General features: G+C 62.6%; 53 protein-coding genes, 1 pseudogene and 1 riboswitch. Of the genes and pseudogenes, 17 read left to right on the top strand and 37 right to left on the bottom strand.

What is annotated here, in order from left to right:
• Positions 1-92: 92 nt before the first annotated feature.
• Positions 93-863 carry an IclR family transcriptional regulator gene (locus tag ACMNAY_RS10030; protein ID WP_418719274.1) on the top strand — a complete coding sequence of 257 codons (771 nt, stop codon included), beginning with the start codon at positions 93-95 and terminating at the stop codon, positions 861-863.
• A gap of 163 nt (positions 864-1,026) precedes the next feature.
• Positions 1,027-1,872 (top strand): helix-turn-helix domain-containing protein, encoded by an 846-nt coding sequence (locus ACMNAY_RS10025; RefSeq protein ID WP_418719273.1) that lies wholly within the window; start codon positions 1,027-1,029, stop codon positions 1,870-1,872.
• A gap of 54 nt (positions 1,873-1,926) precedes the next feature.
• Here ACMNAY_RS10025 and ACMNAY_RS10020 read toward each other — a convergent pair whose 3' ends face one another.
• The 3 genes from ACMNAY_RS10020 to ACMNAY_RS10010 form a co-directional block, all read right to left on the bottom strand.
• On the bottom strand, positions 1,927-2,784 hold the full coding sequence (locus ACMNAY_RS10020; protein ID WP_418719272.1) for a DUF3737 family protein: 858 nt from the start codon (positions 2,782-2,784) through the stop codon (positions 1,927-1,929).
• Between the two features lie 211 nt (positions 2,785-2,995).
• Positions 2,996-4,834 (bottom strand): glutamine--fructose-6-phosphate transaminase (isomerizing), encoded by a 1,839-nt coding sequence (glmS, locus tag ACMNAY_RS10015; protein WP_418719271.1) that lies wholly within the window; start codon positions 4,832-4,834, stop codon positions 2,996-2,998.
• Between the two features lie 224 nt (positions 4,835-5,058).
• Positions 5,059-6,264, bottom strand: coding sequence for a cation:proton antiporter (locus ACMNAY_RS10010; RefSeq protein WP_394976286.1), 1,206 nt, complete (start codon positions 6,262-6,264; stop codon positions 5,059-5,061).
• A gap of 51 nt (positions 6,265-6,315) precedes the next feature.
• Positions 6,316-6,390, bottom strand: a riboswitch (Fluoride riboswitch).
• 124 nt (positions 6,391-6,514) lie between these two features.
• Between ACMNAY_RS10010 and ACMNAY_RS10005 the strand changes: the two genes are divergently transcribed.
• On the top strand, positions 6,515-8,092 hold the full coding sequence (locus tag ACMNAY_RS10005) for a phospholipase D-like domain-containing protein (protein WP_418719270.1): 1,578 nt from the start codon (positions 6,515-6,517) through the stop codon (positions 8,090-8,092).
• A gap of 43 nt (positions 8,093-8,135) precedes the next feature.
• On the opposite strand, the gene ACMNAY_RS10000 is transcribed toward ACMNAY_RS10005, so the two are convergent.
• Complete coding sequence (locus tag ACMNAY_RS10000) at positions 8,136-8,888, bottom strand: hypothetical protein (RefSeq protein ID WP_418719269.1); 753 nt, start codon at positions 8,886-8,888, stop codon at positions 8,136-8,138.
• A 24-nt stretch (positions 8,889-8,912) separates the two neighbouring features.
• Positions 8,913-9,422, bottom strand: a complete 510-nt coding sequence (locus ACMNAY_RS09995) for a hypothetical protein (RefSeq protein WP_418719268.1) — start codon at positions 9,420-9,422, stop codon at positions 8,913-8,915.
• Between the two features lie 463 nt (positions 9,423-9,885).
• Here ACMNAY_RS09995 and ACMNAY_RS09990 point away from each other — a divergent pair, with 463 nt between their 5' ends.
• From ACMNAY_RS09990 to ACMNAY_RS09975, 4 genes are all read left to right on the top strand, one after another.
• Positions 9,886-10,851 carry a PLP-dependent cysteine synthase family protein gene (locus tag ACMNAY_RS09990; RefSeq protein WP_394976289.1) on the top strand — a complete coding sequence of 322 codons (966 nt, stop codon included), beginning with the start codon at positions 9,886-9,888 and terminating at the stop codon, positions 10,849-10,851.
• Between the two features lie 217 nt (positions 10,852-11,068).
• A complete protein-coding gene (locus tag ACMNAY_RS09985; protein WP_418719267.1) occupies positions 11,069-12,256 on the top strand; it encodes an ROK family transcriptional regulator in 1,188 nt (395 codons plus the stop codon).
• A gap of 30 nt (positions 12,257-12,286) precedes the next feature.
• Positions 12,287-13,102, top strand: coding sequence for a sugar phosphate isomerase/epimerase family protein (locus ACMNAY_RS09980; protein ID WP_418719266.1), 816 nt, complete (start codon positions 12,287-12,289; stop codon positions 13,100-13,102).
• A 40-nt stretch (positions 13,103-13,142) separates the two neighbouring features.
• Positions 13,143-14,141 carry a Gfo/Idh/MocA family protein gene (locus ACMNAY_RS09975; RefSeq protein ID WP_418719265.1) on the top strand — a complete coding sequence of 333 codons (999 nt, stop codon included), beginning with the start codon at positions 13,143-13,145 and terminating at the stop codon, positions 14,139-14,141.
• 51 nt (positions 14,142-14,192) lie between these two features.
• Here ACMNAY_RS09975 and ACMNAY_RS09970 read toward each other — a convergent pair whose 3' ends face one another.
• The 5 genes from ACMNAY_RS09970 to ACMNAY_RS09950 all read right to left on the bottom strand — a co-directional run bounded on the left by ACMNAY_RS09970 (position 14,193) and on the right by ACMNAY_RS09950 (position 17,664).
• Positions 14,193-14,519 (bottom strand): thioredoxin family protein, encoded by a 327-nt coding sequence (locus ACMNAY_RS09970; RefSeq protein WP_394976293.1) that lies wholly within the window; start codon positions 14,517-14,519, stop codon positions 14,193-14,195.
• A gap of 19 nt (positions 14,520-14,538) precedes the next feature.
• A complete protein-coding gene (locus ACMNAY_RS09965) occupies positions 14,539-15,540 on the bottom strand; it encodes a permease (RefSeq protein WP_418719264.1) in 1,002 nt (333 codons plus the stop codon).
• 75 nt (positions 15,541-15,615) lie between these two features.
• On the bottom strand, positions 15,616-15,927 hold the full coding sequence (locus ACMNAY_RS09960) for an ArsR/SmtB family transcription factor (protein ID WP_418719263.1): 312 nt from the start codon (positions 15,925-15,927) through the stop codon (positions 15,616-15,618).
• Between the two features lie 82 nt (positions 15,928-16,009).
• Entirely contained in the window at positions 16,010-16,801 is a 792-nt protein-coding gene (locus ACMNAY_RS09955) for a YdcF family protein (RefSeq protein WP_418719262.1), read from the bottom strand.
• Positions 16,798-17,664: a MurR/RpiR family transcriptional regulator gene (locus tag ACMNAY_RS09950; protein WP_394976297.1), complete on the bottom strand. Its 867-nt coding sequence runs from the start codon at positions 17,662-17,664 to the stop codon at positions 16,798-16,800. The genes ACMNAY_RS09955 and ACMNAY_RS09950 overlap by 4 nt, the downstream gene beginning before the upstream one ends.
• A gap of 186 nt (positions 17,665-17,850) precedes the next feature.
• On the opposite strand from ACMNAY_RS09950, the gene deoC reads away from it, so the two are divergent.
• Complete coding sequence (gene deoC / locus ACMNAY_RS09945; RefSeq protein WP_394966545.1) at positions 17,851-18,594, top strand: deoxyribose-phosphate aldolase; 744 nt, start codon at positions 17,851-17,853, stop codon at positions 18,592-18,594.
• Between the two features lie 67 nt (positions 18,595-18,661).
• Here deoC and ACMNAY_RS09940 read toward each other — a convergent pair whose 3' ends face one another.
• The 25 genes from ACMNAY_RS09940 to ACMNAY_RS09820 form a co-directional block, all read right to left on the bottom strand.
• Positions 18,662-19,570: a glycyl-radical enzyme activating protein gene (locus ACMNAY_RS09940; protein WP_418719261.1), complete on the bottom strand. Its 909-nt coding sequence runs from the start codon at positions 19,568-19,570 to the stop codon at positions 18,662-18,664.
• 10 nt (positions 19,571-19,580) lie between these two features.
• Positions 19,581-21,860 (bottom strand): pyruvate formate lyase family protein, encoded by a 2,280-nt coding sequence (locus ACMNAY_RS09935; RefSeq protein WP_418719260.1) that lies wholly within the window; start codon positions 21,858-21,860, stop codon positions 19,581-19,583.
• Between the two features lie 29 nt (positions 21,861-21,889).
• Positions 21,890-22,648 carry an N-acetylmannosamine-6-phosphate 2-epimerase gene (locus ACMNAY_RS09930; RefSeq protein ID WP_394976301.1) on the bottom strand — a complete coding sequence of 253 codons (759 nt, stop codon included), beginning with the start codon at positions 22,646-22,648 and terminating at the stop codon, positions 21,890-21,892.
• Positions 22,649-22,840: 192 nt separating this feature from the next.
• Positions 22,841-23,599 (bottom strand): DeoR/GlpR family DNA-binding transcription regulator, encoded by a 759-nt coding sequence (locus ACMNAY_RS09925; protein WP_418719259.1) that lies wholly within the window; start codon positions 23,597-23,599, stop codon positions 22,841-22,843.
• Positions 23,596-24,600, bottom strand: a complete 1,005-nt coding sequence (locus ACMNAY_RS09920) for a Gfo/Idh/MocA family protein (RefSeq protein WP_418719293.1) — start codon at positions 24,598-24,600, stop codon at positions 23,596-23,598. Before ACMNAY_RS09920 ends, ACMNAY_RS09925 begins: the two co-directional genes overlap by 4 nt.
• Before the next feature lie 80 nt (positions 24,601-24,680).
• The gene (locus ACMNAY_RS09915; RefSeq protein WP_418719258.1) at positions 24,681-25,631 is read right to left on the bottom strand and encodes an ROK family protein; all 951 of its coding nucleotides are present in this window, start codon (positions 25,629-25,631) and stop codon (positions 24,681-24,683) included.
• 42 nt (positions 25,632-25,673) lie between these two features.
• The gene (locus tag ACMNAY_RS09910; RefSeq protein ID WP_418719257.1) at positions 25,674-26,576 is read right to left on the bottom strand and encodes a sugar phosphate isomerase/epimerase family protein; all 903 of its coding nucleotides are present in this window, start codon (positions 26,574-26,576) and stop codon (positions 25,674-25,676) included.
• Between the two features lie 15 nt (positions 26,577-26,591).
• A complete protein-coding gene (locus ACMNAY_RS09905; RefSeq protein ID WP_418719256.1) occupies positions 26,592-27,704 on the bottom strand; it encodes a Gfo/Idh/MocA family protein in 1,113 nt (370 codons plus the stop codon).
• A 186-nt stretch (positions 27,705-27,890) separates the two neighbouring features.
• Positions 27,891-28,868 carry an ABC transporter permease gene (locus ACMNAY_RS09900; protein WP_394976304.1) on the bottom strand — a complete coding sequence of 326 codons (978 nt, stop codon included), beginning with the start codon at positions 28,866-28,868 and terminating at the stop codon, positions 27,891-27,893.
• Positions 28,858-29,904: an ABC transporter permease gene (locus ACMNAY_RS09895; protein WP_394976305.1), complete on the bottom strand. Its 1,047-nt coding sequence runs from the start codon at positions 29,902-29,904 to the stop codon at positions 28,858-28,860. Before ACMNAY_RS09895 ends, ACMNAY_RS09900 begins: the two co-directional genes overlap by 11 nt.
• A 5-nt stretch (positions 29,905-29,909) precedes the next feature.
• Entirely contained in the window at positions 29,910-31,418 is a 1,509-nt protein-coding gene (locus ACMNAY_RS09890) for a sugar ABC transporter ATP-binding protein (protein ID WP_418719292.1), read from the bottom strand.
• A gap of 194 nt (positions 31,419-31,612) precedes the next feature.
• A complete protein-coding gene (locus ACMNAY_RS09885; RefSeq protein ID WP_418719255.1) occupies positions 31,613-32,728 on the bottom strand; it encodes a substrate-binding domain-containing protein in 1,116 nt (371 codons plus the stop codon).
• Positions 32,729-32,915: 187 nt separating this feature from the next.
• Positions 32,916-34,349: a DUF4340 domain-containing protein gene (locus tag ACMNAY_RS09880; protein WP_418719254.1), complete on the bottom strand. Its 1,434-nt coding sequence runs from the start codon at positions 34,347-34,349 to the stop codon at positions 32,916-32,918.
• Positions 34,349-35,809 (bottom strand): Gldg family protein, encoded by a 1,461-nt coding sequence (locus tag ACMNAY_RS09875; protein WP_418719253.1) that lies wholly within the window; start codon positions 35,807-35,809, stop codon positions 34,349-34,351. The genes ACMNAY_RS09880 and ACMNAY_RS09875 overlap by 1 nt, the downstream gene beginning before the upstream one ends.
• A gap of 11 nt (positions 35,810-35,820) precedes the next feature.
• Entirely contained in the window at positions 35,821-36,525 is a 705-nt protein-coding gene (locus tag ACMNAY_RS09870; RefSeq protein WP_394976309.1) for an ABC transporter permease, read from the bottom strand.
• Positions 36,522-37,487 (bottom strand): ABC transporter ATP-binding protein, encoded by a 966-nt coding sequence (locus ACMNAY_RS09865; RefSeq protein ID WP_418719252.1) that lies wholly within the window; start codon positions 37,485-37,487, stop codon positions 36,522-36,524. The genes ACMNAY_RS09870 and ACMNAY_RS09865 overlap by 4 nt, the downstream gene beginning before the upstream one ends.
• 99 nt (positions 37,488-37,586) lie before the next feature.
• Positions 37,587-38,498: a sugar phosphate isomerase/epimerase family protein gene (locus tag ACMNAY_RS09860; RefSeq protein WP_418719291.1), complete on the bottom strand. Its 912-nt coding sequence runs from the start codon at positions 38,496-38,498 to the stop codon at positions 37,587-37,589.
• Positions 38,499-38,590: 92 nt separating this feature from the next.
• Complete coding sequence (locus ACMNAY_RS09855; protein WP_394976311.1) at positions 38,591-39,727, bottom strand: Gfo/Idh/MocA family protein; 1,137 nt, start codon at positions 39,725-39,727, stop codon at positions 38,591-38,593.
• A 392-nt stretch (positions 39,728-40,119) separates the two neighbouring features.
• Positions 40,120-41,055: a type I phosphomannose isomerase catalytic subunit gene (locus ACMNAY_RS09850; protein ID WP_418719251.1), complete on the bottom strand. Its 936-nt coding sequence runs from the start codon at positions 41,053-41,055 to the stop codon at positions 40,120-40,122.
• Positions 41,056-41,120: 65 nt separating this feature from the next.
• Entirely contained in the window at positions 41,121-41,513 is a 393-nt protein-coding gene (locus ACMNAY_RS09845) for a DUF454 family protein (RefSeq protein WP_394966528.1), read from the bottom strand.
• Positions 41,513-41,848, bottom strand: a complete 336-nt coding sequence (locus ACMNAY_RS09840) for a nitrous oxide-stimulated promoter family protein (protein ID WP_394966526.1) — start codon at positions 41,846-41,848, stop codon at positions 41,513-41,515. The genes ACMNAY_RS09845 and ACMNAY_RS09840 overlap by 1 nt, the downstream gene beginning before the upstream one ends.
• On the bottom strand, positions 41,848-43,509 hold the full coding sequence (gene cydC / locus ACMNAY_RS09835; protein WP_418719250.1) for a thiol reductant ABC exporter subunit CydC: 1,662 nt from the start codon (positions 43,507-43,509) through the stop codon (positions 41,848-41,850). Before cydC ends, ACMNAY_RS09840 begins: the two co-directional genes overlap by 1 nt.
• Complete coding sequence (locus ACMNAY_RS09830) at positions 43,506-45,239, bottom strand: ABC transporter ATP-binding protein/permease (RefSeq protein ID WP_418719249.1); 1,734 nt, start codon at positions 45,237-45,239, stop codon at positions 43,506-43,508. The genes cydC and ACMNAY_RS09830 overlap by 4 nt, the downstream gene beginning before the upstream one ends.
• 157 nt (positions 45,240-45,396) lie before the next feature.
• Positions 45,397-46,665 (bottom strand): sensor histidine kinase, encoded by a 1,269-nt coding sequence (locus tag ACMNAY_RS09825; protein ID WP_418719248.1) that lies wholly within the window; start codon positions 46,663-46,665, stop codon positions 45,397-45,399.
• 3 nt (positions 46,666-46,668) lie between these two features.
• On the bottom strand, positions 46,669-47,382 hold the full coding sequence (locus tag ACMNAY_RS09820; RefSeq protein WP_394976322.1) for a LytR/AlgR family response regulator transcription factor: 714 nt from the start codon (positions 47,380-47,382) through the stop codon (positions 46,669-46,671).
• 224 nt (positions 47,383-47,606) lie between these two features.
• On the opposite strand from ACMNAY_RS09820, the gene ACMNAY_RS09815 reads away from it, so the two are divergent.
• From ACMNAY_RS09815 to ACMNAY_RS09775, 9 genes and pseudogenes are all read left to right on the top strand, one after another.
• Entirely contained in the window at positions 47,607-48,350 is a 744-nt protein-coding gene (locus ACMNAY_RS09815) for an ABC transporter ATP-binding protein (RefSeq protein WP_394966516.1), read from the top strand.
• A gap of 5 nt (positions 48,351-48,355) precedes the next feature.
• Positions 48,356-50,476, top strand: coding sequence for an FtsX-like permease family protein (locus ACMNAY_RS09810; RefSeq protein WP_418719247.1), 2,121 nt, complete (start codon positions 48,356-48,358; stop codon positions 50,474-50,476).
• Positions 50,477-50,542: 66 nt separating this feature from the next.
• Positions 50,543-51,157 (top strand): DUF6553 family protein, encoded by a 615-nt coding sequence (locus ACMNAY_RS09805; protein ID WP_418719246.1) that lies wholly within the window; start codon positions 50,543-50,545, stop codon positions 51,155-51,157.
• Positions 51,158-51,279: 122 nt separating this feature from the next.
• Positions 51,280-51,603 (top strand): thioredoxin family protein, encoded by a 324-nt coding sequence (locus ACMNAY_RS09800; RefSeq protein ID WP_394976329.1) that lies wholly within the window; start codon positions 51,280-51,282, stop codon positions 51,601-51,603.
• Positions 51,604-51,616: 13 nt separating this feature from the next.
• Entirely contained in the window at positions 51,617-52,546 is a 930-nt protein-coding gene (gene trxB / locus ACMNAY_RS09795; RefSeq protein ID WP_418719245.1) for a thioredoxin-disulfide reductase, read from the top strand.
• 131 nt (positions 52,547-52,677) lie between these two features.
• Positions 52,678-53,187 (top strand): annotated as a pseudogene (locus ACMNAY_RS09790) (AAA family ATPase); the annotation flags it as partial.
• A gap of 18 nt (positions 53,188-53,205) precedes the next feature.
• A complete protein-coding gene (locus tag ACMNAY_RS09785; protein ID WP_418719244.1) occupies positions 53,206-54,174 on the top strand; it encodes an O-acetyl-ADP-ribose deacetylase in 969 nt (322 codons plus the stop codon).
• A 19-nt stretch (positions 54,175-54,193) separates the two neighbouring features.
• Positions 54,194-54,544 (top strand): DUF2200 domain-containing protein, encoded by a 351-nt coding sequence (locus ACMNAY_RS09780; RefSeq protein WP_418719243.1) that lies wholly within the window; start codon positions 54,194-54,196, stop codon positions 54,542-54,544.
• Between the two features lie 83 nt (positions 54,545-54,627).
• The gene (locus tag ACMNAY_RS09775) at positions 54,628-55,278 is read left to right on the top strand and encodes a vWA domain-containing protein (protein WP_418719242.1); all 651 of its coding nucleotides are present in this window, start codon (positions 54,628-54,630) and stop codon (positions 55,276-55,278) included.
• A gap of 47 nt (positions 55,279-55,325) precedes the next feature.
• Here ACMNAY_RS09775 and ACMNAY_RS09770 read toward each other — a convergent pair whose 3' ends face one another.
• On the bottom strand, positions 55,326-56,183 hold the full coding sequence (locus ACMNAY_RS09770; RefSeq protein ID WP_418719241.1) for an AraC family transcriptional regulator: 858 nt from the start codon (positions 56,181-56,183) through the stop codon (positions 55,326-55,328).
• A gap of 79 nt (positions 56,184-56,262) precedes the next feature.
• Positions 56,263-56,748: a GNAT family N-acetyltransferase gene (locus ACMNAY_RS09765; protein ID WP_418719240.1), complete on the bottom strand. Its 486-nt coding sequence runs from the start codon at positions 56,746-56,748 to the stop codon at positions 56,263-56,265.
• Positions 56,749-56,820 lie beyond the last annotated feature (72 nt).

Genomic DNA, 56,820 nt, shown 5'->3' with positions numbered 1-56,820 from the left:
TCACGAAAACGCCTTTGCGCCGCAAAACGATATTTTCATTGCAAAAAAATATGATATAATGGAGAGCGATCAAGAAATGTGAAGGTGTGGGTATGCAGAAAAACAGCGAACAGGCACAGTACCTGCTTCAATCGGTGGACAACGCTCTGTGCGTTCTGAACCTTTTTGACAATACAGACAAGCTCTCGCTGACCGAGATCGCCGCCCGGATGGGCATGGGCAAGACCACGGCGCTGCGGCTGGTGTACACCCTGGAGATGCGGGGGTTTTTGTGCCGGGGCGAGGACAATAAATATTCCCTGGGGATGCGGCTGTTCACTCTGGGCAACCGGGTCTACGAGCAGAAAGCCTATCTGCCGGTGGTCAAGCCTCTGCTGGATCAGCTGACCGAAACGGTGAATGAAAGCGCCCACCTGGTCACCTGGGAAAACCGCTCCCGTGTCATTCTGCTGTACGAGGCGCTGCCCCATCTTTCGCTGCGGGCGGAGATGGATCGCTCCATCAGCAGCCGTCCGCCGCACCTCACCAGCACGGGCCTTGCGCTGCTCTCCACATTAAGCGACGAGCAGATCGCCGCCTATGCCGACTCGGCCATCTTTGAAAAGCGCACCGAGTATTCCATCTCCACGCGGGAGCAGCTGGAAGAGGACGTGCGCTTTGTGCGAAGCCACGGCTACGCCATCAACAACCAGCGGTTCGAGCAGGGCATGATCTCCATCGCAGTGCCGGTGCAGCGGACTCAAAACACTCCCGCCGATTTTGCCATCAGCATTTCCGGGCCCAGCACCCGCATTACCGACCGGCAGGACGCCATCGTTCAAGCACTTTTCAAAACGGCGCAGCGTATCAGTGCGCTGCTGTGAATTTTGTTTCAAAAAGGCCGCCGCACGCTTTAAAAACAGCGTGCGGCGGCCTTTTTTGAGGGGGTGCAACTGCCGGTTGCCAAACTTCCAAGGCGGCTTGGTGGACATCGGGCCGGCAAACGGATATACTTTTACCAGTACAGTCGAAAGGGGGGGCCGCAAGATGAGCCTGGGAGAAAACATTGCCCGCCTGCGGGCACAAAACGGCTGGTCGCAGGGAGAGCTGGCAGACAAACTGGAGGTATCCCGCCAATCGGTGTCCAAATGGGAGACCGACGCCTCGGTGCCGGACCTGGATAAACTTGTGAAACTGAGCGAAGCCTTTGGCGTTTCGCTGGACGATCTGGTGCACGGACGAAGCGGCACAGCGCCCTGCCCTGCCCCATCGCCTGTCGCTTCTCTCCCCTCTCCCATACCAGCACAGAAAACCGGTGTGAGCGGCGGGCAGAAAATCGCGGCGCTGGTGCTGTTTTTGTGCGGCCTGATGGTGTTTTTTGCGTTTCTGTTTTTGGGCGGTGGTCTGGTGAGCCTTTCGTTCGCCGCTCCGTTCTGGCTGTGTGCGGCCATCTGTGTCATTTTTCGCAAGCACGCGGGGCTCTGGTGCGGCTGGGCGGTGTATTTCTGCTCTGCGCTCTATCTGCGGCTGGCCACCGGCATTTCCTGGAGCCTGGTGCTTCTGACCCACCTCTATGAACCCAGCTGGAACTTCATCCGTCTCGCCGTCGCCTGGGCCGAACTGGCGGTCATCCTGGTCCTTCTCGCCGTCACAGTGCTGCGTTTCCGCCGTCTGCCGCTGGCCACCGGGCGGGAAACTCTCATCGCGCTGGCCTCAGGGTGGCTGGGCCTTTTTCTGGTGCGCACGGCGGTCAACTATGTCCTCGCCCACTTCTTCCGTATGGTCGGGCCGGTGCAGCTTTTTTATTATCTGTTCGGTTTCGCCCAACTGGGCGCGCTGGCGGTGCTGCTCTGCTTCTCCGCCCGGTATCTCCACAGCCTGCGTCACAAATAACTCCGGATAAAAAGCCGCCGGGGCGCTCCTGTTTGAGAGCGCCTCGGCGTTGTTTTACGCGCAGTGTCCGGCCGGATGTGCCGTGCAGATAACCTCGCCTTTGGCGGCGGGGTCGTCACGGATGACTTCGCCCACGGCGGGAGCCTCGATGCGGCCCGCTTTTGGGTTCTTGACGCTGTCGATGGGGGTGGTGACGGTGGCCTCCACCTCGCTCTTTTCAAAAGCAAGGTCGGTGTGTTCCATGCGGCAGTTCACCAGGCGCAGGCCCTTGCAGTAGCACAGGGGCTGAGTGCCCCGGATAACGCAGTTTTCAAAGGTGAGATTTTGGCTGTACCATCCCAGGTACTCTCCTTCCACTACGCTGTTTCTCACCACCACGTTACGGGCGTGCCAGAAGGCATCCTTGGTGGTCAGGCGGCAGTTTTCCAGCACAGCGTCGTGAATGTACTGAAAGGAGTATTTGCCCGAGAAGGTCACGCCCCGAAACCGCAGGCCGGAGGCGCGCATCATGAAATACTCGCTCTCGGCGATGCAGTCCTCCATGGTCACCTTTTTGGAGGACCAGCCGAACTCCGGCGAGCGGATGTAGCAGCCTTTCAACTCCACATTCGCGCATTCCCGCAGGGCCTTGATGCCGTGGAGGCGGGTGTCCTCCAGGCGGATGTGCCGGGAATACCACAATGCGGCGCGGCAGTTCTCGGTGAGGTCGCACCCCTTCACTTCCAAGCCACGGTCATGCCAGAAGGGGTAGCGCAGGTCAAAAAAGCAGTGTTCGGCGGCAATGTTCGCGCACTCCTTGAAGGCGCTTTCGCCGTCGGCGGGGCCTTCAAAACGGCAGTTTACCGTTTTCACGTTTCGCACGCCGTAAAGCGCGCGCTCCTGGTCAAAGCTCTCATTCTCGATGATCTTCATGCTCGTTTCTCCGTTTTTTCATCCATGGGGCTTGCAGCGCCCTTTTCTTCACCCTCAGTATACGCCCCGCACCTTAAAAGCACAAATGCTTATATTTTATGCATTTCCATAGCTTGCAGGCATAGAACAGACGCAATATGCCCAAAGGGTAAAAACAGCGGGGCGCGCGTTTTGCCGCGTGCCCCGCCGAAGGGAGGATATAAGATTCGGGTCACTCCACCGTGACGCTCTTGGCCAGGTTGCGGGGTTTATCCACGTCCAGGCCTTTGCCCACCGCCACATAGTAGCTCAGAAGCTGCAGGGGCACCACCGCCAGCGATGCGGCAAACAGCGGGTCGGTGCGGGGCACATAGATCGCAAAATCCACCGTGTCCTCGATGCCGTAGTTGCCGCTGCAGGTCAGCCCCATCAGATAAGCGCCCCGGCTTTTGCACTCCACCAAGTTGCTCACCGTTTTTTCGTAGAGTTCGGCCTGGGTAGCAAGGCCCACCACCAGCGTGCCCTCCTCGATGAGGCTGATGGTGCCGTGCTTCAGCTCACCCGCGGCATAGGCCTCGGAGTGGATGTAGCTGATCTCCTTGAGCTTGAGGCTGCCCTCCAGGCTGATGGCGTAGTCGATGCCGCGGCCGATGAAGAAGCAGTCGTGCATGGCCACCTGCTTGGAGGCGAACCACTGCAGCCGCTCCTTGTCCTCCAGGATCTTCTCGATTTTGCCGGGCAGGCTTTCCAGCTCCTGCACCAGCCGGGCGCTGCGGTCGGCGTCGATGCTGCCCTTCGCCAGCGCCAGACGGATGGCCAGCACATACATCGCCACCAGCTGGGCACTGTAGGCCTTGGTGGTGGCCACGGCAATTTCCGGGCCGGCCAGGGTGTACATCACGTTGTCCGCCTCGCGGGCAATGGAAGAGCCCACCACGTTCACGACCCCCAAAGTGCGGGCGCCCAGCTGTTTTGCCTCCCGCAGGGCGGCGAGGCTGTCCGCCGTTTCGCCGGACTGACTGATGACCACCACCAGCGTGCCCTCCGCCAGCAGCGGCTGACGGTAGCGGAACTCCGACGCCAGCTCCACCCGCACCGGCACCCGGGCCAGCTGCTCAATCACATACTGGGCGGTCATGCCCACATGCCAGGCAGAGCCGCAGGCCACCACGCAGACATTGCTCACCGACTTGAGTTCCTCGTCGGAAAGGCCGGCGGCGGAGAGGTCCGGCACACCGTCCTTGACAAAGGCGTGGAGGGTGTCCGCCACGGCCTTGGGCTGCTCGTGGATCTCCTTCATCATGAAGTACTCGTAGCCGGATTTCTCGGCGGCTTCGGAGTCCCACTGGATGGTGGTGAGCTGCTTTTCGATGACGTCGCCGTCCAGGTTGTAGAAGGTCACCCGGCCCGGCTCCAGGCAGCCCAGCTCCATGTTGCCGATGTAGTAAACGTCCCGGGTGAATTTGAGAATGGCCGGCGCGTCGGAGGCCAGGAAGGTCTCCCCTTCGCCCACGCCGATGATCATGGGGCTATCCTTACGGGCAGCCCAGATCTGGCCGGGGTAATCCTTGAACATCACCGCCAGCGCGTAGGAGCCGCGGATGCGCACCATAGCATGGTTGATGGCGTCCACCGGGGTGCCCTCGTATTTTTTGTAGTAATAGTCGATGAGCTTCACCGCCACCTCGGTGTCGGTGGTGGAGTAAAAGCGGTAGCCCTTTTTGGTCAGCTTGTCTTTCAGCTGCTGATAATTTTCAATGATGCCGTTGTGCACCGCCACCACGTTCATGTCGTCGCTGCAGTGGGGGTGGGCATTGGTCTCGCTGGGCTCGCCGTGGGTGGCCCAGCGGGTATGGCCGATGCCGCAGTTTCCCGGCAGGGCCAGGCCCCCGTTGATCTTTTCCGAAAGGACCTTCAGCCGGCCCTTGGCCTTCACCAGCTGCACCGGGGCGTCGCCGTCCCGGGTGGCTACTCCCGCCGAGTCATAGCCCCGGTACTCCAGTTTGGAAAGCCCCTCCAAAAGAAGGGGCGCGGCCTGCTTTGCGCCCGTGTATCCCACGATCCCGCACATTGGTCATCGCCTCCTGTTATACTTTTTCCCACCTGAAAATCGCCTCTTCGGGCGTTTTTTGTGTTTCTTCCTTATTTCATGCAACATGAGCCGTTCCCGTGAGGAAAAGCCTTTTGTGCAAAAAACACGGATATAAGTATAACAGATTTTTCTCCGATTGCAACCCGGTTTTGAGGCGGAAGTCCGCGCAAGCCACTGACAGCGCCGATGCAGAGGGGAAAATTTTATTTTTCCTGCGGGCCCTGAAGCAGTTTCTGATAGGTCAGGTCCATGCCCAGCGCACCCAGCGGCGCGGTGAGCAGGATGCCCACCACCGCCACCGACAGCACCAACTGCCCGCAGGCAAGGCCCGCCGCCAGCGGCACCGAGCCGATGGCCGCCTGCACGGTGGCTTTTGGCAGATAGGCGATGACGCAGAACAGCCGCTCCTTGCGGGAAAGGGCGGTTCCCGCAAGGCAGAGGGTAACGCCCACCGCCCGGAACACCAGCGCCAGCGCGATCATCGCGATCACGCCCAGGCCCGCGCCCAGGGTATAGCGCACGTCCACCGCCGCGCCCACCAGCACGAAGAGGATGACCTCCGCCGCCAGCCACAGCTTGCCGAACTTCTGGCCCAGGCGCATCGAGACACCCGGCGCGCACCGCAGCTTGAGCACACAAGCCATGCTGACCACCGCAAGCAGGCCGGAGACGGGCAGCGTGCCCTCCAGCCAGTCCTCCACCGCCATCAGCAGGAAGGACACCCCCAGCACCACGATCACCTTCATGCTGTTGCGCACCATATGGGCGTGGGCATAGGCGGTCTCAAAGAAGGCGCTGAGCACCCAGCCCGCCGCCGCGCCCAGGGCCACACCGCACACGATGGACACCGGAATGGACGCGAACGCCGCCAGGTCCGCCCCCTGCCCCTGGGCCATGCCCAGGAAGGTGGAAAAGAGCACGATGACAAAGATGTCGTCGCAGGAGGCGCCGGCCATCACCATTTGGGGGATGCCCTGTTTTGTGCCCCAGCCCTCCTCCATCAGACGCACCATGCGGGGCACCACCACCGCCGGCGAAACCGCCGCCATCACCGCGCCCATCACCGCCGCTTCGGCCAGAGAAAGGCCCAGCAGCACCGGGGCCAGCAGCACATAGGCCGCGATTTCAAAGCTGGCGGGCACAAAGCTCATCATCACCGCCGGGCGGCCCACCTTTTTCAGGTCCGCCAGATTCAGCGAAAGGCCCGCTTTGAGCAGGATGATGATAAGGGCCATCTGCCGCAGATCGGCGCTGATGGAGAGGATGGAATCATCCAGCACATTCAGCGCGCAAGGCCCCAGCACAACGCCCACCGCCAGCATGCCGATGATGCGGGGCAGGTGCAGCTGCTGGCAGATGGCCGCCGCCGCGAGGCCCGCCAGAAACACGAATGCAAGACTTGTTAACATACCAGTTCCTCCTTCGGGACGCAAAAAAAGCCGACAGCTTCCGCGACCCAATCGATCACAGAAGTCATCAGCTTTTGAAAAAGCGGTTTAGGTTTCCCAAGGGAGAACTTCATTCCCTGCCGGTCATTATACACCGGCGCCGGCGGTTTGTAAAGGATGGATTTTTTTTGCCGGCCGACGCGGTTGATGGCCCCGCCGGGCCATGTTATAATGGGAGCATCCTGGGAAAAGCTATTTTCGGAGGTGCGCCATGAATCAGAATGACCTGAAATCCACCGGCCTGCGCCTGCTCAGGAAGGGGCAAAAAGGTCTTGTGCACGCGCTGTTCAGCCGGTTGGGCCTGTTTTTGGTCCTGCTGGTGATGGAGGTGCTGCTCGTTCTCAGCGCGTTCCGCTGGTTTGCCGGGCTGCTGCCCCACTTCATCGGCGGCGCAGCGCTGTTTTCGGCGGTGATGGTGCTGTATCTTCTCAACACCCGCATGGACGCCACCGCCAAGATCACCTGGCTGGTCATCATCATGTCCGCGCCCGGCGCCGGCGCGCTTTTGTTTTGGCTGGTGCGAAGCGACCTGGGGCACCGGGCAGAGAAAGCCCGTGTGGCCCAGATGATCGGCCTCACCCGTGACACCCTGCCTCCGCAGCCCGAAGCCTTTGCCGCGCTGGAAGAAGAAAATCCCGGCGCCGCTTCACTGGCCCGCTATGTTGGCCGCACCGGCTGCCAGCCGGTGTATCAAAACACCGAGGTGACCTACTTTCCTCTGGGCCAGGACAAATGGGAGCGATTGCTCACCGAACTGGAACAAGCGGAAAAGTTCATCTTTCTGGAATACTTCATCATCGACGAGGGCGTGATGTGGGGCCGTATCCTGGAGATCCTGGCCCGCAAGGCCAAAGAGGGCGTGGACGTGCGGGTGATGTACGACGGCACCTGCGAGTTCTCCACCCTGCCCCACGACTATCCCCGGCGGCTGGCGAAGCTGGGCATCAAATGCAAGGCTTTTGCGCCGGTGGTTCCGCTGGTCTCCACCCACTACAACTACCGGGATCACCGCAAAATCCTGGTCATCGACGGCCACACCGCTTTCAACGACGGGGTGAACCTGGCGGACGAATACATCAACCGCATCGAAAAGTACGGCTACTGGAAGGACACCGCCGTGATGCTCAAGGGCGAGGCTGCCCGCAGTTTCACGCTGATGTTCCTGCAGATGTGGAACGTGACCGAGCAGCCGCCCCAGTTCGGGGACTTCTGCGCCGCGCCGGTGCCCGCCCGCAGCGCGCCCGGCTTTGTGATGCCCTTCGGTGATTGCCCTCTGGATGAGGACAAGGTGGGCGAACAGGTCTACATGGATATTCTGAACCGCGCCACAAAGTATGTGCACATTATGACGCCCTACCTGATTTTGGACGGCGAGATGCAGAGCGCGCTGGAATTTGCCGCCCGGCGGGGCGTGGACGTGCGCATCATGCTGCCCGGCGTGCCGGACAAGACCGCGCCCTACGCGCTGGCCAAGACCCATTACGCCGCCCTGCTGGACGCGGGGGTGAAACTTTACGAATACACCCCCGGCTTTGTGCACGCCAAGGTATTCGTGGCCGACGGGCGGGAGGCGGTGGTGGGCACCATCAATCTGGACTACCGCAGTCTCTACCACCACTTCGAGTGCGCCACCTGGATGTACGGCGTGGAGTGCATTGCGGACATTGAAGCGGACTTTAAAGCCACCCTGGCCCAGTGCCGCGCGGTGGAAAAGGGCACCATCTGGCAGAACGCCCGGCGGCTTCGGCTGCTGGGGCCGGTGCTGAAGGTGGTCGCGCCTTTGATGTAAAAAAAATGCCCGGCGGACAAGCGTCCGCCGGGCGTTTCTTTGTTTATTCCGCGGGGGTGAACTGGTAGGTCTGAACGGTGGTGTCGGTGGCATAGAGATAGAACCAGTCGCCCACTTTCAGCACGCCATCCGCCTGGGAGAAGACTTCACCCATGTCGACCTCGGACTCCAGCAGCGCGATCTGCTGGCCGTCCTGGTCGCAGATCTCCACCGGGGCAATAACGGCACGGCGCTCCTCGTCGGCATACCGTTCGCCGGCTTTCGCCCGCGCTAAAGCGCCGTCGGCCATGACGTTCATCTCGCTGTCATAGTGATGCAGAACACCCGTGCCGTTTTCCTCCACATAGATGCTGCCATCCGCCATCACGTCGGAGATGTAGCGCAGGCTGTCGGGGATGGCCACCGAGCCGTTGGTGTTCAGAATGCCAAAGCCGCCATCGTCCAGAAAGACCGGGCGGGAACCGGCGGTGATGCCCACGATCTTGCGGCCGTCGGTGCCCAGCTTTGCACCGGTGCGGTCATAAGGCACACCGCTCACCACAACACCCTCTTCCCAGGTGGTGAAATCCGGCATGGGGCAGTTGCCGAAGCTGTAAGGCACATCCTCCAGCACCACCGAACCGTCGGCGTTGTAGAGCACCGCGATGCCGCCGTCGGACTCACTCACAAAGTAGTAGCCGTTGCGCGGGTCGCACCAGCAGATCTTGCCGCTGACAATCACCGAGCCGTCGGGCTTAAGCACATCATACTCGGTGCCCGCGTCGCTCTCACGGGCGCCCCAGCCCAGCTGGCCCATGGGCGAAATGCGGACGTAGGCAGGCTACACCAGCACATTGCCCGAAAGGTCACAGTAGCCCCACAGACCATCCTTATAGAAAGGCACGATGCCGCTTTCGGAACAGGAGTAAAGGTCGGTGAGTTTTTCAACGTTCTCCTGCAGTGTAAAACCATCCGAGGTCATGCGCTCCATGTCGATGTTGAAGATGTCCTCCCGGGAAATGGAGTACAGCGCGGTATACTGGCCGTCCTCGCTCAAGTAGCCGGCCTCACCATTCGCCCACACCCAGGCATAGCCGTTTTTGAACATGGTGAAGAGTTCATAATCGCCCAGATTGATCTCTTTTTCGGTCAGCTGCAGGCTGCCCTCGGCCACCGGCGCGGTGGTGGGTTCCGGCGTGGGCGTGGGCTCCGCAGGCTGGCTGGACACCGAGGACGGTGCTTCCACCGCCGAACCGGGGTGAGACACCGTCTCTCCGCCGCAGGCGGTCAGCACCGTGCAGGCAAGGGCGAGCACCGCCGCGCGGGCCGCAAAGGTTCGATTCAGTTTCATCGTGATGCACTCCCGTTTGTTTTATTGCAATAAAATGCAACTTCAATATATCACTGCCCGCAGGCGGTGTCAAGGAAAATTTTATTCAAACAAAACATCCGTTTTTTCTCTTTGCCAAAATGCGCCCTTGACAAAATCCTTCCGGGATGGTAGGGTATGTGACAAGGTGATTTTTATGAATCTTGTCTACTTGATCTCTGTGAAAGAAAATATCTGTTGTTGTCGCTGTTGAGGGACGGCTGCTTTTCCGCGTTGGGCCAACGGGTCCGAGGGCGCGGCGGGCAGACGGCCCTGTTGGTGCTGTCTGCTGCCCCCTTCGATTGCGGCTCCCGGAAAGCGGGGCGAAGCCTTTGTGCTTTGCCTTTCAGGCTGACAGAGTCCTTTTGAAGGCTGTGTGCGCAGGCACGCAGCCTTTTTGTTTTGCCCGCCGCACACATGAACACAACACAAAAGGAGAACTGTTATGAAGTCTTACGAAACTCTTTCCGGCAACACCCCGCTCATCCGCATCGACTACCGTCTGGACGGCCGCCCCGGCGCGGTGTACGCCAAGCTGGAAAGCTACAATCTCTCCGGCAGCATCAAGGACCGGGTGGCTGCCCGCATCATCTCCCGCGCCGAGGAAAGCGGCAAGCTGGCTCCGGGCCAGCCCATCGTGGAGGTGACCAGCGGCAACACCGGCATCGCCTTTGCCGCGCTGGGCGCGCTCACCGGCCATCCGGTGCACATCTTCATGCCCGAGCGCATGAGCCGGGAGCGGCGGCAGCTGCTGGAGTTATACGGCGCGCAGCTGCACCTGGTGAGCGACGCCGAGGGCGGCTTTGAGGGTGCGTTGCGCCTTGCCCGCCTGGCCGCCGGGGAACTGGGGGCCTTTCAGCCGCTGCAGTTCGACAACGAGGAGAACGTGCTGGCCCACTACCACACCACCGGCGCGGAGCTTCTGGCGGCGCTGCCGGATGTGAAGGCTTTTGCGGCCGGAGTCGGCACCGGCGGCACGCTGATGGGCGTTGCCCGCCGTCTGAAGCCCCAGGGCGCTCTGATCGCCGCGCTGGAGCCCGACGCCGCGCCCCTTCTGAGCGGCGGCAACGTCACCGGCCCCCACAAGATCGAGGGCATCGGAGACGACTTTATCCCCTCCATCGTGGACCGCAGTCTCATCGACACGGTGCTGCAGGTAAACGACGACGACGCGGTGCTCATGGCCGCGCGGCTGGCCAAGGAACTGGGCCTTGGGGTGGGCATCTCCTCGGGCGCGAACCTGCTGGGCGCCATTGAGCTGACCCGGCGCGGCGCCGGCCCTGCGGCCACCGTCTTTGCCGACGACAACAAAAAATACCTCACCACCGCCCTGGCCCATCCGGCCCCCGCGCGGGAGGGATTTCTCTCCCCCCGGGTGGAGCTGCTGGGCTGGCAACGGGTGTCCGCGTGAGTTCAAATTTGCTTTTTTCAAGCCGCCGGCGTGCTGCCGGCGGCTTTTCTTTTGCTCTTTTTCACAACAACGGGCCACCCCCGGTGTCGAAAGCGCCGAAGTTCGGCGCGGGGCCTTGTGGTCTCTTTTTGCATATGCTAAAATTAAGACAAGAATTAGTAAGGTCGCTGAACAAAATAAGCACATCTTCGACTTTTTGAAGAAAGCAGGGATGGCATTGATCACCCAGCAAATCATCCGCAGCGAGAACCTGCGAAGGATCTACCGCCTGATCGACCGCAACGCCAACATCTCCCGCGCGACCCTTGCCGGCATCACCGATCTGAGCAAGACCACTGTTTCCAGCCTGGTGGATGAACTGATCCGCGGCGGATATGTGGTGGACTGCGGCGCCGGCATCAGCTCCCATCAGGGCCGCCGGCCCAACGCCCTGCAGGTGCACGGCGACGGCAATGTGGTGGCAGTCATCAGCTGGCGGCGGGCGCGTCTGGACGCCGCCCTCGTCTCCTCCGACAGCCGCATCCTGTTCCGCACCGAAGCGCCGCTGAGCGCCCCGTCGGAAGGCGTAAAACAAATCAAGCGCGTCTTCTCCCGCAAGCTTCTGCCCGCGGCGGGCGATGCCCGGGTGATGGGCGTGTGCATCATCATTCCCGGCATCGTGGACGAAGAGCGTCAAAGCCTTTTTTCCACCGTCATCGGGGTGGATTTCAACGATCTTGTAGTGCCGCAGCTGCGGGAGGCCCTTGCGGGCTATCCCCTCTGCTTTTTGAACGACACTGCCTGTTTTGCCTATGCCGAGCGGGTGTTCACCCCGGTGCAGGAGCCCTATTTTGCCTATGTGAACGTCTCCGTCGGCGTGGGCGCCTGCCTGTTCGCCGAGGGGCGGATGCTGCGGGGTGCCGGCGCCATGGCCACCCAGTTCGGCCACTTCTCCATCGACCGGGACGGCCCGGCGTGCAGCTGCGGCGGCCGGGGCTGTCTGGAGTGTCTTGTGGGCGAGAACGCCCTGGGCATGCGGGCGGCCCGCCGGGGGGTGCCTGTCCCGGAGGGGGGCCGGCTCCTGTTCAGTGACGTGGCCGCCATGGCCGACGCCGGGAACGAAAACGCCCAGGCGCTCATCGCCGATCTCGGCCGGGATCTTGCCTGCGGCATTTCCAATCTGATCTCGCTGTTCAACCCTTCTCTTGTGGTGGTAGGCGGCACGGGAACCAACCTGGGGCCCGCCTTCCTGGCGGAGATACGCACCTCTCTGCAGGATATGGGATTCGGCGAATTTGTGCGCCGGGTGAAGGTGAAATACTCCCGGCTGGGGCTGGGGGCCGAGTTCACCGGCGCGGCCCAGTATTACATCGACACCCACTACGATTTTTCCGGCAACACACAGCAGCAGCTGTTCCTGCGCTGAAGCAAACACAGACGAAAGGCGGTTATTCCCATGAGCAAACGGATCGTTGCGGTCAATTCCAACTGCTACCACGGCTATTCCATTGAAGACGCGCTGGAAGGCATTGCGGCGGCAGGGTTCCACTATGTGGAGCTGACGGCCACCAAGGGCTGGACGGAACACGTGTTCCCCGACCAAAGCTTTGAGACCCTCTGCGCCGTGAAGGACAAATTGAAAGAGCTGGATCTGGTGCCCTTCTCCATGAGCGGGCACTGCAATCTGATGGACACCGCCCGTCTTCCCGATTTCGTCATGAACATGCGGCTGGCCAATTTCTTCGGCTGCGACTACATCGTTTCCTCCATCGGCGAGGCCCATCTGGCGGACAACGCCAAGGCCGGCAACGAACTGCTGGCCGAGAACATCCGGGGCCTTGTGCCCAAGCTGGAGGAGTACGGCCTGACGCTGGTGCTGGAGCTCCACGGCGAACACGCCACCGGCACCATCATGAAGGAGATCGTGGACCTGGTGGGCAGCGACCGGGTGAAGATCAACTACGACACCGCCAACTGCGTGTTCTACGGCAACGTGGACGCCGCCGAGGACGTGGACACCTGCATGGACGACATCGCTTATCTGCATCTGAAAGACAAGGCCGGCGAGCGCAACGCCTGGGATTTCCCCGCTCTGGGCAAGGGATATGTGGACTTTGAGACCATCTTTGCCAAGCTGAAAGCGGCGAACAACAACGCTCCTTTCAGCGTGGAGATCGAGTTCACCCAGGCCGGCCCCAAGGATCTGGCGGAGATCAACACCGCCGTGAAAGACTCGGCGGATTATCTGAAAGCCCACGGCTTTGTGCTGTGAGCGTTTCATGAAAGGCGAGCACTGAAAGGGGAAATCTGTTTTGGTCAACGTAGCGATCGTGGGCGCAGGCTTCATGGGCAAGACCCATCTGGCGGCCTATCAGGAAATGAACAATGTCACCGTCACCGCCGTGTGCGATCTGGGCGAAGCCGCGGGCAAGGCGCTGGCCGTGGCTGCCGGCTGCCCGTGGTTTGCCGACGGCGAGGAAATGCTGGCCGCCGTGCCGGTGGATGTGGTGGACATCTGCCTGCCCACCTTTTTGCACGAACAGTATGTGCTTTTGGCCGCGCGGAACAAAAAGCACGTCATCTGCGAAAAGCCGGTCACCCTCTCCATGGAATCACTGGAGCGGATGCTGGCCGCTGTTTCCGAGGCAGGCGTGCAGTTTGCCGTGGGGCAGGCGGTGCGTTTCTGGCCGGAATACGTCAAGGCCAAGGAACTGTACGACGCAGGCGAACTGGGCACGGTGAAATACGCCCGGGCCAGCCGCCTGTCGGTGCATCCGCTGTGGAGCGAGTGGTACCGCAAGCCGGAAAACAGCGGCGGCGGCCTGTTCGATCTGCACCTGCACGACGTGGACTATCTGTGCTATCTTTTCGGCAAGGTCAAGCAGGTCTATGCGGTGGGCCAGAAAAACGACGTGGGCTGCTGGAACCATGTGGCCAGCTCTCTCACCTTTGAAAACGGGATCCAGGCCACCGCCGAAGGCATCATCGAGATGCCCAAGGGCTTCCCCTTCACCATGGAGTTGAACGTGGTGGGCGACGCAAAATCGGTGAGCTACCTGATGCGCGCCGGGACCAATCTTGAGGACACCGCGTCCGCTTTGCGGGAGACCTGGCTCTACGGCGGCGATGAACCGGAACAACTGGAGATCGAGCCCTTCGACGCATACCGGCGGGAGCTGGAGGACTTCATCGGCCACATTGAGGCCGGCACCCCCATCACCTCCATCACCCCCGAGGATGTGCGGCATGTGCTGTCGGTCATTCTGGCCATCCGCACCTCGCTGGAGACCGGGCGGACCGTGACCCTATGAACCAAACAAAGGACCGGCGCATCTTTCACGATGCGCCGGTCTCTTTTTCTGTCAGCCGCGTGCCTGCTGCAGAAGCGCTTTGGCCTCGTCCTTGTTCAGCACCCGGCCGCTGGAGAGCACTTTGCCGTCCGCCAGCAGCGCCGGCGTGGTCATCACGCCCAGGGCCGCGATCTGGACAAAGTCGGTCACATGGCCCACTTCCTCCTGCCAGCCCAGTTCCGCCAGCGCGGCGCGCACCGAAGCTTCCAGCTCATTGCACTTGGCACAGCCGCCACCCAGCACAAAGACGCCACGGCTGGTGTCCACGGCGGGGGCACTGCAGCCGCCCGCACAGCCGCAGGCGGTCTTTTCTTCCTTTTTCTTTCCGAACAGTCCCATCGTTTTTTCCTCCTTATATTTAGATAAAGAATACCTGAAGGGCGTTGAACAGATAGCCCACCGCCACGATCCCGGCCACGCACACGCCCACGAACAGCGCCAGCAGCGGCGGACGCACCGCCTTGCGCAGCATGATGAGAGAGGGCAGCGACAGGGTGGTGACCGCCATCATAAAGGCCAGCACCGTGCCCAGCTGGGCACCCTTGGCCAGCAGCGCTTCCGCCACCGGGATGGTGCCGAAGATGTCGGCGTACATGGGCACGCCCACCACCACTGCCAGCAGCACTCCAAAGGGATTGCTGCCGCCCAGCAGCGCCTCCACCCAGCCTGCGGGGATCCAGTTGTGGATGACGGCGCCCACGCCCACACCCGCCAGAATGTAGGGGAACACCTTTTTCAGCGTGCCGGTCATCTGGGCGCGGGCGTAGGTGAGGCGATCCCGCAGGGTGAGATCCGGCAGAGAGACGTCCACGCCTCCCGCCGACAGGATGAAGGGTTCCACATATCGCTCCATGCCCAGCTTTTGAATGAGCACGCCGCCCACCACGGCCACCACCAGCCCCAGCACCACATAGACCACCGCCACCCGCGCGCCGAAGATGCTGGTGAGCAGCACAAGGCTGCCCAGGTCCACCATGGGCGACGAGATGAGGAAGGAGAAGGTCACCCCCACCGGCAGCCCCGCCCCGGTGAAGCCCATGAACAGCGGGATGGAGGAACAGGAGCAGAAGGGCGTGACCGTGCCCAGCAGCGCCGCCGCCACGTTGGCCCACAGGCCCCGGAACCGCCCCAGGATGCGCTTGGAGCGCTCCGGCGGGAAGAAGCTCTGGATGTAGGAAATGCCGAAGATCAGCACGCACAGCAGCACCGTGATCTTGACCGTGTCATAAAGGAAAAATTGAACGCTGGCCCCCAGCCGGCCCGCCGTGTCCACCCCCAGAGCCCGCAGCCCCGCGCCGATGGCCTCGTTCAGCCAGCGCATTCCCAGAAGCTCGTTTTGTATCCATTGCCAAATCGCCATGTACAGCTCTCACTTTCTTGCATCAAGATTTTTTGATGTTTCTTCCGTTAAAAAACGCCACCCGCCGGATGGCGCTTATTTTTTGCAGCAGCACTCCTCCGCTTCGGTGTTCGGGGCGGTGAGCTGTTCCAGCAGGGCCAGCGCCCGCCGCCGCCCGCTCTCGCTGAGGCGGTAATGGGTCCATTTGCCCTCCTGGCGGCTCTCCACAAGGCCGGATTCGCACAATATCTTCATGTGGTAGGAAAGGCCGGACTGGGTCAGCCCCAGGTCCTGGCTTTGCAGCACGCAGGCGCACTTTTCGCCGCTGCGAAGCCGGGCCAGAATGGCAAGGCGCTTTTCGTCACACAAAGCGCGGAACACCGCCGCCTCCTGCCGATAGTCCTCCATGCCGCTCACCTCAAATCAAATTTTATTGATGTGTCGAACAAAGTATACACCCTGCCGGCAATTCTGTCAACAGGGTGTTTGTTCAAAGGGTGGGCCGGGGGCGCAGAAGATGGTCGTAGCGCCGGGCCAACCGCTGCCAGGCGGCCGTCACCGTTTCGGGAACGTCCACATGGGCGATGAAGTCCCGCCCGTTGGGGCCGTAGCCCTGGGCGTCGTCCCGCAGGCGGGGAATCTCGCTGAGCAGAAGGCTCATGTAGTGCTTCGGCTGCCACAGACCCCAGATGCGGTTGGGCGCAAAGTGCAAGCCGCCCTCCCCCGCTTCCAGCCTTGCCCGATAGGCGGCGAAGTGGACGAAACGAGTCGTATCCTTCGGCCACCAGCGGTCCAGGGTGGCGCCGATGCGCCGCTGCATGGTGGAGTCATGGAGCACGATGGCGGTGGCGGGCAGGGCGTCCTGTTCCTGCAAAATGCGCAGGGCAAAGCGCACGTTTTCGCCGCAGTTGGTGGAGGCGTTCTCCACCAGCAGATCCTCATCGGGAATACCGAAAGCGCTTTGCAGGTATTCCTTCATGCACTCCCCTTCCGTGGCGCTGTGGCCGGCGGGCAGAGCGCTCTCGAACCGCTCCAGAAAAGCGGCGGTGGTGTGGCCCACGCCGCCGATGGTCATCACCTTCCGGGCAAGCCCCGCCTGCCACAGCTGCCCCGCCAGACGGCAGCCCTCGGGCAGACTGCCGCCGAACAGCAGCACCATCTCCGCCTGGGGTGCGCCGAGTATCTTCTGCAGCGCGGCGGCGTCCAGACAAGGCACGTCCCGCCGGGCAAGAAACTCCGCCAGGGTGTTGAAATCCAGGGCGTCCTGCACAAGGTGGGTCACTGGTTTTCCTCCTCCCGGTAAACTTTGCGGCTGACCATGCGGTTGACCCCTTCCAGCGCGCCGGAGAACCGCTCGAAGTCCTGCAGCATCACGCCCATGTAGAGGCTGTCCACGATGGCCAGCTGAGAGATGCGGGAGAACATGGTCTCGGTGTAGAAGGCGGTCTCCACGTCGCCGGTGAGCAGGGCGATGTCCGCATGGCGCAAAATTTCCGCGCCTTTGAAGTTGGTGATGGCGATGGTCACCGCGCCCCGGGCGCGGGCCATGGCAAGGGCGTCCACCGTGTCCCGGGTGGCGCCGGAGTGGGAAATTCCAACCGCCACGTCACCCGGCTGCAGGGCGGAGGCGCAGATCTGCTGAAGGTGGCTGTCCGGGTAGGCCCGGCAGGCAAGGCCGATGCGCAGCAGCTTGACCACCATGTCCTGGGCCACGGCGGCAGAGTTGCCCACGCCGTAGACGTCGATGAGCCGGGCCGAGGCCAGCGCCCGCACCGCCTTTTCGTAGCTGCGGGCGTCCAGCATGCGGCGGGTGTCCTCCAAAGCGTTGAGGGCCATGGAGATCATCTTGTCCGGCACAGTGCTCAGCTTATCACCCGGCTGCACATGCACGTCCAGAAGCCGCTGCGGGGCGGCAGGAACTGCCTCCTTCGCCAGCGCCAGCTTCAGGGCGCTGAACCCCTCAAAGCCCGCCGCTTCGGCGAAGCGGGCCACCGTGGGCTCGCTCACTCCTGCCGCCGCCGCCAGCTGGGCCATGGTCATCTCCGGCACTTTGGCCGCGTGGCAGAGCACCCAGTCCGCCACCTTGCGCTCGGAGGCGCGCAGCTGGGCGTAGTTCTTCTTGATTTTGCCGACGGTCTGGTGCATGACGTGGCCTCCCTTTCCTTTGTGGTTCCATTATACCCCGCGGCGGGCCGGGCCGCAAGACTTCTTGTAGTAAAACTACATATTTTAATTGACATTGTAGCGCCGCTGTGCTATGCTGGAACCAGTGAAAGGAGATGCGCGGCCCCGCCCGTTTTTCGGCGAATTCCCACCGCGTATGAACGTGCTATGAAACCTGCAAAAAAAGCTGCCGACATGACCGTGGCCGAGCTGGCCGCCTACATTGACCAGTCCGTTCTGAAGCCGGAATTCACCCAGGATGACATCCGCAAGTACATCCAGGAGGGCATCGACTTCGGCTGCCGCACCGTGTGCATCAACCCCGCCTCCCTGCCCATCGCCATCGAGCTGTGCGAAGGCACCGACACCAAGATCTGCGTGGTGTGCGACTTCCCCTTCGGCCTGTCCACCACCGCTTCCAAGGTGATGCAGGCAGAGGAGTACTGCAAGACCGGCAAGATCTTTGAGCTGGACATCGTTGCCAACTACGGCTGGATCCGCAGCGGCATGTGGGCCGAGGTGGAGGCCGACATCAAGGCCGTGTGCGACGTGTGCCATAAGTACGGCACCGAAGTGAAGGTCATCTTCGAGACCGACGCTCTGACCCTGGACGAGGTGAAGAAAGCCACCGAGACCGCCATCGCCGCGGGCGCGGACTTCGTGAAGACCAGCACCGGCTTCTTCACCGGCGGCAAGAACGAGGGCGCCACCTATGAGGTCATCCAGGCCATGATGGACACCGCCCAGGGCCGCTGCAAGATCAAGGGCTCCGGCTGCATCCGCACCCGCGAGCACTTCCTGAAGCTCATCGACATGGGTATCGACCGCATGGGCATCGGCTACCGCTCCACCCCCGTGGTGCTGAACTGCACCCCCGAGGAAGCCAAGGCCATGCGCGAGGGCAAAGCGTAACCCCATCTTTAAAGCATAAAAAGACCGCCGCATCGGAACATCGATGCGGCGGTCTTTGTTTTGTTTTTCAGCCGCCCACCCGGGCGTCCAGCCCCATGGAGCAGGCCATCTGCCGCCAGGGCTCCACTTCTGCTTTGGTGAGCATGGGGACGTCGCCCAGCGGGTAGGCCCGGTCCAGCGCGGCGTATTTGTTTTTGCCCAGAGTGTGATAGGGCAAAAGGTCCAGCCGCTTTGCGCCGCAGTCCAGCGCCAGGGCAAAGATGCCCTTCATGCCGGCCTCGTCGTGGTTGAAGCCGGGGATCACCGGCACCCGGACCACCACCTCCCGGCCCAGTTCCACCGCGCGCCGCAGGTTGGCGGTCACCCGGGCGAGGTCCGCGCCGGTCACTTCGGCAAGGCGGGCGCTGTCGACGCTCTTCAAGTCGAAGAGAAACAGGTCCAGATAGGGCGCGCAGGTCTCCAGCGCCGCGGGCGTGAACGCGCCGCAGGTCTCGGCGGCGGTGTGCAGGCCGTGCTGTTTGCAGAGAGCGAGAAATTCCGCCAGGGCTTCGGGCTGGGTGAGCGGTTCGCCGCCGGAGACGGTGACGCCGCCGCCGGAGGTCTCGTAATAGTCCGCGTCCCGCAGCACCTCTTCCAGCAGCGATTCGGGGGTGCGCTCGGTTCCCGAAAGCTGCAGCGCTCCGGCGGGGCAGACCGCCGCGCAGGCGCCGCAGGCGATGCACTTTTCCCGGTCCAGCCGGGGCTTTTCCCCCGGCCTGCCGCTTCTGGCCCCTTGCGGGCAGGCGGTCAGGCAGCCGCCGCAAGCGGTGCACTTGTTGGCGAACCACAAAAGCTGCGGCACAGCGCTCTGGGACTCGGGGTTTGCGCACCAGGGGCAGTGGAGGGGGCAGCCTTTTAAAAACACGGTGGTGCGGATGCCCGGCCCGTCTTTGGTGGCGAACCGCTCCACATCCATCACCCGCAGGGTCTTTGTCATGGCGCGCCTCTCATTCATACATGACCCGGCTCATCAGCTCCTGCTGGATGTCCGGCTCCAGATTGACGAACACCGCCGAGAAGCCGCTGACCCGCACGATGAGGTCGGGGTAGCGCTCGGGATGGGCCACCGCGTCCTCCAGAACACCGTGGTCGATGACGGTGACCATCAAATGGCAGCCGCCCCGGGCGAAGTAGGTCTTGAACATGGCCTTGATCTTCTCCCGGTTCTCCCGGAAGAAGGGGGTGGCGAACTTGATGTTCTGCACCGACGCGCCGTGGAGACGGGCGTCGAACTTGGCCAGCGAGTTGAGCATGGCGGTGGGGCCGTGGGTGTTGGCGCCGCCCTGGGGATTGTTGGCGGGGTTCATGTACTGGCCCGCGTGGCGGCCGTCCAGCGAGGCGGCGGTGCGGCGGCCCCACTCGGTGTTCAGCTGGTTGTTGCTGATGACGATGAGGTAGTACTGCATGCCCGCGGCGATGCCCCGGTCACGCACACCGTTTGCCACAAACTGATACAGCCGGTCGGCCATGCCGTCGGCGGTGTCCAGGTCGTTGCCGTACTTGTCGCACTTCCACAGGGCGGTGCGGATGTCCTCCGCGCCGGCGAAGTCGGCGTTGGCCGCGGCCACCAGCTGAGGCAGGGTGTACTTCTTCTGGTCGTACACCAGGTCCTTGATGGCCCACAGCGCGTCGGAAGTGTTGATGTTGCCGTAGGTCTCGTTGGTGCCGCCCAGATAGCGCACGCCGCCGTCCAGCACGGCCTTGCCCCGGGCGATGCAGTCGTCCATCAGCAGGCTGGTGAACAAAAAGCTCACCTGGCGGCGCATGACCTCGTAGGAATGGACCTGGGCGTGGATGGAAAGATCAAGGTAGTGGTCCAGCAGGCGGGTGTACTGGGCCCACAGGTCCTCGAAGCTGTGCAGTTCGCCGGCCGGGGCCAGAGGCACGCCGTCGCTCTTGTCCTTGCCGTCCATGGGGTCGATGCCCTCGTTGAGGGCGATCTCCAGCAGCTTCAGCAGGTTGATGCAGGTGTTGGGGGTGCCGGTGCTCTGGCCGGCGATGACGTACTCGCCGCAGCCAAAAGGCACATACTGCTCGGCGGTCTTTTCGTCCACCCGCATGGCGTAGGACACCGCGGGCACGTTCACGTCGTCGTTGTAGAGGGTGGGATAGGTGGCTCCCCGGCCCAGCGCCTCCATAGCGGAGTCCCAAATTTCCTCCGGCATATCCTTGGTGACGCGCAGGGTGAACTGGGGCTCCACATAGCGCAGCTCGGTAGCCGCCCGCATGGCAAAGCGCAGGAACACGTCCGCCTCCCGGGGGTGTTTGCGGCCGTAGCCGCCCACGATGATGCGCCCGTTGACGGTGGTGCGGCGGTTCTCGATCATCCGCCACAGGCACTTGATGTACTCATAGGCCTCGTCCTCGGTGAGGCGGCCCGCTTCCAGGTCCGCCGCGAGGTAGGGCCCCAGCAGGTCGTCCAGACGGCCGTAGTTGATGACACCCGCCATCAGCGCGTAGAGCCAGAACAGCTGCAGCGCCTCCGGGAAGGTCTTGGGCGCGCCGTGCTGGATGTTCGCCAGCACCGTGGCCATGGCGTTCAGCTGGGCCGCACGGGGGCCGTCGGCGGTTTTGGCCGCCTCCAGCGCCTCACCGCGCAAATGCTCGGCGCAGGTGCAGAACAAGTCCAGCGCCTGCCGGGAGGCGGCGTAGAAGGCGTTCTCGCCGTTGGCCGCCGCGCCCGCGTCGATGCGCGCGCGCAGGCCGTCCACACCGCCGCTGAGCAGGGCCTCGTAGTCCAGCATCATGCCGGACAGCCGCGCCGTGGCGATGAGGGGGGTCTCGCAGTCGATGAAGCGGCCGATCACGTCGTCGATCAGCACTTCGTTGCAGTAGATGGTCTTGCAGTCATGGTCCAGCCAGTACTGGTACAGCGCGTCCAGCTGCTGCTTTTCTGCCTCGGTGGGCAGGCTCTCCCGCATGGCTTTCAGCTTGCCGAACACACAGTAGTGCCCCACGCCGCCCAGAGAGGTGACGCAGCCGAAGCCGATGGGCAGGAAATCCAGCCGGCCCAGGAACAGATCGCCCGGCTCCATCCGGCGCAGCAGCGCGGGATACAGCACCTGCAGGCAGCGGATCTCCCGCTCTTCCTTGCTCAGATCCGCGCAGGCGCGGTGGGTATCGGTGTACCGCTGCATGAGAGCCAGCTGCTCGCAGGGCGACATCTGGGGAGGCAGCTTTTTGCTGACTTCCACATTTTGAATGCCGTCCACATTGAATTTTGCCATGTCTGTCCCCTCTTTTTATCTAAGGATGCTCATTTTTTCTGGTGCTTGCTCTTTTCGGCGTCGCGCCAGTTGTTCTGGTAGCCGCTCATCAGGTCCACAAAGCGCTTGGCAGTCAGGTGCGGGCGGGTGATGGCGCTGCCCACCACCACGCTGTGGGCGCCCAGGTACAGGCACTTGATGGCGTCTTCGGGCGAGTAGATGTGGCCCTCCATCACAAAGTATGCCTGGTCGCCCATATCGCGGCACATGCGGGCAAACTCACGCAGGTCGGGATATTCGATGGAGGCGGTCTCCTTGGTGTAGCCGTACAGGGTGGGGCCCACGATGTCCGCGCCCAGCTCCACGGCGCGCTTGGCCTCGTTGTAGTTGGAGACGTCGGCAAAGATCATCGCCTCGGGGATCTCCTTCTTCACGATGGGCAGCAGTTCCCAGGCGGGACGGCCCTCGTGGGTGATCTGGTCGGTGCAGTCCAGCGCGATGATCTCGGCGCCGGCCTCCCACACCTCGCGGGCGGCCTCCAGAGTGGGGGTGATGAACACGTCGGTGTCGTCGTGCCAAATTTTGTACAGGCCGATCATGGGCAGGTCCACCTTCTCCTTGATAGCGCGGATCTGCTCGGGGGAGTTGGCGCGGATGCCCACGGCGCCGGCCCAACGGGCGCCCTCGGCCATTTTTACCACCATGTCGTCGGTGTAGATGGGATCGTCCCACTGGACCTGGCAGGACACGATGAGGCCGTTTTTGAAGCTTTCGAGGATGGCGCGCTTTTTCGGATCCTGGGTTTTCATGAGTCCTTCCTTTCCCCACCCCACCGGGCGGAAAACCGCCGTTTCGGCCGCGGTGCGCCGTACTATGGGGCGAGCCCCTGCGCTGCCGCGGATGCAAAAAAATGCGAACCGCCGCGCCTTTGTTTCCATAACAATTATAGCGCAAGCGGTTTGCATTTTCAATACTAATTTTTCAAAAATGAACAATTCTCGTCATTTTTGAACGAGTTCAAAGTTCCTCGGAAGCTCCATGGGCTGCTGGGGGCGGGTGCAGTACACCCGGTCAAAAGCAGCCAGGTCCGCGAATCCGTAGAAGCCCCGTTTTTCCAGTTTGGAGTCGTCCAGCAGCAGATAGCGATGCATGGCGTTTTCCATGCCGATGAGTTTGATGTTGGTGCTGGCCATGTCCAGATCGTAGCACTTGCCCTCGGCCAGCGACACGCCGTAGCAGCCGATGAAGGCATGGTCAAAGCGGAAGCTGCGCAGCATCTGCTCGGCCATGGTGCCGGTGAAGATGCTGTGGTGGGGGTCGTAGGAGCCGCCCAGCATCACCAGTTCAGCCTTGGGCATCTTCACCTGGCTCAGCAGCAAAGCGCTGTAGGTGACGATGCGCACCTTGCGCCGCAGCAGCATGGTGCCCAGCGGCGCGATGGAGGTGCCGCAGTCCAGAAAGACGGTGTCGCCGTCCTGCACGTTTTTTGCGGCTTCGGCAGCAACGGCCTGCTTTTCGGCATGGTTGATCTGCATTTTGCTGCGCATGGCAAGCTCGCTCATATCGCCGGGCTCGTCGCCGCCGTTGCTGGTGGCGCCGCCCTGCACGCGGGTGAGCTTGCCCGCACGCTCCAGTTTTTCCAGGTCGCGGCGGATGGTGGCTTCCGAGGTGCCCAGCTCCACCGCTACTTCTTTCAGATTGATGACGCCGCGCTCATGGATCGCCCGCAGGATATACAGGCTGCGTTCCGATGCGATCATACAAAACCCCTCGTTTCTTCCGGCCGCGGGGTGTGCGGCCGATAATCGATCCCCGCCTGACCGCGGGCCTGGTCCAGAAGCGCCATTGCGTCCCGGGACCACTGCTGCCAGGGCGCAGGGTCCAGTTCGCCCCGCACCATGGCTATAAAGTCTTCTATTTCATAATACATGTCCCGCTCGCAAATAGCAAGCTCTATCGTTTTCCACTCCTCGCCCCGCTGTTTCCAGCGTGCCCACCGGGGCGCGCCCACAGGGCCGAACTGGATGGTACCGTTTTCTCCGGCCACCTCACAGGGACAATGGCTCTCATGGAGTTTGCTGTAGGTCAGACAGGCGTTGAAGCCGGGGTAACGGGCGACAAGGTCGCCCATCGCGTCGATGGAACCGGGCAGGAAATCGGCATGGGCGCTGATGCTGCGGGGCACGCCCAGCAGCATGACCAGCATGTGCACGCAGTACACGCCCAGGTCGGTGAGCGCGCCGCCGCCCATGGTCGGGTCAAAGGCGTTCTCCACGATGCCCGCTTTCCACTTGTCGTAGCGGGAGGAATACTGGCAATAGGCGAAGGATGCGGTGCGGATGGGGCCGATCTGCTCCATAACGTTGCGCAGTGCGGACACCACAGGACCGTGGGCGCTGCGCATGGCCTCCAGCAGCACAACGCCGTTGGCCTTTGCTGCTGCTTCCATCTGCGCCAGCTCTCCGGCGTCGATGGCCATGGGCTTTTCGCACAGCACATGCTTGCCGGCCTCCATCATCCGGATGGCCTGTTCGGCATGGCAGATGTTGGGGCTTGCGATGTACACCGCGTCCACCGTATCGTCGGCGGCAAGGCTCTCCAGCGTGTGGTGGGCGTGAGGCACGCCCCACTCCCGGGCCAGCTTTTGCGCCCGCTCCTCCGTGCGGGAATACACGGCTGTGATCTCGCAGTCGGGACAGAGCGCGGCGGCCTCGCGGAACCAGTCCACGATGAAATTGCTGCCAATGATGCCGAATCGCACCTTCAACTGATATTCCTCCCTTGGCGCAGAAGGCCTCCACAACAGTCTGTGGAGGCCCCTGTATGATCTGGTTTTCGCGCTCAGGCGCCCAGCAGCGCAGCGCCGATGATGCCGGCGTCGTTGCCCAGGGTCGCCTTGAGGATGGCAGGCGGATCCATCAGGTCGGAGGCGTAGACCGTCTCGCTCACCCGGCGGCGCACCGGCCCCAGAAGGTATTCGCCTTCGTTGCTCAGGCCGCCGCCCAGAATGACGACGGTGGGCCGGAAAGCGGTCACCAGGCTGCCGATGCCCGCGGCCAGGTATTCCACATAGTTGTGGACCACCTGCAGGGCCGCTTCGTCGCCCTGCTTGGCAGCGTCGAAGGCGGTGCGGCCGTTGACACGGCTCATGTTGCCGCCGCAGATCTCGCACATCAGGCTGGTGGGGCAGGCGGCCATCATCTCGATGGTCTCGCGGATGAGGGCCGTCACCGAGGCATAGGCCTCCAGGCAGCCGCGCCGGCCGCAGGTGCACTGCACGCCGTTGAAGACAAGGGTGGTGTGGCCGGGCTCGCAGCCATAGCCGTTGCCGCCCAGATAGATCTTCTTGTTCATCACGAAACTGCCGCCCACGCCGGTGCCGAGGGTCAGCATCAACACGTTATCGTAGTCCTTCGCGGCGCCCGCGATGGACTCCGCCAGAGCGGCACAGTCGGCGTCGTTGGCAATGCGCACGGGAATGTCCCAGTGCTTGCGGAACTCGCCCGCAAGGTCGGCCTTTTTCCAGCCGAGGTTGTTGGCAAACACGATGCGCTGGGTGCCCGGCTCGATGGTGCTGGGCGCGCCGATGCCCACGTATTCGATGTCCTTTTCAGTCAGGCCGGCTTTCTCCACCACCGCGCGGGCGGCGGCCACGATGTCGCGCACCACCGTCTCAAAGGGGCGGGTGCCCTTGGTGGGCACACTGTGGCGGGCCACGAACTGATAGTTTTCATCAATGACGCCGGTGGCGATGTTGGTGCCGCCGAGGTCGATGCCGAGGTAATACTTCATGGATGTTCCTGCCTCTCGTAAGAATGGGATGGTGGAGCGGTTTTATACGCCCGCGTTCTTCAGCACGCCGTCCACGAACTCCTTGGCGCGGGGGATGCCACCCTCGTCCAGGTGCTCGATGATCAGCGGCATGTTGGGATGATGCTTGGCCAGCAGCCGCACATACAGGTCGTAGTTCAGGGAGCCCAGACCCGCGGCGGGCAGCTCCACGTCGCCGGAACCACGGAAGGAATGGGACTCGTCGGCGTCGATGTCGGCGTGCTTCTCGGACACGTCCTCCGCCAGTTTGCAGTCCTTGGCGTGGGCGATGCGCATATAGGGGGCCAGCCGGTCGAAGATCTTCTCAAGCTCGGCGTCCATGTTGCCGATGTTGGCGCCGGTGAAGTAGTTGGTGGGGTCGCAGATCAGCGCCAGGTTGGGGCTGTTCACGTCGGCCATCAGGCGCTCCACCTGCTCCACGCTGCCGATCACGTTGTTGATGTAGTTCTCCACGATGAAGGTCACGCCGTTTTCCTCAGCGCAGGCCACCAGCTCTTTGATGATGGCCAGGGCCTCCTGGTAGGCCTCCTCGGAAGCGTTCTTGTCGTCCCACACCCAGTCGCTCTCGGGGTTGTAGGTGCCGGTCTCGCTGGCCACATAGCCGCAGCCCAGCTTGCGGGCAAAGCGGATCATGTCCTTGAAATAGGCGATGTTGGCGGCCCGCTTCTCCGGGTCGGGATGAACGAAGTTGGTGTAGGCAGACAGAGCCACAACAGGCAGGTTGGCGTCACGGAATTTGCCCCGGATCTCCTCCGCCTTTTCGTCGGTCAGCTCACCCTTGGTGGCGTCGCAGTCCTTAAAGGAGACGTCCAGCTGCACGCAGGAGAAGCCCTGCTCTTTGATGCGGCGGATGGTCTCGTCGATGGTGCAGGGATAATAGCCGGTGAAAATACCAACAGGGATCATGTCAGTTTCCTCCTTTTACGCGTTCAGCACTTCGTCCAGAGTGACGGTGCGCTTTTCGGCAATGGACTTGTAGCAGGTCTCCACGCAGGCGATGGTGTTCAGGTTGTCGCGCACGGAGATCTCCGGCTCAGCGCCGGCCTCGATGGCGCACAGCAGGCTGGACATGGTGCCACGGAAGGCGTCGGGGAACCAGACGGTGTCCCAGGTGGGGCGCAGCCACTCGCCGGGGAACTCCTTGCAGGCCATCTCAAAGGTGCTGGGGCAGTGCTCGGGGTACTTGGGCCAGCCCACAGTGCCCTGAGCGAAGCCGTCGGTGCCCTCCACACGCCACTTGATGTAGGTATCCTTGGCGCAGGGGTCGTTGGGCCAGGCCCACACGTCGTCCAGGCTGGTGGCCATCAGGCCGTTCTTGTAATGATAGGTGTACTGGGTGATGCCGTCGGTGTGCTCGAACTGGGTGCGCGGGTCGGTACGGCACACGCAGGTGATGCTCTCGGGGTCACCGAACAGGTAGCGGAAGATGTCCACATGGTGGATGCCCATGCCGAAGATCTCCAACTTGTCGTACTCCTGCAGGAAGGTCTGCCAGTGAGGAATGGCGCGCATCTCGATGGTGGCGATGACCGCGTCGCCCAGCAGGCCCTTGTTCAGAACGTACTTCAGCGCGCGCATGGACTGGTCATAACGCATGTTGGAGTTCACAGCCACGGTCACGCCGGCCTCGCGGCACAGGCGCTCGGTCTCGCGGGCGTCCTCCAGGGACATGGCCAGAGGCTTCTGGCACAGGATGCCCTTGATGTTGGGATGCTTGACCGCCTCGCGCACCACGTCCAGCTGCTTATCGGGCGGGATGGCGATGTCCACAATCTCCACCTCGGGGTCCGCCAGCAGTTCCATCCAGCTGTCGTACACCTTGGGGATATCATACTGCTTGGCTACCGCCTCGCTCTCCTCTCGGGAGAGGGAGGTGATGGCATAGGGAGAGAAGCCCATGTCGCGATAGGCCGCCAGCTGGCAGTCACGCATAATAAAGCCGGCTCCCACGCAGCCGATCCTCCAATCCTTGCGCTTGGGCACGGGAGGCAGGGTTGCCGCTACGATCTCGTTGAGCAAAGTCTCTTTATCCATCGTGTGCGATCTCCTTTTTTGAAAAGATTTTATACTTTAAAAATACTCCAAATTTTTTCAAAAATCAACATTTACGAAAATTTTTGAGCATTATCAGTGAAACGCACAACATTTTTTGCTCTTTTGCACAAAAAAGGCCGGGACCGCGCGATGCTGCCGCATAGGGGGTCCCGGCGCTTTGATGCCTTACTGGCGCACCGGTTTGGCCCGGTTGTAGGCCGTCAGAAGGATGATGAGCACAACGCCCATGATGAGGTTCTTCATGCTGTCGGAAACCTGGAGCACCGCCAGGCCGTTGGACAGGATGATGAGCAGCAGGGCGCCGGCAGCGGTGCCCACATAGCTGCCCTTGCCGCCGCTGAGCAGGGTGCCGCCGATGACAACGGCCACGATGGAGTCCATGGTCATGCTGTCATAGGTGCCGCACTTGATGAAGCCGGAGTTGCCCGCGCCGATGAAGCCGGCCAGGCCACCCAGCATGCCCGCGATGGTGTAGTTGAGCATCTTGACCTTGGTGGTCTTGATGCCGGTGAGGAAGGCTGCCCGGTTGTTGTTGCCGGTGAGGGTGAGCTGCTGGCCGTACCGCGTGCGGGACAGCAGGAAGAATACCACCACCAGGAAGGCCACCGCGAAGAAGACGATGGTGGGGAAGAAACCGAACAGGCGGGTGGTGATGAGTTTGCGGAACCAGTCGGGCACGCTGGTGTACTCAGGGGTGCCGCCGGTGAACACGTACTGCAGACGGGTGACGATGTTGGAGATGTACAGGGTGACGACCATGGGAGGCAGGCCGGCGCGAACGGCGCCAATGCCGTTGCACAGGCCGATCACCGCGCCCACCACCAGGCAGGCAGCCATGGCGGCGAACATCAGGCCGATGCTGTCCTTGCCCTGCATCACAGCCACGGTGATGAGGGCGGTCATGGACATAGTGGCGCCCACGGACATATCAATACCGTCGCTGATGATGACCAGGGTCTGGCCGGCGGCGGCGATGAGCAGCATGGAGGTCAGGGACAGGATGCTGCCGAAGGCCACGGGGTTCAGGCTCTTGGGGTTGAGGATGATGGTGGCCAGGAACAGGACGGCGCTGATGATCAGCGCCATGCCGATCTGGTTGTTTTTGGTGAAGGTCTTGATTTTGGAGGCAGTGTTACTTTTCATCGCTCATTCCTCCTTTGATCTGCTTCTTGATGCCCTTGAGCAGGGTCTCACGCTGAGCCTTGACCGCAAAGATGGTGCAGATCAGACCGATGAGGATGATGCTGTCGGACACGAGGTTGTGCCAATAGGTGTTGTACTGGCCGGGGATCATGGAGAAGATTTTGGGAACGGAGGTCTGGACCAGCAGCTGGAAGCCGACGCCGAACAGAGCGCAGGCCATGGTGCCCCAGCCGCCCGCCAGAGAAATGCCGCCCAGAATGCAGGCGCTGATGGTCTGCAGGCCGTAGGCCTCGCCGGTGATGGGGTTGCCGGTGGAGTAGGCCGCGGTGTAGCACAGGCCGGCGATGCCGGTGAGCAGACCCGCGATGGCGTATACCTTCACCTTGGTGGCGGCACTGTTGATGCCGGTGGCGAAGGCGTTGCGCTCGTTGCCGCCGATGGCGTAGACATGGTGCAGCAGCGGCGTGCGCTTGAGGTACATCCAGCCCAGATAGCACAGGAAGATGATGATGACACTGGTGGGAACAACGCCGCCCCACAGATGGTCGTAGAAGCGGTTGATCTCGGTGGGAACGCTGCCGCCCGGAGCGGGACGGATCAGCAGGTTGATGCCCTTGACGATGTAGATCATGGCGTAGCCGGCCAGCAGGGGCGGGATACGCAGGTAGGAGACCACCAGGCCGTTGATGGTGGCGAGCACCACGCTGGCGCAAACGGTGAGCACCCACGCCAGAGCCACAGGCATGCCGGTCCACTCAGGCAGCATGACCGCCAGCACGTTGGCAAAGCTCAGCTGGATACCAATGGAGATGTCGATGATGCCCATCAGCATCAGCAGGGCCTGGGCCATGGTGATGAGGATCAGGGGCGTGTAGTTCTTGAACAGGGCCGCGAAGTTGTTGTAGGTCTTCACGGTGAAGAAGGTGCCGGGGTCCTGGATGTACTGCACCAGGAAGTAGACCACCAGCGCCGCGACCATCAGGACCAGACCCGAATAAGAGGGAGAGGTCTTGAGCTTATTGAATCTCTCTTTCATCTTCGTCAGGCCTCCCCTTTCGCGGTGTTTTCGCTCAGGCCCAGCATCGCCGCCACCAGTTTCTCTTCGGTGCGGTCGGCGCCGACCAGCTGAGCGCTGATCTTGCCTTCATAGAAGACATAGATGCGGTCGGAGATCTCCAGCAGCTCTTCGTTGTCGCTGGAGACATAGATCACGCTCATGCCGTCTTCCAGGCACTTTTTCAGAATCTCGTGGATCTCGTGACGGGAGTGGATGTCCACGCCCTTGGTGGGGTCGTCCAGCAGGAGCAGCGCGGGCGACAGGGCGATCCAGCGGCCCACCACCAGCTTCTGCTGGTTGCCGCCGGACAGCGAACTGGCCGGATGAGCTTTGCTGCCGGCCACGATGCCGTAGTCGTCCATGGCCTTCTGAGCGAAGTCGTTCACGGTCTTGGGCATCAGCGGGGCGAACAGCTTGCCCTTGGCAGCGCTGCCGGCGAAGATATTCTCCGCCACGCTGCGGATGGGGAAGATGGACTCGCGGGCGCGGTCGCCGCTGATGAAGCCCATGTCATCGGCGATGGCGTCGGCGGGGCTGTGGTAGTGGACCTCGCGGCCCTTGTAGACGATGGTGCCGCTGGAGGGTTTCTGGTCCGCCAGCAGGGCGCGGATGAAGTCCGCCTGGCCCTGGCCGTCCAGACCGCCGATGCCCACAACTTCGCCGCGGTAGGCGCGGAAGTCCACACTGTCCAGCTTGGGAGGCAGCGACAGGCCCTTGACGTCCAGCAGGAGGTCTTCTTCCTTGTTGGTGTGCTCCAGGTGCTGGCCGGCGCCGGCGGAGTGGTCCGGCTTTTTGCCGGTCATATGGAACACGATCTCGTCCAGATCCATGTCCTTGATATTGCCGCTGGCAACCGTCTCGCCGCCCTTGAGGATGGTGCAGCGGTCGCACACGCGGAAGATCTCGCTCATACGGTGGGTCACGATGATGATGGCCACGCCCTGGGCTTTCAGCTCCTGCAGGACCTCAAACACCGTGTCCACTTCGTCGGAGTGGAGGGACGCCGTCGCCTCGTCCAGGATCAGGATCTTCGGCTTGAGGGCCAGGGCCTTGGCGATCTCCACCATGCTCTGGGTGCTGGGCATCAAAAACTGCACCAGCGCGTCGGGCTCCACGTCGATCTTGAGTTTTTTCAGGTAGAACTCCGCCGTTTCCAGCGCCTTTTTGCGGTCCACCATGCCAACTTTGCCGCTGGGCTCCGCGCCCAGGGCGATGTTGTCCACCACGCTCATCTGAGGCACAAGCGACAGATCCTGATAGGCCACAGCAACACCGTTGCGGCGCGCGTCGGCGCCGGAGCGGATCTGCACGGTCTTGCCGTCGATCTTGATGGTGCCCGCCGTGGGGTTCACAAGGCCGCTGAGGACTTTGACCATGGTGGATTTGCCGCTGCCGTTGGAACCGAGCAGCGCCATGATCTCGCCCGCTTTGACTTCCAGCGACGCGTTGTTCAGCGCTTTGACGGCGTCGAAATTCTTACTGATCCCGGTCATCTTCAGCAAGGAGTATCCCTCCAATTCTGCAAATTTGAGTGATGCCGCGGCGCAGCCGGCGGCAGGTCGTTTGAATGACTTTTTAAGGAGAATTCATGAAACATACATTAAGTACGGTTTTCGCCGGCGGACCTGGTGGTCCGCCGGCGAACCCGTCGCTTTCGCGTTGCACTTGGCTGTGCAGCCGCGGCTTTTTACTTGAAGTAAGCGGCCTTGGCTTCCTCGACGGTCATGTAGGAGGACACAGAGGTGGAATCGGGCAGATCAGCCACGGAATCCAGCATCTCCTGCATGTTGTCGTAGGTCATGATCCACTGGGGATCATAGTAGATGGCGTTCTCGCCGGTCATCTTGGCGGGATCCAGCTCGTTGCCCTGACGGATGTTCAGAGCGATGGCCAGAGCGGTAGCACCGATTCCCGGAGGGTTCTCAACAACGATGAACGGGCAAACCAGCTCATCCTTGTTGATGTCGGCGATACGGCGGATCCAGGCGATCTCCTCGGAAGAGGTGATGCAGCCGGGGTAATCAGCGCCGGCTTCCTCGATGGCGTCCATGATGCCGTTGGCGGCCTCTTCGTTGATGATGCCGTCAAACTCCAGGCCGGAGGCCAGGATCTCGCTCATCAGCTGCTTGGACTCAACGTCGCTCCAGTTGTGAGCCACGCTCTTGACGATCTCGACGCCAGCGGCCTCCAGATCGGTGGTCCAGCGAGCGTTGCGGATCTCGGTGGCAGAGTTGCCCTCGATGCCCTTGAACTGGATGACCTTGCCGCCCTCGCCCAGGGTCTCGATGACGAAATCAGAGGCGTTCTTGGCCCAGGCGTCCTGGTTCACGACAACGTTCAGGATCTTGTCGGAGTCGTAGACGCAGTCGGCGTTCACGTAGGTGATGCCGGCTTCAACAGCCTTGTCGATGACCGCATCCAGGCCGGAGGCCGCGATGGGGTTCACGATGATGATGTCGTAGCCTTCGTTGATGGTCTGCTCGATCTGCTGGGTCTCCAGAGCAGGGTCATTGTTGGCCACGAAGCTGTTGTACTCGCTGATCAGGCCATCGGCCTTGGCCAGCTCAACAGCCTCAGACATCTGGTCCTCATACACGGCACGATAGGCGTTGCCCTCGATGACCGCGTTGTGAGAGGCCACTTTGAAACCGCCAGTGGTTTCCCCGGCGGGCTCAGAGGCGGGAGTGGAAGTGCTGGTCCCGCCGCTGCTGGGAGTGGAAGGGGAAGTACCACCGCCGCCGCAAGCGACGAACAGGGTGCTCACCAAAGCCACAGCCAAAAGAACGCTGAGAACTTTTTTCATGGGTTTTCCTCCTTAAAAAATTTATAATCCAAGGAGCGACATCCGCTCCCCAAATTATCACGCTGATCTGCGGCCGCGCGGCCGCATTCCCCTCTCTAACGCATTTTCATTTTAGCACATTTTCTTGCATTTCTCAACAGAAAATATCAGATTTATGCAAAAAAACAGTTTCAACTCGTTATTTTTGTCACCATTCCACAGAAAAACTTTCTCCGTTGGAATAGGCGGCACAGGCGTTCAGCAACACATCCAGATAATTCTGCCGCATGGATGCCTCGCAAACACCGTTCACTTCCACATACAGCCGCCGCTGGCCCGCATCGTAGAAGTTCAGCACATCGTCCGCTTTTTCCGCGTCGTGGTACTGATAGCGAATGGTGAGCAGCGGCTCATCGGGCAGCGCCGGTTCCTCCGCCAGCAGCGCGCCGTCGGAGGCGGCCGAGGTGGTCAGATTGAACAGCGAGGAGAAGCCGGTGCTGTCCATGGGGTTGCCCTGGCCGTCGGTCACGGTGAGTTCTTTGGCCGTGGCCCCTGTCAGTTTATATGTATATTCACTGTCGGGCGAAGAAATGGTCAGCTGCGCCACATCGGTGATGAAGGGAGAGACGAACCAGCGCAGCACCACGTCGTTGTAGGTGATGTGCAAAAAGTCCTGGTCGAGGATGCGGTAGACAACGCCCTCGTCGTTCACGGTGGCGATGTAGCCCTCCTCGTCCTGGCTCACCCGCAGGCAGTAGGGCGTCACGGGGGCGTCCTTGCCGTTTTTATAGTCGAAGTCGATCTGAAGCCAGGGCTCATTAAACCCATAGGCGGCCAACTCCTCCTCGGTGCAGTTGTAGGCCACGATGCCCTCGGAGATCAGGCCGAACAGCTGGTCGGCGATGGTGCTCAGCGCGGTGGCGCTGGCCTCATGCAGGCCGGGCTCCACCACCAGATGGGTCAGTGCACCGTAGCTCAGGCCGATTCGCTGCAGATCCGCCCGCTCGGGCAGAACAGCCTTCAGCACGATGGGCGTTTCCAGGCTGGTGCCGGAGAAGGTGATGTCCTGCAGCTCGCTGAGCACGGAGGTGGTCTCCTCCGGCGGGATGATGATGAAGTCGATGTAGTTTTCCACCGGCATGGTGAAGCGGATGCTGCGGTTGTCCTTCATCAGAAGGATCTTGTCGCCGCCGTCCTCCATGAAGTAGCGGCCGGAGTCCACCGGCTCCTTCGCGCCGATGAGCAGCCGGCGGGAGGCGCCGTCGGTGTAGGTGATCTCCACCACCGCTTCGGGCTCAGCCAGGCCGTAGTCCGCCAGGCGGGAGAGATCGTCGGTGACTTCTGTGAGGTACTGGATGCTGGACGCCTCGTCCAGCAGCATATCCAGATACTCACTGTTCACCTGCTCCGCCGGGATGTCGTGGAGGCGGTAGCCCTCCCCTTCCTTCTCAACGGTGTAGCCCCCGCTGAGGTTATCCACCGCGATGGACTGGATCTGGTCGGGAGTGCGGGTCTCCAGATAAAGAGTGCTGTCCTCAGGCTCCGCCGTTTCCTGCGGGGCGGTGAGCAACAGCCACACGCCCGCGCCCAGCGCCACGGTGGCGGCCAGCACGAAAACAAGCATCTTGAGTGGTTTGCTCATTACTTATGCCTCCTGCTCAGCCAGACGAACGCGCCCAGCGCCAGCGTGACCAGCGGGATGACGAACACGAACAGGTTGCCCAGCGTATCCGCCTGCGCCTGGGTGATGTTCAGGGCTTTGCCGGCGATGGTCTTGGGAGTGACGGCGATGGTATCGGTGCGCTCGCACAGGCTGTTGAGCACACTGGTGAGGTACTGGGCGTTGGCGAAGGAGTTGTTGTTGAGCACATAGCTCGCCAGCATCTCCACCGAGCCGCTCACCAGCACGCTGGAGCTGGCCTTGACCACGCTTGCGTTCTGGCTGTCGTATGCCCGGTAGGAGCACTGCACCAGCGCGGGCATGGGCCCGGTGCGGGTGGCGTCGTCGGAAGTAAAGCCCTCGCCCGCGTCGGAGGGACGCACGCCGGAACTGGCGCCGAACTCCAGAAGGGTGTCGGTATAGTAGCTCTCCTGCTGGGTGAACAGGATCTCCAGCGGGCGGCTCACCGGCACCAGCATGGGCACGTCGGTGTCCACCATGGCGGCGTAGGTCTCGTTCACATAGTCCGCAATGGCGTAGAAGGGCTGGGTGGAGTACACCCGGTTGGGGTCGGTCTCGAAGACGAGACCGTCGCCCACCGCCACGCCCCACTCGGCCAGGAAGGCCTCCAGGTTGGGCAAAGCCGCCTGTTCGGGGCTGGCGCAGTACAGCAGGGTCCGACCGTATTCGCCGTTGTTCTTCAGGAAGGCGTCCAGCAGCTCGATCTCCTCGGGGGACAGGTCGGTGGTGGGCGTCAGCAGGGCGATCACCTGAGCGTCCTCCGGCAGGGAGCCGGTGAGAAGGTTGACCTCCTCTACATTGTAATTGTTGGTGCTCAGCAGCTTGGTGAATGCGGAGGCGCTGGTCTCGCCGTGGCCGCTCACCACCGCCACGCCGGGGATGGTGTCGCTGGTGACGTAGAGCACCGCGCTGAGGATGGCTTCCTCGGCCCGGGAGGAGGCAATGGTCAGGTTGCCGTTGGAATCATATGTGTAGTTGAACAATTCCTCGGTCTTGACCTGGCGGTCCCTGCCGTTGCCGGAGACGATGATGTCGCCCTGCTTGAGGCTCATGTCCGGGTATTTGGAAGCAAAGGTGGGGTCGGAAACATAGTCCACATAGACCAGATCCACCGCGTCGGAGTACTTTTCGAACTGACGCATGATCTCGCTGGCCTGGGCGTTGTAGGTGGAGTTGTTCTCGAACACGTCCTCCGTGGCCAGCACCTGGATGGTCACAGGGTCCTGCAGCGTTTCAATGTAAGAGACGGTCTCGTCGCTCAGGCCGAACAGGCCGTCGCTGGTGAGGTCGAAGGTGAGGGGGTAACGCTCGGCGATGGCCCCCGCGGCGATGTTCAGCAGCATCACCAGCAACAGCGCCAGCGCCCCCGCGATCAGGTAGACGCTCTGCACGCCGGTCTTTCGGTTGAAGATCTTTTTCACGCCGCACCTCCTTATGCGATCCTGCGTTTTTCAAAGGCGCAGCAGGTAAAGAACACGAACAGCGCGCTGACGCTGACATAGAACAGCACGTCGGAGAAATCGAAGATGCCCAGCGTGAAGTTCTGGTAGTGGGTCTGGAAGGACAGGTCGGACACAAAGCCCGCCAGCACCGAGTTGCTGATCATGCCGGCCAGCGAGTCCAGCAGCATGAGGAAGAAGCCCACGCAGAAGCCGCCGATGGCCGCGATGATCTGATTTTCGGTCAGCGCGGAGATGAACAGCCCCACCGCGATCAGCGCCATGCCCATCAGCAGAAGGCCCAGGAAGTGGCCGATGATCACGCTCCACTCCACCGCGGCAAAGGTGGACAGCACCGCCGCCTGCACCAGAGTGATGCACAGGGCGGTGAGATAGACGATGACGGCGGCCAGCATCTTGCCCATCACGATGGACAGAGTGGACACCGGCGCCATCATCAGCAGCTGGTCGGTGCGGGTGCGCCGATCCTCGCTCATCAGGCGCATGGTGAGGATGGGGATGAGGAACAGCGTTACGGTGAACAGAATGCTGAACAGCGAACGCATGTCCGTGGAGTTGCCGTAGAGGTTGTAATGGAAGAAGAAAAAGCCCGCGAACAGATAGTACACCGCCAGAAAAACATAGCCCAGCGGGGTGTCGAAGTAGGCGTTGGTCTCCCGTTTGAGGATGGCAATCATTCCTGGGGTGCCTCCTCTTCTGCAGTCTCAGTCTGCGCACCCACCAGCCGGAGGAACACATCCTCCAGGGTGACATGGGCGCTGCGGGTGCCCAGAAGGGGCAGATGGGCTTCACTAAGGACGTTGAACACGTCCCGGCGGATGTCGGCGTCCTCTTTGCCGCGGATGCGGTATTCCCAAACGCCGGGCTCGGAAAGGCCCAGCCGTTCGGCGCTCTCCACGCTGGGCGCGCGCTCCAGCGCCGCCAGCACCTGCTCCGGCTCGCCCTCGATCAGCGCCACGCAGCTGTTCTTACTCTGGATGGCGTTCTCCAGATTTTCGGGTGTGTCGTCAGCCACCAGCCGGCCCTCGTTCAGCACGATGACCCGCTCACACACCGCCTGGATCTCCGACAGGATGTGAGAGGACAGGATGACCGTGTGCTCCCTGCCCACCTGCTCGATAAGGGAGCGGATCTCGATGATCTGGGTGGGGTCGAGGCCCACGGTGGGCTCGTCCAGAATGAGCACGGCGGGCTCGCCCAGCATGGCGGCCGCAAGGCCCACCCGCTGGCGGTAGCCCTTGGAAAGGTTTTTGATGATGCGCCCGCGCACGTTGGTGACGCCGGCTTTCTCGCATACCTGCCCCAAAGCCCCCCGTCGGTCGCCCCGCAGGCCTTTGAGTTCATAGACGAAGGAGAGGAAGTCCTCCACCTTCATGTCCACATAAAGCGGCGGGATCTCGGGCAGATAGCCGATTTTTTTCTTGGCGGCCAGAGGGTCTTTCACGATGTCCACCCCGTCGATGGTCACGGTGCCGCTGGTGGCGGCAAGGCACCCGGCGATGATGTTCATGGTGGTAGACTTTCCGGCGCCGTTCAGGCCCAGAAGGCCCAGCACCTGGCCGCGCGGAACAGAAAAGCTCACGTCGTTCAGCGCCGTTTTGGCGCCGTATTGTTTTGTGAGGTGCCGCACTTCGATCATGGGCTGCGCCTCCTTTCAAAGATGCAGGTTCGGGGCTGCCCGCGCGCCGCAAGCCGGCGCGCGGGCGCTCCTGTTTTAAATGTAAGATGCGGGTCGCAATCAGACGAACTGACGCATGTAGCGGTAGCTCTGTTCGATGCCGCTCTTCACGTCCTCGAGGCTGCCCTCAAAGGCACGGTCCTCCACCTCGATGCAGGCGGGGCCGGTGTAGCGGATGTCGTTCAGCGCGGAGCAGAAAGCGCCGAAGTCCACGCCGCCCAGGCCGGGCAGCTTGGGAGAATGCCACAGGGCGGGATGAGCGAAGCGGCCGTACTCGTTGACCTTGTCCTGGTCGATCTTGATGTCCTTGAAGTGGACATGGAAGATGCGGTCCTTGAACTCATACAGGGGCTTGACATAGTCGGCGCCCAGCAGGTAGGGATGGCTGGGGTCGTAGTTCAGGCCCAGGTTCTGGGTGGGGATGAGCTCGAACATCTTGCGCCAGATGTAGGGAGTGGAGGCCAGGTTGTTGCCGCCGGGCCACTCGTCCTGGGTGTAGTACATGGGGCAGTTCTCGATGCCGATCTTCACGCCCTTCTCCTCGGCGTGGCGCACGATGGGGGTCCAGACCTTGACGTACTTCTCCAGGTTCTCTTCCACGGACTTGGTCTTGTCCTTGCCGATGAAGGTGGTGACCATGTTCACGCCCATGGCGGCGGAAGCGTCGATCAGCTTCATGATGTGGTCGATGGCCACCTGCGCGGCTTCCTCGTTGCCGTCCAGGGGGTTGGGATAGTAGGCCAGGGAGCTGATGGCCACGCCCTTGGAGGCGGCGTAGTCGGTGTAGTACTTCATCTTCTCCTCGGTGAGGGTCTCCAGGTCGATGTGGGTCACGCCCGCATAGCGCCGGGCAGCCTTGCCCTTGGGCCAGCAGCAGACCTCCACGCACTCAAACCCCACGCCCGCGGCATAGTCGATCAGTTCCTCAAAGGTCAGGGTGGGCAGGATCGCAGAAACAACGCCAAGCTTCATCATAAGGGTTTTCCTCCTTCAATGGCGCCTTTGAAAACAAAGCGCTTTTTATCACCCGCGCCGCGCGCGGTTTTCGTCGAATGACCGGTGCCTCAGACCAGGCTCACCCAGCGGCGCTCGCGGGCGCTCTCCACGATCTTCTCGCACAGGCGCATCTCACGCAGGCCGTCCTCAAAGGTGGCGTAGTCCTCGGGCTTGCCGCCGGCGATGGCGGCGTAGATCTTCTTGAAGTTCTGCTTGAAGGTGTCGGGGAAGCCTTCCACATGGCCGCCCGGATAGCTGATGACGCCCTTGGTGCCGGCGTCCAGGATGGAGGGGTCCTTCACCAGTTCGCCGTTGTCCCGCTCGCGGCGGCCGATCCACAGGGCGTTGGAGTTCTCGGAATCCCAGTGCAAGGCACAGCGGGAACCCGCCACGGACACGATCATCTGGTTCTTGCGGCCGGCGAACACCTGGCTGATGTTGCAGGAAACGCAGGCGCCGTTCTCCATATGGAACAGGACGGTGGCGTAATCCTCGGTGTTGATGGGCACTTCCTCGTAGTCCTCGGGACGCAGGGCCATGCCGGAGTAGGTGGCGATCTCCTTGGTGGGCTTTTTGCGGGTCTTGTGGAAGATGGCAAAGTCCGCCATCACCTCCACCGCCCGCAGGCCGGTGATGTACTCCACCAGGTCGATCCAGTGGGAACCGATGTCCGCGAAGGCGCGGGAGGCGCCGGTGAACTCAGGCTCCAGACGCCAGCTGTAGTCGGTGTCCAGGAACAGCCAGTCCTGCAGGTAGCCGCCGTGGACGGTGTAGATGTCGCCCACCTCGCCGCTGCGCACCATCTGGCGCATCTGATAGGCCATGGGGTAGAAGCGGCAGTTGAAGTTCATGGCGTTCACCAGGCCCTTCTCCTTGGCGTAAGCCTGCAGCTTCTCCGCCTCTTCCACAGAGCAGGTCATGGGCTTTTCGCACACGACGTTCACGCCCCGCTCCATGGCGTACATGGCGATTTCGTAATGGGTGCTGTTGGGAGTGCAGATATGAACGCAGTCCAGCTGCTCGTTGTCGATCATATCCTTGTAGTTGGTGTACGCATGGGGAACATACAGCGCGTCGGCCTTTTCCTGGGCGCCGGCTTCGTCCGCCAGGGCAACGACCTCCACGTTGCCCAGACGGCGCAGCTGCTCGATGTGCACCGCACCGATGAACCCAACGCCAACCACGCCAGCCTTCAGTTGTTTCATGTGTAACTACTCCTTTCAATGGGGCTTTGCGCCCGCTGCATCCATCCTTTCCCCGTTGCGGGGCCGCGCGTTTCATAAAAACAGGCAGGTACAAAACAGGGCAAAAGGCCGTGAACGTACCTGCACAAACGGAACTGCGCGCGGTTGTTTTAAGCCGGCCGGAATGTCGGTCCGCGTCATCGCCGGCAGAACGAACATTTTATCCAGTGGCCTTACAAATTTCTTGTTCTAATTATACAATAACCACGTTCAACGTCAACGCATTGCCCGCAACTTTGTATTAAAACACAAGAGTGTTAAAAACCTTTTGTGCAACATTCCGTTTAAATGTGAATTTTTTTGCAAAAATTTGAAAGGCCTCCACGCAAACGCGCAGAGGCCTTTTTATGTGTTCAGATTTGCGCAGCGGGAACCCGGCAAACCAGCGCCGAAGCGCCGCCGGCAAGCTTCCATTCGCCGCTGCCGGCGGGCAAAAACAGGCTGTCGCCCTTGCGCACCGTCAGCGTTTCGCCGCCGCAGGAAAGGCCGCCCTCGCCGTCGGTGATGAGCAGGCTGGTGAAAGAATCTTCATCGCAAACACCCTCGGCGCTGCCCTGCACCGCGTCCGCCGTGAAGTACTCACAGGCCGCCAGATGCCCGCCGAAGTCCCGGGGCTGGGGCGGGGCGCACTGGGTCACTTCCAGCGCCTGGGCCACATGCAGCTGCCGGGGCTTGCCGTCCGCGCCCACGCGGCCGTAGTCGTAGACCCGATAGGTGACGTTGGAGTTCTGCTGAATCTCCGCGATAACGATTCCCTTGCAGATGGCGTGCAGTGTGCCCGCCGGAATGAAGAACACGTCTCCCTTCTTCACCGGGGCGGCGTTCAGCACCTCGGTGAGGGTGTTGTTCTCGATGCGGGTCTTATATTCCTCTTTGGTGATGGGGTGCTTGAAGCCGTAGTAAAGGAAGGCGTTCGGCTCTGCTTCCAGCACGTACCACATCTCGGTCTTGCCGTACTGGCCCTCGTGCTCCAGGGCATAGGCGTTGTCCGGGTGCACCTGGATGGACAGATCGCCTTTCGCGTCGATGAACTTGGTGAGGATGGGGAAATCCTCGAACCGGGCGCAGTGTTTGCCCAGCACTTCCCTGCCGTGCTTTTCGATATACTCCGGCAGGGTCAGCTCCGCGTCGGGGCCGTTTTCCACCACGCTGGGGCCGTCCGGGTGGCAGGAGAGCACCCAGGCCTCCGCCAGCGGATTCAGCTCCGAGGGGATGTTGTATTCCTCCCGCAGCTTGCTGCCGCCCCAAAGATAATCCTTGCAGGCGGGCTTCAGTTTCAGAATGGGCATGGGAACATCGCTCCTTTTCCGGCGTTGTTTTTCTGCCCACTATTGTAGCACACCGGCGACCGAAATCAATCCCGGCAAGCCTCGCCCGCGGGGATGGTGCGCACCCCGAAGGTGAAATAGAGGATGTGGAACACCCACACCGCTCCCAGCACGATGCGCCCGATGAGCACGGCATGCATCATGGCAAAGCCCACGGCCATGAGCAGGGTCACGGTGACCATGATGCGCAGTTTGGTTTTGCGGGTCATGCCCTTGCCCGCCACATAGTCCGCCAGATTCTCCCGGTAAAGGCGGGTGTTTTTGAACCAGGCGTCCAACTTTTCGCTGCTTTTTCCAAAGCCGAAGGCCGCCAGCAAAAGGAACGGAAATGCGGGCAGCAGCGGCAGCACCGCTCCCACAGCCCCCAGGGCGAGGCCCAGAAAGCCCAGGGCCAGATACATCGCTTTTTTCAGTTTCATCAGACACTCTCCTGTCGTTTTTTCTCCCGGCGGCTCTCAATGAGATGCCGCACCGCCGCCACCGGGTGCACAAACAGCATCCGGGGCCCGGCGAAGCGCATGACTTCCCGTATTTTCTGCCGCATTTCCGGGCGGTAGCAATGGACCTTGCAGTTGGAGCAGAAGGTCTTGGTCTCCATAAAAGGGCAGCAGTCGCTGCGCCGGCAGGCGTACTCCAGCAGTGCCTCACATTCGGGGCAAAGGCCCTTGCGTGTGCCGTGCTTTTTGCGGCAGTAGAGGGCGATCATCGCCCCCACCATCTCCTTTTCCCGCTGCCGTTTGCTCTGCACATCCATCAGCTCAGTCTCCCCCGCTCCACGCTCACCACCCGGTCGGCGATGCGCAGGGTGCTGCGCCGGTGGCTCACCAGCACCACCGTTCGGCCCGCGCTCTCCTTGCCCAGCGAGCGCAGGATGACCGCCTCGTTCAGGCTGTCCAGGTTGCTGGTGGGTTCGTCCAGCAGCAGGAAAGGCGCGGCGTGGAGGAAGGCCCGGGCCAGGCCCAGCCGCTGGCGCTCGCCGCCGGAGAGGGTCTCGCCCAGCTCGCCCACCGGGGTATCGTAGCCCCGGGGCAGGCTTTGGATGAACTCGTGTACCGATGCCTTTTTACAGGCGGCCTCGATCTCCGCGTCGGTGGCGTCGGGCTTTGCCAGCCGCAGATTGCTGCGAATGGAGTCCCGGAAGAGGTGGGTCTCCTGGGTGACATAGGCCTCCATGGCCCGCAGGTCGGCGGTGTTCACCCCGTCGATGGGCCGGCCGGAGATCTCCACTTTGCCCTGCTGCACCTGCCAGAAGCGCATGAGCAGCTTGAGCAGGGTGGATTTGCCGCTGCCGCTGCGGCCCACCACGCCGATGACGCTGTGCTCCGGGATGTCCAGCGACAGATCGTCCAGAATGCGCTCGTCGCCGTAGGAGAAGGTCACCTTCTCCGCCTTTGCACCGGCAAAAGCGGTGGGCGCGCAGCCCTCCACCTCCGCCGTGACGGGGGTCTCCTCCAGGATGTCCAGCACCCGGTTGCCGGCGGCAAAGGTGCTCTGCAGGCCTGCGCCCAGATTGGCCAGGGCCACCACCGGCCCGAAGGAACTCATCAGCGCCACGGTGGCCACCGCCGCGCCGGCAAAGTCCAGCCGGCCGTTCATGCACAGCAGCGCCGCCGCAAAGAGCATCGCCAGGTCAAAGCCGAGGATGAGGCTGTTGGTGGCGGCGGTACCCACCGCCGCGGCCCGTTTCATCCGCTTTTCGTGGCCGGCCAGCTCGCCGGTGCGGCGTTCCATCTCCGCCAGCCGGCGCTCGCCCGCGCCGTACTGCAAGATCTCCGGCAGACCGCGCAGGCTGTCCAGCACAAAGGCGGACAGCTCCCCCGACCGGCGGCGGAACTCCATGCCCGCGCTGCCGGAGGCCCGCGCTGCGGCCAGCGGCGTGAGCACGCCCACCGTCAGCCAGGCGGCCAGGGCGACAAGGCCCAGCAGCGGATGGATGGCGCCGATGAAAACCGCCATGCCGGCGCAGAAGAGCACCGCGATGGCCACCGGCGAGATGGTGTGGGCGTAGAACACTTCCAGCAGCTCGATATCGCTGGTGATGACGGCGATCAGATCGCCCTTGTCCCGGCCTTCCAGTTTGGCGGGGGCAAGCCGCCGCAGGGCGGCGAACACCTTGTCCCGCAGAAGGGCCAGCAGCTTGAAGGCGATGTAGTGGTTGCAGGCCTGTTCGCCGTAGCGCAGCAGGCCCCGGGCCATCGCCATCACCGCCGCGGCAATGAAAAGAGCCGGCAGGGGCAGCGGGCCGCCCAGGCCCAGCACCCGCAGAAGGCCGAACACGCCGAAGATGGTGATGAAAGCCGCGCACAGATGCCCCGCAAGGCCCATCAGGATGGCCAGCACCATCCGGCCCGTAAGAGGCTTTACCAGCCCGATGAGCCGGGCCATCACGGCAAAGCCGCTTCGCTCTTTGTTCATACCGCGTCCTCCCTTTTGTACTGTTCCAGTTCCTGCTGGGCGTTCCACAGCCGGGCGTAAGCCCCGCCCCGGGCCAGCAGGTCGGCATGGCTGCCCTCCTCGGCCACACGGCCGTTCTCCATGACGTAGAGTTTGTCCGCGCCGGCCACGTTGGCCAGACGGTGGGAGATGAGGATGACCGTCTTAGTCTTTGCCAGCTCGGTGATGCGGGCCATGATGTCGTTTTCGCTCTCCACGTCGATGTTGGAGGTGGCCTCGTCAAAGATGTAAACGGGGCTGTCGTGCAGCAGCGCCCGGGCCAGCGCAAGGCGCTGGCACTGGCCGCCGGAAAGGTTCGAGCCCTTCTCCGCCACCGGGGCGTTCAGGCCCCCTTCCGCCCGCACAAAGTCCGCCAGGTTCACCTGCTCCAGCGCCTGCCAAAGGGCTTCGTCCGGCGCGTCGGGCCGGGCCATGCGCAGGTTCTCCGCCACGGTGCCCTTGAACAGGTAGCTGTTGTGGGAGATATAGGTAATATGCCGGGCCAGGGCCGCCTCGTCGATGTCCGCCAAAGGCCGCCCGCCCACCGTGACGCTGCCGCCGTTCGGGCTGCGCCGGCCGGTAAGCAGCGAGGCCACGGTGGACTTGCCGCAGCCGGACTCGCCCACCACCGCGCAAAAGCTGCCGGCGGCAAACTCCATGGTCACGCCACGCAGCACCGGGCGGTCCGCCTCGTAGGCAAAGGCCGCGTCCCGCAGGGCGATGCCACCCTCGGCAGGGGCTTTCCCGCCGCCCGCCGCAGGTTCCGGCAGATCCAGCAAACGGAAGATGCGCTCCGCCGCCGCCATGCCGTTCATGGCCACATGGAAGAAGCTGCCCAGCAGCCGCATGGGCAGAAAGAACTCTGCCGCCAGCAGGATGATGAACAGCGCCCCCGCCAGGCTCACCTGCCCGGCGGCAAAACGGCTCACCGCCAGGGCCATGCCCGCCGCGGCGCCGCCGTAGGCGATGAGGTCCATGATGGTGATGGAGTTCAGCTGCATGGTAAGCACCTTCATGGTAATGCGGCGAAACTGCTCCGCCTGCTCGTTCATCTCGGCGTGTTTCTGGGCGTCCGCGCCGTAGATTTTCAAGGTGGTCAGACCCTGCAGGTTTTCCAGAAAGGTGTCGCCCAGGGCTGTGTACTGCCCCCAGTAGCGGCCCAGCAGCTTTTTGGCCCAGGTCTGCACCGCCGCGATGGACACCGGGATCAGCGGCACACACACCAGCAGCACCACGGCGCTCGTCAGATCCACCGGCGCCAGCACCGCGAACAGGGTCAGCGGCGCCAGCATGGCGTAGAAGAACTGGGGCAGATACTGGCCGAAGTAAATCTCCAGCTGGTCCACCCCTTCCACCGCCACCTGCACGGCCTCGCTGGTGTTCACCTGCTGCCGGCCCGCTGTTCCCAGCCGCAGCAGCTTTTCATAGATAAGGCGGCGGAGTTTAGCCTTCACCGCCCGGCTGGACCTCCAGCTCATATTGGCGGAAGCCATCGTGCAGCCAAAGCGCACCGCCAGCGCGGCGGCGGCCAGCGCACCCAGTTTGAAAAGGTCGGCCGGCGCGGCCGTGCCCATCCACAGCGCTGCCAAAAGGCGGCAGATGGCCCCGGTGAGCAGGATGTTCGCCGCCAGCGACACCCACTGGAAGGCCACTCCCGCCGCCACATATTTTTTGCTCTCGCTGACCATGCCGATCAGCCGCTTGTTGATCATTCTCTTGCTCCCCTCTGCGCTCTTTCTTTGTTCGTTAGTTTTAACTAACCTCATCCCAAGAAAATAAGTTAGCCTCCGCTAACCACAATACAGAATACCACAACGGTTTTCCGTTTGTCAAGAAAAAAGGCAGGAAGGGCAAAATGAGAGGCGTGCCTCACATTTGCCCTGTCGGCAGGCAGACCACCAGCCGGAAATCCCCCTGCTCCTCCCCCGCCTGCAACGTGCCGCCGCACCGCTGGGCGATCTCCCGCATACCGGGGATGCCGAAACCGTGGGCAGTGCGGTCCGGCTTGGTGGTGGCAAGGTCCGGGGCCACCGGCCCGGCAACGGGGTTTTCCACCTGCAGCATGAACAGGCCTTTGTCCTGCCGGCAGCGCAGCCGCACCCAGGGGTCGGGGCAGCGTGCCGCGGCCTCCCGGGCGTTGTCCAGCGCGTTGCCCAAAAGGGCGCACAGGTCGGTATCCGTCAGCGGCAGCGACAAAGGCAGCTGCGCCTTGAAATCGGCCCGAACGCCCGCCTGTTCCAGCTCCGCCGCCTTCACCGCAAGCACCACGTTGGCCGCTTCGTTCTCGCAAAAGCGCACCGGCCCCTGCAGGCCCTCCTGGCGGCCCAGTTCGTCCAGATAGGCGCAGGCCTCCGCCCACTGCTGCCGGTCCAGCAGACCGCCCAGCACCGTGAGGTGGTTGCGCAGGTCGTGGCGCAGCTGGCGCACCTGGCTCTCCCGTGCGCGCAGGGACTGATAATAGGCCTCCCGCAGAGAGGCCAGCCGCCGGGCCTGTTCCAGCGCCTCATGCTCGGCCAGAACGGTGATGGAGAAGAGCAGCAGCACCGAGGTGACCAGCGCCACCGGCAGCACCGCAAGTCCCATCTTCAGAGCGAGGGTGTCCAACTGGGGCGCATGTTCTTCCCAGCCGGTGAGCAGCACCACCGCCGCCAACGAACACAGCGGCATGGCGGCAAGCCCCAGCACCAGCCGCCACAGCCGGGGCGAAAGGCTCATCGGCTGCTCCGGCAGGCGTTTTTTCAGCGCCAGCCATATTCCTGTCAGTACCGCGGCCCGCAGCAAAAGGGCAAACACATCGCTGGTGAATCCGCCCCAGAGCACCTCCGCCGCGTAGTTGTCGACGAGGGCGCTCAGCGACATGATAAGGCAGAAGAAGATGACCGCCACCGCCAGCCGTCCCGCCGCATCGCCCCGGGTGCAGAGCAAAAACGCCGCCAGAAACACCGGCAGCGCATAAAGCAGGTTCGGGTCTCCCACCCAGATGGGCAGGCTGCCCATGTAGCCCAGGCCCAGCAGCATCAGCGTCTTTTGCCACCGGCGGCCCCGCAGGTCGGCAAAGGGGCGGCAGAGCAGAAAGGCGGGCGTGCCGATGCAGGCGGAGCACCCAAGGCTCAACAGGATCAGGAGCAATCCATCCATAGGTCAGTCCTCCAGTTCCGCCCGGGCCATGGCCAGCAGCGCCGTCTGCCGGCAGGAGCGGCTCACCGGCAGCGAAGCGCCTCCGTCGAGATACACCTCCGCGCCCTCCAGCCGTTCCACCGCCGCCGCCCGCACCAGATACCGCTGATGCACCCGCACAAAGCCCGGCCCCAGCTGGGCGGCCACATCGTCCAGCTTGCCGTAGAAAGTATATTCCCGGTCCCTCGTCACGCAGGTCACCTGCCGCCGGTCGGAGGAAAAATAGCATATTTTTTGCAGCGGGATGCGGTAATACACCTCGCCGCTGCGGCAGACAAAGGCACGCTCCAGTTCCCGGCACAGCGCCGCCCCGGCCCGGTCCAGCATTTCTTCCAGCGCCTCGGGAGCCGGTGGCTTGAGCAGGTAGCCCAGCGCCCCCACGCCGTAGCCGTCGAACACCCGGTCGGCGTGGCCGGTGACAAACACGATCTGCAGCCCCTCGTCCGCTGCCCGCAGCCGCCGGGCGGTCTCGATGCCGTCCACCTCGCCCATCTCCAGGTCCAGAAACACCAGGTCCAGTTCCCCTGCGTGGCTCTCCAGCCAGCGCAGCAGGTTTTCCCCGGCGGAAAATTCAAAAAACGCGGCGGCGGTGCGTCGTTTTTCCACCGCGCGTTCCAGCGCGGCCCGCAGCACCAGCCGGGCGTCGTATACGTCGTCGCAGATGCCGATGCGAAGCACGGCTCTCCCCCCTTCCGGCCTTTCTGCGGGTATTGTACCACGGAGCAGCCCCCCGCGCCAAACCAAACTTGACGGCAAAAGCGCCAAATTTTACACGCCGCGGCCATGCCGCGCAAAAGCTGCCCTTTGCCGGGCCGAAAATGACCGGCCCGTTTGCCCCTGCGGGCCGGGCGGACTACTCTTGAAGCAGAGGGCTCCCGGCCCCGGAAAGGACGGAACGCAATATGCTCACGGTGAAAAACCTTTACAAATCCTATCAGGTGGGGAAAAACCGCTTCGACGTGCTCTGCGGGGTGGACCTGGCGGTGAGAAAAGGCGAGTTTGTGGCGGTGATGGGGCCCTCCGGCTCCGGCAAGACCACCCTGCTCAACTGCATCTCCTGCTACACCCCCGCCGACTCCGGCAGCATTCTGCTGGACGGAGTGGAGCTTGCCCGGCTGAAGGAGGACGAACTGGCCGAAGTGCGCAACCGCAAACTGGGCTTTGTTTTTCAGGATTTTCTTTTGCTGGACGGCCTCTCGGTGCGGGAGAACATCCTGCTGCCGGCCATCCTGAGCGGGAACATCAACAGCACCGCCGAGGCCCGGGCAGATCAGCTGTGCGACGTGTTCGGCATCAGCGCCATCCGCGACAAATATCCTGCCGAGATCTCCGGCGGCGAAAAGCAGCGCACGGCGGTGGCCCGGGCGCTCATCAACCACCCGCTGCTGGTGCTGGCGGACGAACCCACCGGCAATCTGGACTCCAAATCCGCCCGGGCGGTGATCGGCACCTTTGAACAGGCCCGGCAGGCGCTGGGGGCCACCATCTTCATGGTGACCCACGACTCCTACGCCGCCTCCCACTGCGACCGGGTGGTCATTTTGCAGGACGGCCGGGTGCGCCGCACGCTGGAAAAAGGCGGCATGGAGCGGGGCGCCTTTCAGGACGCGCTGCTGGACGTCATCCGGGAAATGGGAAAGGAGTGAGCGGAGTGAACAGCTTTACTTCCGTGTGGGCGCGGCTGCGCAGCCGGGGCCGCAGCCGCTACGCTCTTTTGGCCGGGTGCTGCTTTTTCTCCACTCTGCTCATCACCGCCTACGCCTTCATGATGCGCGCGCCCACCATCCTCGAGGTGCTGCCGGAAGGGGGCGACAGCCGCAAGCAGATGGACATGATCTTTGTGCTGGCGGTGCTGGGCTGCGGGGTGTTCACCGCCTACGCCGCCGGGCTGTTTCTGCGTCAGCGCTCCCGGGAAACAGGGGTGTTCCTGGCGCTGGGGGCCAGCCGGGCGCAGGTGCAGTCGCTGCTGCTTCCGGAATTGTGCATGCTGGGGCTGGCGTCCTGCGGAGCGGGAGCCGTTCTGGGCGCGCCGCTGGCCTTCGGGCTGTGGCAGCTGTTCCGCGCCTTTGTGGTGGACAGCAGCGAAATGCTCCTGCGTTTTGACTTCAAAGCGCTGGTCTGGCCGCTGGCCTTTGCCCTTTACACCGTGCTCATGCTGCTGTGGCTGGGGCGGCGCTCGGTGCGCAAGGCCAGCATCATGGAGGTTGTGCGCCAGAGCCACACCGCCGAGCCGGTGCGGGCGGTGCCCCGCCGGTACGGCTGGCAGGGCATACTGCTGACGGTGGCAGGCTGTCTGTGCGGCTACCTTGTGCCCACCATCTGTGTGCGATGGCTGCACTGGTATGCCCCCTCTTTTTTCACCGCGCCCTTTTACCTCCCGGCTCTGGCGGGGCTGTACATGATGCTGCTGCACACGGTGGCCAACGGCTGGGGCCGGAAAGCCCTTTGGCACCGGGACATTCTCTCGGTCTCCATGATGCGTTTTGAGGGGCGTCAGACCGTGCGTAACATGCTGGTGATGACGGTGCTCATCGGCGGGGCGTGCTTCGCGGGATTCTACGCGCCCATGCTGGGCACCGGCTCCATGATGAGCTACGACGCGCGTCCGGTGGATTTTGCCTTCCATTACCGGGCCGACCAGGATATGCCGCAAAAGGACGAAGTGCTGGCGCTGGCCGGAGAGTACGGCGTAGAGGTGACCCGCTGGGCTGAAACGCCCATGGTGCGCCTGGGGGTGGACGGCGAGCATCAGGTGGAGACCGAGGGCCCGCTGGGCACCACCTGGGAGGCAGTGTACAGCGAGCTGGATTCCTCGGCGCTGTTTTTGCCCGAGAGCGGCTGGAACGCCCTCACCGGCGAGAGCGTGGACATCGCTCCTGGGCAGGCCGCGGCGGTGCTGGACGCTTCCGGCAGCAGCCAGGGCAGGTTCGACTCCTCCATCGGTCTGGTGACCAACACTGTCACCGGCGAAAGCCGGTCCGTCAGCGCCGCCGCGCCGTTGTGCCACGACATGCTGTTCGGGTACTTTGTGCTGGACGACGGCGACTGGGCCGCGATGACCGCCGGCCTGCCCGGCGACTGGCGGGAGGAAATGGTCTTTTTTGACGTGGCGGAAGGCGGCGATGAATACGCCTTTGCCAAAGCGCTCTTCAATGAGATCGTGGACCGCTCCGGCCCGGAGGTAGCTCTGCACAGCAGCTGGGACCCGGTGGTGCGCCAGCGTTACATCGAAGAGGAGGGCTCCTATTTTCTGGACCGGGAGTCCCTCTTGGCCAACGGCGAGACCGCCATCGACTATTCCCTGCGGGATAGCTCCGAGTTCCGTCTCTTCTGGCAGTATATGCCCCAGTTCCGCGTGCTGGACAAGGCGGACTTCGTGCGCACGCTGGCGGTGTTCCTGATCCTGTTCATCTTCATCTGCATCGTCTGTTTCGCGGCTGCGGCGGTCATCGGCTTTGTGCGCAGCCTCACCATCGCGCTGGAGAACCGCCGGGTCTACGAGGACCTGCGCCGTCTGGGTGCTTCCAGGGGCTGGATGCGGCGCTCGGCCCGCAGCCAGGTGCGGCGGGTGTTCACCGTGCCGGCCGCCGCGGGCATCGGGCTGATCTACATATTCTATGGCATGATCATGTTCTTCAACGATGGCCGGCTCTCCGCCGGGGAACTGGCAGGCCTCGGCAGCTGTCTGCTTCTCATTGCCGTGGTGGCCGCAGCGCTCTGGGGCGTGTACCGGCTGGCGGTGCGGGGCGTGTTCCGTGTGCTGGAGCTGTGACCGGCGTTGACAACCCGCTCCCGGCGTGGGATACTTGTGTCATATATGAAGGAAGGAGCTGTCCCCATGACACAAAGCCAAACCGCCTGGCCGGCGCGGTATTACGAGGAATTCGACGCGGAAAAGCGCCGCTGGATGCTGGAGGAAACCATAGCCATCGGCGAGGGCGACGCGGTGGAGAACGAGCTGCGCCGCAGATTGTGGGATGCGCGCTATGTGCGCCCGCGCAAAAACGCTCCTTTGGCCGACCGGTATGTCGCCCTCTGGCTGGGGCTGGACCGCTGGCGCAAGCTGGGCCTTGCACCCCGGCAGGTGCGCGCCGCCGAAAAGGAGCTTCGGGAGACGGCCGCTCTGCTGCTGCCGGAAGCGACCCGCACAGACCCCGGCCGCACGCTGCTGCACTGTGAGCTGGTGCATGCGGTGCGGCTATATCTAAAGACCTGCACCGAGAGCAGCTACGGCACCACGCTGATGGGTCTGATGCGGATGAAAAACGAGCAGCTCATTGAAAAAGCCGCGGCGGAAACGGCGGAGGTCACTGTGCTGGTGCCCCGCTGGGCAGGTGTGGAGGAAGCGTTCGCGCCTCTGGCCCCCGCCGCCCGGGAGGCGTTCACGCTGGTTTTCCCGGATGGCGGCGAAGCGCTGGAACGCGCCTTCGCCCGGTGCGCGCAGGGCAAATAAAAAAGCGAGGCAGGGCCCCGGCGGGGGCTCTGCCTTTGTTTGTGTGCTGGGTGACGTCATCACAGAAGAACGTCACATTTTGGGGTATACTAAATTCAAACAAAGGAAAGGAGCTGACCGGTATGGCAGCCATGAACATAAACGCGGAACAATTCAAGCAGAGTGTGGCGGGGGACAAGCCCCTGCTGGTGGACTTCTGGGCGCCCTGGTGCGGCTACTGCCGGCGCATCGGCCCCGCCTATGACCAGATCGCCGGGGAATATTCCGACCGGCTGACCGTGGCCAAGGTGAACATCGACGAGGACGGCCAGCTGGCGAAGGACGCCGGCGTGGAGGTCATCCCCACCCTGGTGCTCTACCGGGACGGCAAGGTGCTTGGTTCCATCGTCGCCCCCGATTCCAAGGCAGCCATCGACCGGTTCATCCGGGAGACGCTGGAGCAGTAAGGAGACAGTGAACATGAGCGGGACCCATGTGTATGATATGATCGTGGTGGGCGGCGGCCCGGGCGGTTACACCGCCGCCCTCTACGCCGCCCGGGCCGGGCTGGACACGCTGGTGCTGGAAAAGCTGTCAGCGGGCGGGCAGATGGCTCTGACCGACGTCATCGACAACTACCCCGGCTACGAGGACGGCATCGACGGCTTCACGCTGGGAGAAAAGATGCAGCAGCAGGCGCAGCGGTTCGGCGCAAAGACCGAGTACGCCCAGGTGGAGCGGGCGGACCTGACCGCCTCCCCCAAGGTGCTGCACACCAGCGAGGGCGATTTTTACGCCCGCACCGTGGCGCTGGCCACCGGGGCCGACCCCCGGCAGCTGGGGCTGGAACACGAGGCCGCCCTCACCGGCCGGGGCGTGGCTTACTGCGCCGCCTGCGACGGCATGCGCTACAAGGGCAAGACCGTTGTGGTGGTGGGCGGCGGCAACTCCGCCGCCGAGGACGCCCTGCTGCTGAGCCGCATTGCCGAAAAGGTGATCCTCGTCCACCGGCGGGACATCCTGCGGGCCACGAAGGTCTATCACCAGCCGCTGATGCAGGCGAAAAACGTGGAGTTCCGTTGGAACAGCACCGTTGCCGAACTGCTTCATGACGACAAACTCACCGGCGTGAAGCTGCGGGATGTGAACACCGGCGAAGAGACTGTTCTGCCCTGCGACGGGGTGTTCATCAGCGTGGGCCGCAAGCCCGCCACCCAACTGGCCGAGGGCCAGCTGGAGCTGGACGCGGGCGGCTACATCGTGGCGGACGAGACCACCAGGACCAGCGTGCCCGGCGTTTACGCTGTGGGCGACGTGCGCACGAAGCTGCTGCGGCAGGTGGTCACCGCGGTGGCCGACGGGGCCATGGCGGTACACATGGCCGAGGAATATCTGGCGAGCGGCATTTGAACGTTTTCACAGCACACCGCGGGGGGCCGCGGTGTGTTTTCTTTTGCCCCGATTGCCAGACGGAGCCGCCCGTGCTATGATGAAGCTGCGGGCGGCAAAGCCGGCCCGCAAAAACCGCCGGGAGGGAGAGCCGCATGGTCATTCTGATCGCGGGGGCGTCTCACACGGGAAAGACCGTCCTCGCCCAAAAACTCGTGAAGCGGTACGGCTGCTTTTGCATTTCCATCGACCACCTGAAGATGGGCCTCATCCGCAGCGGCCGCACCGACCTGACCCCCTTGAGCCGCGATTGTGAGCTGACGAACCTGCTGTGGCCGGTGGTGCGGGAGATGGTCAAGGCCGCCATTGAGAACGGGCAGGATCTGATCGTGGAGGGCTGCTACATCCCCTTCGACTGGGCAAAGGATTTTCCGGAGGAATACCGCGCCCACATCCGGTACCGCTGCCTGGTGATGAGTGAAGACTACATCCGCGCCCATTACCGGGACATTCTGGCCCATGCCAACGACGCGGAGCAGCGAATGTGCGACGACTGCACGCAGGAAGACCTGCTTTGGGACAACGCCCGGGCGCTGGAGGCCTGCCGCAAATACGGCGCGGAATACATCCTCATCGACGGGAACTATCAGGTAGACTTTTAAAGGAAGGAGGCGGCCCCCGTGCCCCTGCGCATCGTGCGAAACGACATCACCACCATGAGGGTGGACGCCATCGTCAACGCCGCCAACGAGAGCCTGTTGGGCGGCGGAGGGGTGGACGGCGCCATCCACCGGGCCGCCGGGCCCGAACTTCTGGCCGAATGCCGCGGTCTGGGCGGCTGCAAAACGGGCCGGGCCAAAATCACCAAGGGTTACCGCCTGCCCGCAAAATACGTCATTCACACCGTGGGCCCTGTGTGGCAGGGCGGCAGCCACGGCGAGCGGGAACTGCTGGCCGGGGCTTACCGCGCCTCGCTGGACCTGGCGCTGGAGCACGGCTGCCGAACGGTGGCGTTCCCCCTCATTTCCGCCGGGGCCTACGGCTACCCCAAAGACCGGGCGCTGAAAACCGCCGTGGACGTGATCGGGGATTTTCTTCTGGCTCACGATATGACCGTCTATCTGGTCATCTTTGACCGGGCGGCCTTTTCCATCGGAGAAAAGCTCTTTGCCGACATCGCCGCCTACATCGACGACCGCTATGTGGAGCAGCACACCAGCCCCCGGGAAGAGGAATACCGCCGGGCCGCGGCCTTTGCGGCTGCTCCGATGGCGATGCCCGCCGGGCTGGACGAGGCGCTGGACCGGCTGGACGAGAGTTTTTCCCAGATGCTGCTGCGCAAAATCGACGAAAAGGGCATGACCGACGCCCAGTGTTACAAAAAGGCCAACATCGACCGCAAGCTGTTTTCCAAGATACGCTCGGACATACACTACCGCCCCTCCAAGCCCACCGCCATGGCCTTTGCCGTCGCGCTGGAACTGCCGCTGGCCGAGGCCCGGGAGCTGCTGGAAAAGGCGGGTTTTGCCTTCTCCCACGCCAGCCGGTTCGACATCATCGTGGAATATTTCATCGCCCACCAGAACTACGATATTTTCCAGATCAACGAAGCTCTGTTCGCCTTTGACCAGAGCCTGCTGGGCGGCTGAGCCCGGAAAGGAGAGTCCCATGCCCCGCACTGATGTGACACAGATGCCCTTTTCGACCCTCTATCCCCTGCTGGTGAACAAGGCCGTGAAGAAGGGCCGCACCCGGGAGGAAGTGGACCGGGTGACCGCCTGGCTCACCGGCTATTCGCCGGAAGAACTCGCCCGCCTGGAGCAAAGCCGCATAACCTACGGCGACTTTTTCCGGAATGCTCCCGCCATGAACCCCGGCCGTGCCCTTATCACCGGCAAGGTGTGCGGCGTGCAGGTGGAGACCATCGAGGACCCGCTGATGCAGGCGATCCGCCAGCTGGACAAGCTGGTGGACGAACTGGCCAAGGGCCGCCCCACGGAAAAGATCCTGCGCGCATAAATGTCGCCCACCGGGCGACCAACCACAAACGAAAGCCCCCTATACTGTGTTTGTAAGCAAATCACAGTACAGGGGGTTTTGTTATGAAAAAAGATTTGACCGAACTGGTATTCATTCTGGACCGCAGCGGCTCCATGCAGGGGCTGGAAAGCGACACCATCGGCGGGTTCAATTCCCTGCTGGAAAAGCAGAAACGGCAGCCCGGCGAGGCTCTGGTCTCCACCGTTCTCTTTGACAGTCAGAGCGAAGTCCTCCACGACCGGGTGCAGCTGAGCTCCGTCCGCCCCATCACTGACCGGGACTACTTCGTTCGGGGCTGCACCGCCCTGCTGGACGCGGTGGGCGGCGCCATCCGCCACATTGGGAACATCCACAAGTACGCCCGGCCCGAGGACGTGCCGGAGCACACCCTGTTCTTGGTCATCACCGACGGCATGGAAAATGCCAGCCACCGCTACACCGCCCGCCAGGTGCGGGAGATGATCCTGCGGCAAAAGGAGCGGTATGGCTGGGAGTTCCTTTTTTTGGGCGCCAACATCGACGCGGTGGAAACGGCGGGTGACCTCGGCATCGGCGCCGACCGGGCGGTGAACTACCGCTGCGACAGCGCGGGCACCCGTTTGAACTACGATGTGGTGAGCCAGGCGGCCTCTGCCGTCCGCAGCAGCGTCCCGCTGAACGCCCACTGGAAAGACGCCATCGAACAGGATTTTCATAACCGGCAAAAGAAATAACAAAAGCCTCCGGCAGCCGCAGCGCAGCGGGGCCGGAGGCAACACCATTATTTCTTTTCCACCGGGAGCCAGACCTCGCAATAGTATTCCTGGTCCTGCGTGCTCTGTTCGAACTTGCTGGCGTCCGTGTACATTTCCACGTTGATCCCCGCCGCGATCTTGTAATCAGGGTTCGTGGGCAGCCACTGGGAGAAGATCTGCTGGTTCAGCACCTGCAGCGCCTGGGGCATTTTGCCGGTGCAGGGGAACACCGCCCAGGTGTGGGCCGGGATGGTGCGGGTGGTAAAGCCGACGGGCACCTCGCCGGCGGGGTCATAGTTGTCGGCAATGAGATATTCGAACTCGTTGCCTCCCATGCTCTCGTCCAGATTGATGCCGTACATCCCGCGCACCACCTTGCCGCCGCCCTCTGCGAAGTGCTCGGCCCAGAACCGGGGCACTGCTGCGGCGCCCTCCTCATATTTAAAGGTCTTTGCCCGGCAGAGAACGGTGAACGCCTCTTTTTTCATGATTTTGCAATCCATGTTTTGACCACCTTCCAATGTCACTTTGATCCGAAGCGGCGCAAAGGAACGAACCGCGCCTCCGCTTTTTCGCAGCGCGGCAGGTGTGAGCCCATGGAAGCGGGCGAACGCTTTGGTGAAGCTGTCCGGCGAGTCGTAGCCGAACTCCAGCGCAATGTCGATGATCTTCCGGTCCGTCGTGAGGACCTCCAGCCCGGCGGCGGAAAGCCGACGCTGGCGGATATAGTCGCCCACCGTCATGCCGCACAGCATGGCAAAACCCTTTTGGAAATAAAAGGGCGACAAGGCTACCTGCCGCGCGATGTCCCCGATGGTCAGCTCCTCCCGGAGATGGTCTTCGATGTACCGGATCGCCCGATGAATGCTTTCCACCCAATCCATTCGGTCACACCTTCCTTCTGGCACCAGCATACATCAAAGCGCCGGTCCCTGCCCGATTTTTTGTGTCCGGGTCTGTCTGCTATCGCTTGAGGGTGAACTCCTGCACCGGGCAGCCAAACTCCTCCCCCAGCCGCCCCTCCGAAAAGCCAAGGCGTTTGTAAAAGGCCTGGGCGGCGGCTCCCCGCGGGTCGCCCTCCCGGTAGGTGGTCACGGCGACGTCTTTTCCCTCGTCCATCTGCGCCAGCATGGAGGACACCAGTCTCTCTCCAATGTGCTGCCTGCGGCAGGCCGGGTCCACCGCCAGAAAGCACAGCGCACCGGCTTCCTTCGAGAACAAAAGCGCGCCCACAAGCCGTTCGCCCCGCACTGCGCAGAGCGCGGACCCGCTTTGCATAAAGCGGAGCGTCACTTCTCGATGTTCCCGCAGCCCCTCCGCGCTTTCCAGCCCCGGAAAATCGTCTTTCACGCGGCACACAAGGGCCATCCAGCCCTCGATGTCCCGGGGACATGCCGGGCGTATCTCCACCGTCTGTTCCTGCCTTTCAAACATTTTTCTCCGGTCCATCCCACGCCCCCCTTTTTTCCAGTATACCACAAAAAAGCGGCTCCCGGGCGGGCGGCGCGTTTCTTTTTTTGT

The organism is Candidatus Allofournierella merdipullorum, assembly GCF_048426865.1.
Taxonomy (GTDB): domain Bacteria; phylum Bacillota; class Clostridia; order Oscillospirales; family Ruminococcaceae; genus Allofournierella_A; species Allofournierella_A merdipullorum.
This window is presented reverse-complemented; position numbering and strand designations above follow the sequence as displayed.

Coding starts and splice junctions, on each gene's coding strand:
- ACMNAY_RS09915 (WP_418719258.1), bottom strand. CDS start 25,631: ATGAAGTATTACCTCGGCATCGACCTCGGCGGCACCAACATCGCCACC.
- ACMNAY_RS09940 (WP_418719261.1), bottom strand. CDS start 19,570: ATGACAAAGACCCTGCGGGTGATGGATGTGGAGCGGTTCGCCACCAAA.
- ACMNAY_RS10030 (WP_418719274.1), top strand. CDS start 93: ATGCAGAAAAACAGCGAACAGGCACAGTACCTGCTTCAATCGGTGGAC.
- ACMNAY_RS09765 (WP_418719240.1), bottom strand. CDS start 56,748: ATGGACCGGAGAAAAATGTTTGAAAGGCAGGAACAGACGGTGGAGATA.
- ACMNAY_RS09885 (WP_418719255.1), bottom strand. CDS start 32,728: ATGAAAAAAGTTCTCAGCGTTCTTTTGGCTGTGGCTTTGGTGAGCACC.
- ACMNAY_RS09990 (WP_394976289.1), top strand. CDS start 9,886: ATGAAGTCTTACGAAACTCTTTCCGGCAACACCCCGCTCATCCGCATC.
- ACMNAY_RS10020 (WP_418719272.1), bottom strand. CDS start 2,784: ATGAAGATCATCGAGAATGAGAGCTTTGACCAGGAGCGCGCGCTTTAC.
- ACMNAY_RS09910 (WP_418719257.1), bottom strand. CDS start 26,576: ATGATCCCTGTTGGTATTTTCACCGGCTATTATCCCTGCACCATCGAC.
- ACMNAY_RS09930 (WP_394976301.1), bottom strand. CDS start 22,648: ATGAAAACCCAGGATCCGAAAAAGCGCGCCATCCTCGAAAGCTTCAAA.
- ACMNAY_RS09905 (WP_418719256.1), bottom strand. CDS start 27,704: ATGGATAAAGAGACTTTGCTCAACGAGATCGTAGCGGCAACCCTGCCT.
- ACMNAY_RS09980 (WP_418719266.1), top strand. CDS start 12,287: ATGAGCAAACGGATCGTTGCGGTCAATTCCAACTGCTACCACGGCTAT.
- ACMNAY_RS09865 (WP_418719252.1), bottom strand. CDS start 37,487: ATGATCGAAGTGCGGCACCTCACAAAACAATACGGCGCCAAAACGGCG.
- ACMNAY_RS09870 (WP_394976309.1), bottom strand. CDS start 36,525: ATGATTGCCATCCTCAAACGGGAGACCAACGCCTACTTCGACACCCCG.
- ACMNAY_RS09815 (WP_394966516.1), top strand. CDS start 47,607: ATGCTCACGGTGAAAAACCTTTACAAATCCTATCAGGTGGGGAAAAAC.
- trxB (WP_418719245.1), top strand. CDS start 51,617: ATGAGCGGGACCCATGTGTATGATATGATCGTGGTGGGCGGCGGCCCG.
- ACMNAY_RS09840 (WP_394966526.1), bottom strand. CDS start 41,848: ATGGATGTGCAGAGCAAACGGCAGCGGGAAAAGGAGATGGTGGGGGCG.
- ACMNAY_RS09855 (WP_394976311.1), bottom strand. CDS start 39,727: ATGAAACAACTGAAGGCTGGCGTGGTTGGCGTTGGGTTCATCGGTGCG.
- ACMNAY_RS09895 (WP_394976305.1), bottom strand. CDS start 29,904: ATGAAAGAGAGATTCAATAAGCTCAAGACCTCTCCCTCTTATTCGGGT.
- glmS (WP_418719271.1), bottom strand. CDS start 4,834: ATGTGCGGGATCGTGGGATACACGGGCGCAAAGCAGGCCGCGCCCCTT.
- ACMNAY_RS09770 (WP_418719241.1), bottom strand. CDS start 56,183: ATGGATTGGGTGGAAAGCATTCATCGGGCGATCCGGTACATCGAAGAC.
- ACMNAY_RS09800 (WP_394976329.1), top strand. CDS start 51,280: ATGGCAGCCATGAACATAAACGCGGAACAATTCAAGCAGAGTGTGGCG.
- ACMNAY_RS09845 (WP_394966528.1), bottom strand. CDS start 41,513: ATGAAACTGAAAAAAGCGATGTATCTGGCCCTGGGCTTTCTGGGCCTC.
- ACMNAY_RS09830 (WP_418719249.1), bottom strand. CDS start 45,239: ATGATCAACAAGCGGCTGATCGGCATGGTCAGCGAGAGCAAAAAATAT.
- ACMNAY_RS09780 (WP_418719243.1), top strand. CDS start 54,194: ATGCCCCGCACTGATGTGACACAGATGCCCTTTTCGACCCTCTATCCC.
- ACMNAY_RS10005 (WP_418719270.1), top strand. CDS start 6,515: ATGAATCAGAATGACCTGAAATCCACCGGCCTGCGCCTGCTCAGGAAG.
- ACMNAY_RS09890 (WP_418719292.1), bottom strand. CDS start 31,418: ATGACCGGGATCAGTAAGAATTTCGACGCCGTCAAAGCGCTGAACAAC.
- ACMNAY_RS09925 (WP_418719259.1), bottom strand. CDS start 23,599: ATGATCGCATCGGAACGCAGCCTGTATATCCTGCGGGCGATCCATGAG.
- ACMNAY_RS09860 (WP_418719291.1), bottom strand. CDS start 38,498: ATGAAGCTTGGCGTTGTTTCTGCGATCCTGCCCACCCTGACCTTTGAG.
- ACMNAY_RS09825 (WP_418719248.1), bottom strand. CDS start 46,665: ATGGATGGATTGCTCCTGATCCTGTTGAGCCTTGGGTGCTCCGCCTGC.
- ACMNAY_RS09965 (WP_418719264.1), bottom strand. CDS start 15,540: ATGGCGATTTGGCAATGGATACAAAACGAGCTTCTGGGAATGCGCTGG.
- ACMNAY_RS10025 (WP_418719273.1), top strand. CDS start 1,027: ATGAGCCTGGGAGAAAACATTGCCCGCCTGCGGGCACAAAACGGCTGG.
- ACMNAY_RS09935 (WP_418719260.1), bottom strand. CDS start 21,860: ATGGCAAAATTCAATGTGGACGGCATTCAAAATGTGGAAGTCAGCAAA.
- ACMNAY_RS09960 (WP_418719263.1), bottom strand. CDS start 15,927: ATGGAGGACTATCGGCAGGAGGCGGCGGTGTTCCGCGCTTTGTGTGAC.
- ACMNAY_RS09970 (WP_394976293.1), bottom strand. CDS start 14,519: ATGGGACTGTTCGGAAAGAAAAAGGAAGAAAAGACCGCCTGCGGCTGT.
- cydC (WP_418719250.1), bottom strand. CDS start 43,509: ATGAACAAAGAGCGAAGCGGCTTTGCCGTGATGGCCCGGCTCATCGGG.
- ACMNAY_RS09775 (WP_418719242.1), top strand. CDS start 54,628: ATGAAAAAAGATTTGACCGAACTGGTATTCATTCTGGACCGCAGCGGC.
- ACMNAY_RS10010 (WP_394976286.1), bottom strand. CDS start 6,264: ATGTTAACAAGTCTTGCATTCGTGTTTCTGGCGGGCCTCGCGGCGGCG.
- ACMNAY_RS10000 (WP_418719269.1), bottom strand. CDS start 8,888: ATGGGCCAGCTGGGCTGGGGCGCCCGTGAGAGCGACGCGGGCACCGAG.
- deoC (WP_394966545.1), top strand. CDS start 17,851: ATGAAACCTGCAAAAAAAGCTGCCGACATGACCGTGGCCGAGCTGGCC.
- ACMNAY_RS09995 (WP_418719268.1), bottom strand. CDS start 9,422: ATGAAACTGAATCGAACCTTTGCGGCCCGCGCGGCGGTGCTCGCCCTT.
- ACMNAY_RS09880 (WP_418719254.1), bottom strand. CDS start 34,349: ATGAGCAAACCACTCAAGATGCTTGTTTTCGTGCTGGCCGCCACCGTG.
- ACMNAY_RS09900 (WP_394976304.1), bottom strand. CDS start 28,868: ATGAAAAGTAACACTGCCTCCAAAATCAAGACCTTCACCAAAAACAAC.
- ACMNAY_RS09805 (WP_418719246.1), top strand. CDS start 50,543: ATGACACAAAGCCAAACCGCCTGGCCGGCGCGGTATTACGAGGAATTC.
- ACMNAY_RS09850 (WP_418719251.1), bottom strand. CDS start 41,055: ATGCCCATTCTGAAACTGAAGCCCGCCTGCAAGGATTATCTTTGGGGC.
- ACMNAY_RS09950 (WP_394976297.1), bottom strand. CDS start 17,664: ATGCACCAGACCGTCGGCAAAATCAAGAAGAACTACGCCCAGCTGCGC.